Below are 57671 nucleotides of genomic sequence, written 5' to 3'. Positions count from 1 at the left end.
CTGCGGAAAATGATATCGACGATGAAGAACAAGCCCACTACGTTGATACCGTGGCTCAGCATTTGAATCACGCCGCCCTGCAGACCTTGCTCGTTCAGGGTGAAGATACCTGCCGCAATCAGGCCTACGTGCGCGATAGACGAGTAGGCAATCAGTCGCTTCATGTCGCGCTGACGGATGGCGATGATAGAGCCGTACACAATACCGATGATGGAAAGCACCAGCACGAGGTCAGCCCACTGGCTCACGCCCAACGGCACCACAGGCAGCAACCAGCGCAGCACACCGTAGATACCCATCTTCAGCATGATACCCGCCAGCAACATCGTCGCCTGCGTAGGAGACTCAGTATAGGTGTCGGGCTGCCAGGTATGGAACGGGAACACCGGCATTTTGATGGCAAAAGCAAGGAACAGGAACCAGAAAATCCAGCTCTGCGTCGCGCTGTCCAGCGTCAGTTGGTAGAAGGCGTTCACGTTAGACGAGTGCGCCGCCAGCTCTGTGCCTGCCGTCTGGAAGTACAGGTATACGAAAGCGGCCAGCATGAAAAGCGAACCGAAAATCGTGTAGATAAAGAACTTGAACGTAACCGGAATCCTGCGCGCACCGCCCCAGATGGCTGCGATGAAGTAAATCGGAATAAGGGCCACTTCCCAGAAGAAGTAGAACAGGAACGCGTCCATCGCCACGAACACCCCAATCAGACCGGTCTGCATAAACAGCACCAGCGCGTAGAACACGTGCGGGTTTTTGTAGTCGTGCTTGAAAGAAGAAAGGACGATAAGCGGCACCAGGAAGGTCGTCAGAAGCACCATCAGGAGGCTAATGCCGTCCATGCCGATGGTGAAACCGATACCTGCACGCTCCATCCACGGCATGTCGAGGGCGAACTGTGTGGTGGCGTCCGGAACAAAGTTTACGATTGCAAACAGGGCAATGGCAAACTCAACTAGCGTTGCTATAAAAGCCACTTTCTTGGCACCTTCGCCTTTAATCAGCAGCACCAGCAGTGCAGCTAGGGCAGGCCAGAAAAGTAATAGAGCTGTAATCATCTTCTTAGAACCTTAAGCGATAAAGAAGTTTAAAAATAGAATCAGAACGATGCTGGCCACCATCACGAAGATGTAGAAGCCAGTTACGCCACTCTGTGTCAGGCGCAGCACGCGGCCGCTTGCCATCACCAGTTTGCCGAAGCCGTTTACAATGCCGTCCACTACAATCACATCCACAAAGCGGTGGAAAGCCGTTGACATGGCCATTACCGGACGCACGAACACGGTGTCGTAAATCTCGTCGATGTAGTATTTGTTGTAAATCAGATTGTGGATAGGAGACAGGCGCGTTCCCTCAGGAGCTGGCACTGTTTCTTTCTTCACATACATAAAGTAGGCAATGATAATGGCGATAAGCGACACGACAACCGAAACGCCCATCAGGATGTATTCCGTGGCGTGGTCGATGTGCGGCGCCTCCAGTGCGGCACCGTTGGCCTGACGCGCAAAGTTGTAGATTGGCGACAGGAAGTTACCCAAGGTATGCGTGTCGCTGAACACGGCTGGCAGACCGATGAAACCACCTACAGTGGACAGGATAGCCAGTACAATCAGCGGGATGGTCATAGAAGATGGTGACTCGTGCAGGTGCGAACGCTGCGCCTCTGTGCCACGGAACTTACCGAAGAAGGTCAGGAACAGGAGGCGGAACATGTAGAACGAAGTCATGAACGAAGCCAGCAGGCCGAGCGCCCACATCAGCTTGTTGTGCTCAAACACATGCGCCAGCAATTCGTCCTTAGAGAAGAAACCAGCGAACGGCGGTATACCTGAAATCGCGAGTGTACCAATCAGGAAGGTAATGAACGTAATCGGCAGCCACTTGCGCAGGCCACCCATGTTGCGGATATCCTGTTCGTTACTCACCGCGTGAATCACAGAGCCAGCACCCAAGAATAGGAGGGCCTTGAAGAAAGCGTGCGTGAGTACGTGGAAGATAGAAGAAGAGAAAGCCATCACACCGAGTGCGAGGAACATAAAGCCCAACTGCGACACGGTAGAGTAAGCCAGCACTTTCTTGATGTCATTCTGCGCTAGACCAATCGTAGCGGCCAACAGGGCAGTAGCCAGACCAATGATAGCGATAAACTCCATCGTGGTCGGGGCCAGCACATACAGTACGTTCGAGCGCAGCACCATGTAGATACCCGCCGTCACCATCGTAGCGGCGTGAATTAGGGCCGACACTGGCGTTGGACCCGCCATCGCGTCAGGAAGCCATGTGAAGAGCGGAATCTGCGCACTCTTACCCATCGCACCCACAAACAGGAGCATGGTAATGGCAATCATCACACCGCTATCGGTCAGGCCCGTCATCTGCGAAGCAGACAGGAATACCTCTGGGTAGCTCACGCTGCCAAAGGTGATGAAAATAAGGAAAATGCCCAGCAGGAAGCCCAAGTCGCCGATACGGTTCATGATAAAGGCCTTCTTGGCGGCATTGTTATAGTTGGTGTTTTTGTTCCAGAAGCCGATGAGCAAGTAGGAGCAAAGACCCACACCTTCCCAGCCCACGAACATCATCACGTAGTTAGAGCCCATCACGAGCAGCAACATTGAGAACATGAACAGGTTGAGGAAAGAGAAGAACTTGCCGTAGTTTTCGTCGTGGCTCATGTAACCCGCTGAGTACACGTGAATCAGGAAACCGATACCGGTTACCATCAAGAGCATCAGCAGGGTGAGTTGGTCAATCATGAACGAGAACCCAATCTCAAGGCTGCCTACCGAGAACCAGTTGTAGAGGTCGACGATGTAAGGCCGGCTGCCGTTGGAAGTGAAGTCGATGAACAGGTATACCGATATCAGAAAAGAGGCCAGCACGGTGCCAGAGCCCAGCAGCCCCACAAGGGCCTTGGGCAATTTGCGGTTGCCAAGTCCGTTAATCAGAAAGCCGATGAACGGCAGGAGCGGAACAAGCAAACACAGCAGCGCCATTTCCTGGTTGTTGAAGGGCATTACTACTTCTTGCATTTAGCGTATGATTTAGTTAAGCTATTCAGATTATTTAGGGGTGCGGCTACCACTTGAGGTAGTTCAGCAATTGCACGTTGGTTGAGCGGATATTGCGGTAAATCATCACGATGATGGCCAGACCAACTGTTACCTCCGCTGCCGCCACTGCCATGATGAAGAACACAAAGATTTGTCCATTCGGGTCAGAGCGGTAGGCCGACAAAGCGACCATCAGCACGTTCACGGCGTTGAGCATCAGCTCCACACACATAAAAATAACAATCGCGTTTCGTCTGGTGAGAACGCCGATTACGCCAATGGCGAAAAGGGCTGTGCTAAAATAAAGGTAGAATTCAAGCGGGATGGTCCGGATAACCTCTGGCATTTGGTTCATCGTCTAGGGTGCTGAACGTATTACTGGTAAATTACAATTCTGAAATCAAGTCGCAAAGTTATCCCCATTTTTGTAAAATCCATAACATATTTCTAATCTTCTTGCCCGATCTGTAACAAGGTTTCATGTCCCTGAAGATTTATATTTTAGTTAATGCAGGCACGCCTTGTTAAGCTACAGCTTATACTTTCCTTTTCAGGCTGCGTAGGGTATAAGACTTATTTTTGATGGCAAGTCGCACTCGTGCTATACCTGCACCTGATCAGGTATAGCGAAGCTGATTTGTCCATTCAGGATGCTATAACCTGGTTGCTCTAAAATTGTATGAAGTTAGAATACTTACCTCTGCTATACCTGTTTTGCCTGGTTGCACTGTTTTCGTCTTGTCAACAGCCAACTACCGCATCATCCGCTACACCTTATCATGCCGATCTGACTATGAAAGCTACTATTGAGAAGCACCTTCACTTCGATAACCTGCCATCTGCTTCCGGGCTTGAGATGCTGGGTGACCATTATTATGTGACTGGCGACGATTCTCCATACCTATACAAGCTGGACAAAAACTACCGGTTGTTATCCCATGAAGCGATCTTTGACACAACCGGCTTCGAAAATGGGCGCATCGCCAAAGCTGATAAAGCCGACCTGGAGGGCATGACCCTTTTGCAACATCAGGGCAAGCCCTATCTTCTTATGATGGGTTCTGGCTCAGCCCCAGCCCGACGTAAGGCCTATCTTTACAACATTTGCGGTGATGATATCTGTAGAGAGGGAGCAGACACTCATGGAGCAAAGGCCATAGATCTGGATCCTCTCTACAAAGAACTCGAAGCGCAGATGAAGTTAGGAGAAAGTCTGCTCAACATAGAAGGTGTAGCTGCCGGGCATGGGCGGCTTTACCTGATGCAGCGCGCTATCGGGACCGGTCAGAACATGTTGATTTCCTATAATCTGGCCGAATTTATACCTTATCTCTTGTCAGAATCTGCAGTGCAGTTGCCAAAGCCAGAGCTTGCCTATTTCCGTTTGCCCGAGTTGGAACTCCTGCAGGCGGGCTTTTCTGGTGCTTATGTATATGATGACAAGCTTTTTTTTACAGCTTCACTGGAAGATACGAACGACGCCTACGGGGATGGGGAGGTCCTGGGTAGTTACATCGGCTATATTCCTTTCAATGCGATAGGAAAACAGGATACTCTGCAAATTCCTGCCACACCTATGCTACAAGCGGATGGAGAACTTTATACAGGCAAGGCAGAATCGTTGGTCGTTAAAAAGCGAGAAGGGAAAGGCAGGTATCGCCTGGTAGTAGTTTCAGATGATGATCTGGGTGGGTCTGAATTACTTGAAGTTATGTTGACGGTAGAGCAATAAAATTTTTCCCATACCGCAAGTTTGAGTGAAGAGGTAACTTATGGTAATTCATGACGGCCAGTTTGAAACCGGCGTATTAAAAATTTGACCATGGTACCTGCCAGTTATAAACTGGCCCCAAGAACAGTCACAAGTTGCGCTACCGCTAAATTTGCGACATCTTACTTTATATCCATTTCCACGGATCCTAAAAATCCGTGGGGTAGGGACCCTCTTTAAATCCTGTAAATCCTGATTCAGACAAAAAGAAAAGCCAGCACTTTGCAGCACTGGCTCTCTATTTTTTTGAAGGTATAACTCGATTAGAAGTTCTGCTCTCCCGCTTCTCTCTTGCCAATCATCACAGCACCTACCATAGATACGAGGAATAGTACTGCTACTAACTGGAACGGCAGCATATACTTGGTGAAAAGCACTTTGCCCAGGTTCTCTACCATACCAACCTGCGAATTGAACGTGGCTGGATCCGGGTGGCCGAGTGTTACATCTTTCAAAGCAGCTACTACTACCGTGAACAGCAAGCCACCAGCTACTGTACCGGCTATTTTGGCCAGCACATTCCTTTTCATGGTGCCTTCCACGTTCTTACCTGTGTTGATGAACATCAGTACAAATAGGAAAAGTACCATGATGGCTCCTGCATATACGATGATGTTTACCGCTGCCAAAAACTGGGCGTTCAGCAATATATAGTGTGCTGATATGGTGAAGAATGTCAGGATCAGGAAGATAACGCTGTACACAGGGTTCTTGGAAATAACAACCATCAGGGCGCAAAGCAGCGTTAGCGAAGCAAAGAAGAAAAACAGACTTTCTGTCATCGGATTATTTGGTTTCAGTGGTTTTTAACGGTTCTACCAAGCGGTCTTTGCCGTAAATGAATTCGTCGCGCTCGTAACGGGCTGGGGCAAGTTTGTCGTCCTGCAGGAAGATGGCAGCCTTAGGGCAGGCTTCTTCGCACAGACCGCAGAAAATGCAACGCAGCATGTTCACCTCGTAAGTCACGGCGTACTTCTCTTCGCGGTACAGGTGCTCTTCACCTTTCTTGCGCTCACCGGCCGTCATGGTGATGGCTTCGGCAGGGCAGGCCACCGCGCACAGACCACAGGCCGTGCAACGCTCAGCACCGTTCTCATCGCGCTTCAGCACGTGCAGACCACGCCAGATTTCGCTGCGCGAACGTGTTTCTTCCGGGTAATTGATTGTCGCTTTCTTCTTGAAGAAGTGCTTCAGTGTAATCCCCAAACCTTGAGCGATAGCAGGCAGGTACATGCGCTCCGAAAGCGTCATCTCCTTTTGTGCTACGTTCTTTTTTCTATTAGATAGTGGTTCCATTGTATCTCGATTATGATTGCTGTCTATGCTGTCTGTCTATAACAGCGCCTGGCATGGCAGCATTCAATATTTCGTTATCCTTGTGTAAAATAGTCGTAGAGTAGAATGCCACCGCCCGTAAGCAGGATATTCAGGATGGCCAGCGGAATCAGGATGTTCCAGCCCAGCTTCATCAACTGGTCGTAGCGGAAACGCGGTAGTGTCCAGCGCACCCACATGAAGAAGAAGATGAAGGCGAAAATCTTCGCGAACATCACACCCACACCCAGTATGGTCACCACGTTGTTACCCAAAACAGGGTCATCGAACGCATTGCGCAGGTTCTCCATGAACGGGAAGTTGTAGGCCCCAAAGTACAGTGTCGCCATCACAGCCGACACTACGAAGATGTTGATGTACTCGGCAAACAGGTACATACCCAGTTTCATAGAGCTATACTCGGTGTGGTAACCGCCAATCAGTTCGGCTTCAGATTCAGGTAAGTCAAATGGAGTTCTGTTTGTCTCGGCAAAGGCACAAATCAGGAAAATCAGGAAGCCCAGCGGCTGGTACCAGATGTTCCAGTTAAATCCGGCTTGTTGCTCGGCAATTACTTTCAGCGACAGCGAACCACTCAGCATCAGTACCGCAATCAGCGAAAGGCCCATGGCTAGTTCGTATGAAATGTTCTGCGAAGCGGCACGGATGGCACCTAACAGCGAGAACTTATTATTCGAAGCCCAGCCACCAATCATCAGACCGTACACACCCAGCGACACCACAGCGAAAATGTAAAGTATTCCAATGTTTACGTCAATGGCTATCAGGTCAAATGATGTTTCGCCTAAAATAAGCGTGTCGCCGAACGGAATAACCGCACTCGTCATCGCTGCTACCAGCATTGCTATACCCGGACCCAGGATAAAGAGCGTTTTGTTTGCATTAGCAGGTATAAATTCCTCTTTGAAGAACAATTTACCGGCGTCAGCCAATGGCTGCAGCAAACCCATCGGACCCGCTCTGTTCGGACCCACACGGTCCTGGATGAAAGCGGCAATCTTACGCTCAAAGTAAGTCGAGTAGGTCGCAATCAGTAATGAAATACCGAAAATGGCCAGAATGTAAATACCCTTGTATATGAGAACTACAGAATCCATGCTTTATTCCGTTGGCATTTTTTTAACAGTAGATTTAGGCAGGTTCGGTACAATCGGCACGTTCACTACAGGCAATTCATAGTGGTTGGCCGAAATAACAGAACCTCTGTCGATGTGGCGTGGTCCTTCGATGGTCCAGTCAGTCATCTCTTTCTTGTCGAAACGACAGGTATTACAAATGAACTCTTCCACCTCGGCGTACTCGTCCTTGCGGGCGGTTACGCGAAGCACCGTGTCGCCACGTCCCCACAGCGTTACCTTACCGCTGCAGGTAGGGCAGTCGCGGTGCGCGTTCAGAGGCTTCGTGAACCATACACGGTTCTTAAAGCGCCATGTCTTGTCTGTCAAAGCTCCCACCGGGCACACGTCAATCACGTTTCCGGAGAAATCGTTGTCAATCACGTTTTCGATGTAAGTGCCAATCTCAGCTGCGTCGCCACGGCCCAATACGCCATGCACACGCTTCTCTGTGATTTGGTCGGCGGTGTACACGCAACGGTAGCACAGAATGCAACGCGTCATGTGCAGCTGGATATATGGACCTAAGTCTACTCTGTCAAAAGTACGACGCGGCTCTTCGTAGCGGGTAGCGCTCACACCGTGCTCGTAGGAAAGGTTCTGCAGGTCACACTCACCAGCCTGGTCGCACACAGGGCAATCAAGTGGGTGGTTAATCAGCAACATCTCCACGATACCCTTGCGGGCGTTCAGTACTTCTTCGTTGGTTGTGTTTTCCACCACCATGCCGTCCTGTACTGGCGTAATGCACGAAGCAACCAGTTTCGGCATAGGGCGTGGGTCGCGGGCAGAACCCTGCGTTACCTTCACCAGGCACACACGGCACTTACCGCCACTGCCTTTCAGCGGGGTATAAAAGCACATGGCAGGGGGCACTACATCACCACCGATTTTACGGGCGGCCTGCAGGATGGTGGTTCCATCCTCTACCTCTACCTCGATGCCGTCAAATGTTATTTTAGCCATCTTTTATCTTATTCAAAGCTCGCCTACCAAGGTATAGCAAGCGCTTAATTAAACTTTAATTATACAGTAGCTGCCGCTAACTGTCCTCTGTACACCGCGCCCGGAGCCGTAGCTTCCTGCGGATGCTTGATGTGCCACTCGAACTCCTCGCGGAAGTGACGGATCGCGCTGGCTACCGGCCATGCTGCGGCGTCACCCAGCGGGCAAATCGTGTTACCCTCTATCTGCTTGGCTACGCTTACCAACAGGTCGATGTCCTGCTGATGGCCGTGGCCGTGCTCGATGCGGTGCAACACGCGCTCCATCCAGCCTGTACCTTCACGGCAAGGGCTGCACTGTCCGCATGACTCGTGATGATAGAAGCGGGCATAGTTCCACGTGTTACGCACGATGCACTGGTCTTCGTCGAATACGATAAAGGCACCTGAACCCAGCATAGAGCCGCTCACGAATCCACCGTCAGACAGCGATTCGTACGTCATCAGGCGTTGCTCACCGGCAGCTGTTTTCATAATCAGGTCAGCTGGCAGAATTGGAACAGAAGAACCTCCTGGCACTACGGCCTTCAGTTGCTTGCCTTTCCAGATACCACCGCAGTACTCGTCAGAGTAGATGAACTCCTCCACCGGGACACCCAGCTCGATTTCGTAAACGCCGGGACGGTTGATGTTACCGCTGGCAGAAATCAGTTTGGTGCCCGTGCTACGGCCTATACCTATCTTAGCGTACTCCGCACCTGTGTTGTTTACAATCCAAGGCACAGACGCGATGGTCTCCACGTTGTTTACCACGGTTGGCGACTGGAACAGACCTTTCACCGCCGGGAATGGCGGCTTGTTACGCGGGTTGCCACGCTTGCCTTCCAGTGATTCTAGTAGAGCTGTCTCTTCACCGCAGATATACGCACCACCACCCGGCGCTACGTGCAGGTCGAGGTCGTAACCTGAACCCAAAATGTTCTTACCGAGCAAACCGGCTGCATACGCCTCGGCGATTGCTTTTTCCAGAATGCGCAGGACGAACAACAATTCACCGCGGATGTAGATATAAGACGTGTTCGCACCCAGCGCATAGCTCGATGTAATCATACCTTCGATCAGGGCGTGCGGGTTTTTCTCCATGAACACGCGGTCCTTGAAAGTGCCCGGCTCCGATTCGTCGGCGTTGCAAACTAAGTAACGCGGAACGCCTTCCGGCTTCGCCAAAAAGCTCCACTTCATACCGGCCGGGAAGCCAGCGCCACCACGACCACGCAGGCCTGATGTCTTCACTTCTTCCACCACTTCATCCGGGGTCATCGTCTTCAGGGCCTTCTCTACCGAGCGGTAGCCGCCATGCTTGCGATACACCTCCAAGGTTTCGATACCCGGTACGTTAATATGTTCGGTTAATATCTTGATTCCCATTGTGACAGGATATATAGCTCTGCAGTTGCTATGTTAAGGCAAGCTGCCTGATTTATCAATGAATTACTTCGCCCACTCAGGCGTTTCCACCTCTTTGTTGCGCATCATCTCGATGAACTGGTCCACTGCTTCTTCGCTGTCCAAGTTCTCGTAGTAGGTTTCGCGCACCTGCAGCATCGGGCCTGTGCCACACGAAGCAAGGCATTCCACTGGCTTCAGGGTAAACATACCGTCGGCCGTTGTCTCGCCTTCTTCGATGTTGAGCTTCTGTTTGAATGTCTCAATCATCTGGTCGGCACCGCGCAGGCAGCAAGGGCCTGTGCGACATACCTCGAGCACGTGCTTGCCAACCGGCTTCAGGTTGAACATGGTATAGAAAGTAGCCACCTCGTATACCTCGATTGGCTGTATGTTCAGGATTTCGGCAATCGCGTCCATCGCTTCAGGGCTCACCCAGCCGTTGTTCTCCGCCTGCGCAACGTGCAGGGCAGGCAACAGGGCCGACTTCTGGCGTCCTTCCGGGTAATGGCTGATATAGCGCTGAATCTCAGCAAGGGCCTTATCAGAAAACTTAAATGCGTTTTGTATCATTTGTCAGTTAACAATTAACAGTTAACAGGTATTTTTCAGTTAACAATTAACAATAAACAGTAATCAATCTCCTCTTTCAGTATTCTAATAATGTTTACTGATAACTGATTACTGTTCACTGCCTTAGGCGTCTAGTTCGCCGGCAATCACGTTCAGGCTACTCAGCGTCAGGATGGCGTCGGCCAGCTGACCGCCTTTGATCATTTCCGTGTAAGCCTGATAGTAGATGAAGCAAGGTCTTCTGAAATGCAGACGGTATGGCGTTCTGCCGCCGTCGCTGATCAGGTAGAAACCAAGCTCGCCGTTGCCGCCTTCCACGCTATGGTATACCTCGCCTTTCGGAGCGTCAATCTCACCCATCACAATCTTGAAGTGATAGATAAGCGCTTCCATGCTGGTATATACCTCCTGCTTTGGTGGCAGGTAGTAGTGCGGGGCATCGGCATGGTAAGAACCTTCCGGCAGGTTTTTGTAAGCCTGCTCAATGATTTTCAAACTCTGCCATACTTCTTCGTTGCGCACTAAGAAGCGGTCGTAAGTGTCGCCTTTCTCGCCAACCGGAATTTCGAACTCGAAATCATCGTAAGAAGAGTAAGGGTTCATCACGCGCACGTCGTAGTCCACGCCGGTGGCACGCAGGTTAGGACCTGTGAAGCCGTAGTTCAAAGCACGCTCAGCCGAAATGGCACCCACACCCACCGTACGGTCGATGAAGATACGGTTGCGGGTCAGCATTTTCTCGAACTCTGCCCATACCTTCGGGAAGCGCTTCAGGAACTCACCAATCAGGTGCAAGGCTTTTGGAGAAAGGTCGCGCTCCATACCGCCGATACGACCCATGTTGGTCGTCAGACGGGCACCGCATACCTCTTCGTAAATGTCGTAAATGTGCTCGCGCTCCTGCATTACGTACAGGAAGCCGGTGAAAGCGCCGGAGTCCACACCCAGAATGGAGTTACAAATCAGGTGGTCGGAGATACGGGCCAGCTCCATCATAATCACGCGGATGTACTGCGCACGCTTCGGGATTTCTATACCCAGAAGCTTTTCCACTGTCATGTGGTACCCCATGTTGTTGATAGGGGACGAACAGTAGTTCATGCGGTCAGTGAGCGGCGTAATCTGGTAGAACGGTCTGCGCTCGGCAATCTTCTCGAAAGCACGGTGAATATACCCGATGGTCGGCACCGCGTCCATGATAACCTCCCCGTCCATCTGCAAGATGTTCTGGAAGATACCGTGGGTAGCCGGGTGCGTCGGACCCAGGTTCAGGGTCGTCAGGTTCTCGTTCTTCTTGTCCTGCAGTTTCAGGTCGCGGTTATCGCGGAATTCCTGCAACTGGTCAGTGTCAGCTGTTTTATTATCAGTAGCCATAGTGGTTTATCTGGCTTAGCGTCCGAAATACGTATCAATTTTGTCTTCCCTTGTCTGGTCTTCCAGCGGATACTGCTTGAGCATCGGGTGATACTCCATCTCTTCGATGTTGAGTATGCGAATCAGGTTCGGGTGACCGGTAAAGATGAAACCGTAAAAGTCATAGGCTTCACGCTCCATCCAGTTGGCGGTGGCGTAAATGCCGGTCAGCGTCGGTAATACCGGGTCTTCGGCAGGCACAAACACCTTAATGCGCAGACGGTAATTGTGACGCAGGCTATGCAACTGGTACATCATGCACATCTCCATACCTTTGTGGTCCGGGAAGTGGATGCCTGCCATCGTGGTCAGGAACTGCACCTGCAGGTCCTTGTCGTCATACAGGTATTGAATCAGGGCGATGATGTTCTCACGGTTTGTCGTGAAAGTCATGATACCATCCGGGTTGTAAGCATCCCTGATGTTTTCTTCTCCAAACTGCGCAATCAGTTTACCAAGTACGTTTTCGTTCGTAAGCTCCATGCTGCTTATTTAATGTTGTAAGAAGCCAAAAGTGCCTGATATTCAGGTGAGTGACGACGGCGTAGTGATTCGTTTTTGGCCAAATCCTGTACGCGCATCAAACCGTCCAGAATCTGCTCCGGTCTTGGCGGGCAGCCCGGCACGTACACGTCCACCGGTACCACACGGTCTATACCCTGCAGTACAGAGTACGAGTCGAAAATACCGCCTGACGTGGCGCAGGCACCCACGGCCACCACCCAGCGTGGCTCGGCCATCTGCTCGTATACCTGCTTCACAACAGGTCCCATTTTCTTGGCGATGGTACCCATTACCAACAGGATGTCGGCCTGACGTGGCGAGAAGCTTGGGCGCTCCGAACCGAAGCGTGAAATATCGTAGGTAGAGCCCATGGTCGCCATAAACTCGATACCGCAGCAAGAAGTGGCAAAAGGCAGTGGCCAAAGCGAGTTTGCGCGGGCCAGACCAATCACTTTTTCGAAGGAAGTGGCAAAGAAACCAGCGCCGCTATGGCCCTCTGGTGCCTCTACCATGTTTATATCTTTATTTGTATCGCTCATGTTTCTGAAATTCTGAGTTTTAATCTCTGTTTACCCCTGCAAAAACACCGTTTACCCTATAAAAGTTTACTGGTGCCGAACTACTTGAGAATGCCTTTTTTGATTTCGTAGAAGAAGCCAGCCAGGATCACACCAAGGAATAACATCATCGGCAGGAAGCCTTCCAGACCGAATTCGCGGAAGTTCACCGCCCAAGGGTACATGAAGATAATTTCAATATCGAACAGCACGAACAGGATGGCCGTGATGAAGTACTTATAGGAGATAGGGGTACGCGCATCGCCCACCGACTCCACGCCACTTTCCCAAGAGGCGCCTTTTACCTCACTTTTTCTTTTCGGGCCGAGTAAATGCGTCACCACCAGCGCGAAAATAACGAAGCCGAGCGCTGCCGCAAATTGTATCAAAATAGGGAGGTAGTCCGACGGTAGATACTGAGTACCAGTAGTTTCCATATTGCTGTAATGCTTTATTGAAATTTGGGAGCAAAATTAGGGATAAATAGCCAACAATCAAAAGACTATATCCAATGTAAATAGCGTTTAAAATTGTTCTAAAGTATTATCGGTCGGTGTGAATGCAATTCTGTGTGGTTTTGGACTGAGAGGGAGGGGGTTGGTTTAAAATCGGCTGGTTTTAGAGCAAGCTTTTCAGGTATGGCGGGGTGGGTGTTGGAACATGGATTTGGCAGGTTGATGGCGCGAGCGTCCACGCTCGTGTCTACTATGGTGGGGCCTCTGGCCCCGTTGCGGTTATACCTCCGATAGAATAACAGCACTACTCGGATTCGCGCTGCTAAAAGTATAATAAGCCGCATCAGTTACCAAGCCAGCCACAACCGGGTTCTGCTCAATGTAGTCTATCTTTTGCTGCAGCATTGGTGTGTCTGTCAAGTCAATGGGATGGTTGTGCTGCTGCCAAAACAGGAACTCCTTATTATGCGTGTTGTGCTGCTTGAAGAAGCGGAACAGGTATAGCAACCATTCTTTTCTGCTCTCTATTGGATTGTTTTCAATTTGGGCTAATACTTGTTTAGCCGTATAACTCTTGAAATCCCTGAGCACACCACTTAGATTGCCATCTTCTACCGAGCAAATCATGTGCAGGTGGCTGGGCATTAAACAATAACTGTAAACCTGCAGTCCTTTGTGTTTGCTGCAGTAGTTTAGGTTCTGCACTACTTCGTCGGCATATTCTCTTCTGGTGAATATATCGATCCAGCCAACCACTATGAGGGTGACGAAGAAAAGGCCGCCTTTGTAAATCTTGTACTTCTCGGACATAAGCATAAATTTTGAGAAACAGTACGCAATTTATACTAAAGAGGCCAGAGGCCCCACCATAGTAGACACGAGCGTGGACGCTCGCGCCATACACTAGCCCAAATAAAAAGGCACCACGCCCTTAACGAGCGTGGTGCTTCCTATTTCAGGTATAAACTATACCTTATTTATTCTCACCCAGGAACGGGTAGCGGTAGTCTGTTGGTGTTACGAAGGTCTCTTTGATAGAGCGGGCAGACACCCAGCGTAACAGGTTCAGCATAGAGCCGGCCTTGTCGTTGGTACCCGAAGCGCGGGCGCCACCGAATGGCTGTTGTCCTACCACGGCACCGGTTGGCTTGTCGTTGATGTAGAAGTTACCGGCCGCGTTTTCCAGCTTCTTCGTAGCGAACTCAGCGGCATAACGGTCGCGGCTAAAGATGGCACCTGTCAAAGCGTATGGCGACGTCGAGTTCACCAGCTCCAGCGTCTCTTCGAAGTTGTTCTCGTCGTACACGTAGATCGTGATCACCGGTCCGAAGATTTCCTCGCACATGGTCACATACTGCGGGTTGTGCGACAGCAATACAGTTGGCTCGATGAAGTAGCCTTTCGATTTGTCGTAGTTACCACCAGCAATGATTTCAACCTCGTTGCTCTCCTTGGCGTTGTCGATGTAGCGGGCAATCTTGTCGAATGACTTCTCGTCGATTACGGCGTTGATGAAGTTTGAGAAATCCTCTGGAGGCCCCATTTTGAAAGTCTTCAGATCTTCCACCACATAGTTTTTCACGTCTTCCCAAATATTGCTCGGGATGTAAGCACGCGAAGCGGCAGAGCATTTCTGGCCCTGATACTCGAAAGCACCACGCACGATACCTGTCGCTACCTGCTTGGCGTCGGCCGAGCTGTGCGCCACGATAAAGTCCTTGCCACCCGTCTCACCTACAATGCGTGGATATGACTTATACTTGTGGATGTTCGTGCCGATCGTCTTCCAAATATGCTGGAATACGCCGGTGCTGCCTGTGAAGTGGATACCCGCAAAATCAGCGTGGTTGAAGATCACATCACCAGTAGTAGGGCCGTCTACATATACCAAGTTAATAACTCCATCCGGAAGGCCAGCTTCGCGGAACAGCTCCATGATCATCTGCGCGGCATAGATCTGCGTGTGGGCAGGCTTCCAAACCACAACGTTACCCATCATGGCAACAGAGGCTGGCAGGTTACCGGCAATAGCCGTGAAGTTGAATGGTGTCAAAGCAAAAACGAAGCCCTCCAAGGGACGGTGCTCCATGCGGTTCCATACGCCCGGTGATGACTCCGGCTGCATCTGGTAGATCTCAGTAGCATACTGTGCATTGAAGCGCAGGAAGTCCACCAATTCGCAGGCAGAGTCGATCTCGGCTTGATAAGCGTTCTTCGACTGACCCAGCATCGTGGCAGCGTTCATGCGTGCTCTCCATGGACCAGCCAGCAGTTCAGCGGCTTTCAGGAAAATGCTCAAACGGTGCTCCCAGCCCATGGCAGCCCACTCTTCGCGTGCGGCAAGCGCTGCGTTAATCGCCTGTTCCACGTGTGACGCGTCGCCTTCGCTGAAGTGACCCAGGATGTGCTGGTGGTCGTGCGGCTGAAGCATCGGCTTCTTGTTGTCAGTATATACCTTGTCGCCACCGATGTACATCGGCACGTCGATCTCCTTTGACTTAAGTTCTTTATAAGTGCGCTGCAGTTCCTCACGCTCCGGAGAACCCGGCGCGTACGATTTTACAGGTTCGTTTACTGGTGTTGGTACTCTAAAAAATCCTGTTGCCATCTCTTTTTGATATTTTACAGATTCAGAATAAGACATTCGAGTAACTGCATGCGGCAGCCACCCTATACAAAGGTAAGGCGAATTATTTTATTTTCCGGCCTGTAAAGGGTATAGCTTTGCTATAACATGGCCTGTAGTTCGCTCAGGCAGTGGATGTGGTAAGTAGGTTTAGGGGAAAGCTTGCTTTTGCTCTTCTCCGGGTTGAAGAAAACCTGGTCTATACCCGCCAGGCGAGCGCCATCAATGTCGCATTCTAAGTTGTCGCCGATCATCAGGCATTCCACAGGACGTACCTTTATACGGTCGAGTGCATGCTCAAAAATACGCTTGTCCGGTTTCTTATACCCACAGCACTCGGAGGTAATGATCTCCTTGAAATAATCTGTCAGCTTGGAGCCGTTCATTTTGATGTACTGCACATCCTTGAAGCCGTTGGTGATGATGTGGAGACCGTACTTGGGCTTAAGATAGTCGAGCACCTCAAAGGTATAGGGGAATACCGCCGTTTTCTGCGGGCACAGGTCGGTATAAGCCTCGGATATACCTGTCGGTACCTGATGTGGCTCCAGGCCCAGCCCGGTCAGGGTTTTCACAAAGCGGGACTCGCGCAACTCTTTCTGATCGATCTTTCCTTTATTATAAAGATCCCACAGGAGGTAGTTCACAAATTTGTACTTCTTATAAAAGGAGTCGCAATCGAATTTGCCGAACTCAGCCAAGCCAAACTCGTGGAATAAGGTATAGAGGGTCTCCTCGGAGTTTTTCTCAAAGTCCCACAGGGTGTGGTCGAGGTCAAAGAATATGTGTTTGTATGGCTTCATAATAAGAGTCTCAGCTATAGAGAAACGACTTGGCGGGCGGTATGTTTAAAAAATATGTGCAACAATAGCAGGCTAATTATACTAAAAGTTCTATATCACTGTTTAAACCAATGAACTAAAAACTTGTCTTAATAAGTGCTAAGTGTCTGTCCAGCGGCGGGTTTGCATGCGGTTGACGGCCAGTTCTCGGTTAGAGTACAGAATGCGGTAGGTTTCCAGATCTTTTTGCAGGATGGCGTCGCGTTCGAGGTATGTGAAGATCTGTTGAACGAAATCGGAGCCTTCTTCCTTTAGGGAATAATATACCCACTGGTCGATCTTGCGGGGCACCACAAGGCCGGCATTACGCAGGTAGGCGAGGTGGCGCGAGGTCTTGGTCTGGGTGAAGTCCAACACATGCTCCAGGTCGGAAGTGCACATTTCCTTGTTGCGCAGGATCAGGTGCAGCATGCGCAGGCGTGAGTCGTCTGCCAGCGCCTTTAAAACCTGTTCTCCGAAGGAAAGACTGAAGTGTTTGAGCCTCATATTTGAAAGCGTGTCAGAACAAAATTAGCCAAAAGCTGCTATAATAAAATTATATGAAGTATTATTGTACTACATGATGCCCCAATTACAAAGACTACTACTTAGAAATAAGCGTGCCCTCGGCTTCCTGTTGCCCCTGGCCCTTTTTGCTTTCCTGATAATGGGAGCGCCCAATGAGGCGGCAGCACAGGGCCATAAGCGGGTAGTGCAGCTGACCGGTTTCGTGACCATCGGCGACAGCCTTTATGGCGTGGCCGGCGTGAACGTGTTTGTGCCCAAGACTAGCCGCGGTACACAAACCAACGCCTATGGTTTCTTCTCAGTGCCTGTGCTGACCGGTGACAGTGTCGTGTTCAGCGCTATAGGTTATAAAAAGCAATACCTGAAAATACCGAAGAACTATCAGAGTCAGAGCTACTCCATTATCATGCAGATGCAGGAAGATCCGACGCAGCTGCCTGAGGTTCAGGTGTTCCCGTGGCCTACAGAGCGCGATTTCAGGGAGGCCGTGCTGGCCGTGAAGCTACCGGATGACGGGATGGCCATTGCCATGCGGAACCTCGACCCCAAACGGCTCGAAGAGCTTTTCAGTGTAACGCCGATGGACGGAAACGCCAACTTCAGGGCCTGGAACATGCAGCAGGTGCAGCGGCAGGAGCAACGCAATATGTTCCCCACTGTCAGTCCGTTCGCAATCATCAAACTGCTGGATATGCTCCGGAACGGAGAGTTTAACAACAAGAAGTAATCACGTTGAAATTTTGAAGAGCCCGGCTCAGGTATAGCTATACCTGAGCCGGGCTCTTTTTATGGCTCAGATGAGCTGCGCAGCGCTCATAATTGCACCAAAAGTAACCAACAACATCAGGCTGCGTTAGTCCCCAATATAGAAAGAAACGTATACTAATTGGCCCTGTATAGACTTGCGCTATGTATGCTTTCAAAAGATAAAAATTCACATTATGCTGGATATAGATAAATTATCGCTCAATATACCTGATACAACCAAACCCCGTGTCGTGATCATTGGCGGTGGATTTGGGGGCATTAATGTAGCCCAAAAATTAAAGTGCAAGGATTTCCAGGTTGTGATGCTTGACCGTCAGAACTACCATGGTTTCTGGCCGCTGCTTTACCAGGTAGCCACTGCAGGTCTGGAGCCAGACTCTATTGCCGAGCCGCTCCGCAAGATGTTTGGCAGCGACGAGTTCGAAGACTTTCACTTCCGCTTGGTCAAAGTAAATGGTGTCAACCCCATTTCCAAGACCATTCATACTATAGTGGGTGATCTACCCTATGATTACCTCATCATAGCGACAGGTACCAAGACCAACTACTTCGGCAACGAAGAAGTGAAGAAAAATGCTTTTCCATTAAAGCAAATTCCGCATGCCCTGAATTTGCGCAGCCAGCTGTTTCAGTGCTTTGAGCAGGCTAGTATGACCGCTGACCCGGATCTGCAGCAAAGTCTGCTCAACTTCGTGATTGTGGGTGGTGGCCCGACTGGTGTAGAAACAGCAGGGGCCCTGGCTGAGATGCGCAAGCATATCCTTCCGACAGACTATCCCGGGGTGGACTTCAGCAGGATGAATATTTACCTTATAGAAGGTATGGACCGCGTGCTGCCACCGATGTCCCCGGAGTCGAGTGAGAAGACACTGAAATACCTGCAGGATTTGGGCATCATTGTGAAGCTGAATGCGCTGGTAGAAACTTATGACGGCTATGTGGCCACCATCAAAGGAGGAGAGCAGATTCAGACACAAACACTGGTATGGGCTGCCGGTGTACAGGGTGCCCTGATCGACGGACTACCGGCAGAGGCTGTGGAAAGAGGACGCATACTGGTGAACCGCTACAACCAGGTACTCGGCTACGATAATATTTTCGCGATCGGAGATATTGCCCTCATGAAAACCGACAAATGGCCTAAAGGGCATCCGGGGGTAGCACAACCTGCCATACAGCAAGGAAAATTACTGGCTAAGAACCTGAAACGCCTTATTAAAGGAGAGCAGTTGGAGGAATTTGAGTACTTCGATAAGGGCTCATTGGCCATCATCGGGCGAAACCGTGCCGTGGCTGACTTGCCGAAAGACATCCATTTGGGCGGTTTCTTTGCCTGGGTAACATGGCTGTTTGTGCACATTATGTATCTCATAGGCTTCCGCAACAAACTGGTGGTGCTAAGCAACTGGGTATACCGGTTCTTTACCTACGAAAACGGTACACGCCTGATTATCCGACCTTTTGTGCGGAAAGGTGACCGGGCGAAGCGTCAGTTTGTTGATAAGTATAATATGGAGTAAGTCGAATTGTTAAATTGTTGGTTCACAGTGCCGATAAACAAAAATGCCCCAGTTCTATAGAACTGGGGCATTTTTGTTAACCTCCTCGGAAGGGCAGGGGTGGGTTAAAGCAGTATAGACAAAAATCAGCGATTCGATCCGCTGTTGCCATTACCGGCACCACGACTTGATTCCTGACGCTGTTGCTGCATCGGGTTCGGCTGCTGCTGACGATTCTGCTTGAACAGGTCGAAGCGTGAAGGAGCCATGCGGCGTGGGTAGCTGTTGTTGGACAGGTCGGTGTCGGCTGTTTGCAGGAACGGATCCAGCGTGAAGCTAACCACTGGCTTTTCGGTTACAAATACCTTGGTCACTTCTTCGTTGTTATAGCGCCAGATCTCGGCAGGTATGTTCACCACTTCGTCGGTACCGTCTTCGTACTCCATGCGCACGATAAGCGGCATCACCAATCCGCCGAGGTTCCTGAAACCTACTTCATAGAAGTTCAGACCAGAGTCCAGCACTTTTTTCTCGTTATCTGACAGCGAAGCATAGAATTTCTGGTAACGCTCTTTGTCGGTGGCAGTAGTAGCCAGTGGATCGTACTTGTTGTAGAAGTCAGCCAGTTCAGGGCGCTCATCCAAACGGGTCCGCTTGATGTCCTGCAGGTTGCGCTGCTGCGAAAGCGTCTGCGGTGCCTTGTTCTGCTGCTCACGCTTCTGTGCGTTCACGAAATCGGGGTTCTGTGAGTCGATGGTAAACCATTTTACACCTTCGATGGCGATGTCTGTATGGTCGGTGGTGTAGAACCAGCCTCTCCAGAACCAATCGAGGTCCACGCCGGAGGCGTCTTCCATGGTGCGGAAAAAGTCAGCCGGCATCGGGTGCTTGAAGGCCCAGCGGTTAGCGTACTCTTTAAACGCGTGGTCAAATAGCTCGCGGCCCATTACTGTTTCGCGCAGAATGTTCAGGGCAGTAGCCGGTTTGCCATAGGCGTTGTTGCCAAACTGCAGTACCGACTCGGAGTTGGTCATGATCGGCACCTGTGTATTTTTGGCACTCTTCATATAGTCTACGATATTAGCCGGCTCACCACGGCGTGACGGATAGCCTTTCTCCCATTCCTGCTCAGCGATGTACTGCATAAAGGTATTCAGACCTTCGTCCATCCAGGTCCACTGGCGCTCGTCAGAATTGATGATCATCGGGAAGAAGTTGTGGCCCACTTCGTGGATGATCACCGTGATCAGGCCATACTTGGTGTTGGCTGAGTAAGTGCCATCTGCCTCCGGACGGTAGCCATTGAACGAAAGCATCGGGTATTCCATGCCGCCTACCGGGCCGTGCACCGAGATCGCCACCGGGTACGGGTAGTCAATCGTGTGTTTGGAGTATACCTTGAGCGTGTGTGCTACCGATTCGGTAGAGTACTGGCCCCAAAGCGGATTGGCTTCTTTCGGGTAGTAAGACATCGCCAGGATGTTCTGGTTGCCTACTTTCACGTTCATGGCATCCCAAATGAACTTACGGGAACTGGCCCATGCGAAGTCACGCACGTTTTTGGCACTGTATACCCAGGTTTTTTTGCCTTTCGCTTTGTTCTTCTCAGCCTGCGTAGCTTCTTCCTGCGTCACGATCAGGGTTGGCTTGTCGGCTTTGGCGGCATCGGCGAAGCGCTTCTGCTGCGCCGAGGTCAGCACTTGGCTGGCATTCTGTAGCTCTCCAGTAGAGGCCACAATATGGTCGGCAGGTACAGTAATGCTCACTTTATAGTCACCGAAAGGCAGCGCGAACTCACCGGCTCCCAGGAACTGCTTGTGCTGCCAGCCGTTCACGTCGTCGTACACGGCCATGCGCGGGAACCACTGTGCCATTTCGTACAGGTAGTTGCCGTCGCCCGGGAAATACTCGTAACCGCCACGGCCGCCGAGTGCCTTCTGGTCGTTAATGAAGTTAAACCAGTCGATGCTGAAGGTATAGGACTGCTTCGGCTTCAGCGGCGCCGGCAGGTCGATACGCATCATCGTGTTGTTGATAGTGTACTTCAAATCCTTGCCATTGCGGTCTTTCACGGCTCGTATCTTGTAGCCTCCATCAAAGGCTTCGCGTGTCAGGTGCTCCACGGCCGCAGTCGACATCCTGTCCTGCAGGGTGCCGGTCTGGGTCATGTTGCTCATCGACTTCGGCTCAAAGATGTTTTGATCTAGCTGCACCCACAGGTAGGTGAGCACGTCTGGTGAGTTATTGGTATAGGTGATGGTCTCGGATCCGGTTACGGACTGGTTTTCGTCATTGAGTTCCACCTTGATGGTATAGTCGGCACGCTGCTGCCAGTACTGGTGACCGGGAGCTCCGGAGGCAGTACGGTAGGTGTTAGGAGTAGGCAGCTCCTGCCCAAGTTGGCCGAATTTGGTGTCCTGTGCCATGGCAATAAAAGGCCCGGCCAGCAAACCAAAAAGTGCCAATCCTCTGATTAGGTTTTTCATGTAAGGTATAAGGTGAGTTGAGATTAGTTTGAAGGTATAGACTTGGGTTGTCCTGTATTTATGAATGTCGGACTAGAAAATATTTGTTTCGATCATCAGGATCAGTGAAATGCCGGCTGCTGCACTGGAAAGCACCAAAATCCAGTCACGTTTTTTGGCTCGGAACAGATTCATCATCAGGAAACCAATTACCAGTAGGATGCTCACAATCAGAAGCTGCCCCAACTCAATACCAATGTTGAAGGCCAGGAGCTGCTGCCAAGTATCGCCGTTGCGACCGAGCATCGACTTCAGAAAGTTCGAAAAGCCCATCCCATGAATCAGGCCGAACGTGATCGCCAGCAGGTTGTGGAAGGACCAGATCGGGTGCTGCTTCGAGGCGGCACCGTTCAGCTTAAAGAAGTTGATGAAGCAAGTGAATAGGATCGTCACCGGTATCAAAAACTCAATGAGTGCAGTATCGAACTTGATGATGTTGAAGGTTGAAAGCGCTAGTGTGATGGAATGCCCGATGGTGAAGCTGGTGACAAGCGCTACCACCTGGCGCCAGTCGCTCAAGGTATAGATGGCACAAAGGGCCAGTAAAAAGAGCATGTGGTCGTAGGCTTTAAAATCAAAGATATGATGAAAGCCCAGTTCAATGTAGGTAGAGAAAACCGATGACACGATAGAAGTATATAAGGGTAGAATAACGGCTAAGGTGCAAATTAATGTTTAGCCGGGAAGTTTGCAACAGGGCGCAGACAGGTAAAGCCAGATAAATATATTTTGGTTTAAAAGGCACTGGCATGCAGCCCCGACCATGGACAAGATAGCCTGACAGCGTATACCTGTACCCATGGCCTTCGGTGGCTCCTATACCTTGCAGACGGTGCCTTGACAGAAATCTCAGTAACCAGCGGCCAAGATAATTGCGGGGAAATTCTGTAAATTCCCCACATGTTTCGGCACATCGGGCAACGGCGCAATTTCAGACACAACATAAAGCTGGCGGCACTGCTTTGCCTCACGGCTGGCTTTGTGAACATAGCCGGACTGCTGGCTTTTTCCGTGCTCACCACCAACGTGACAGGACATGCCGCCTATTTTGCCGAGAGCCTGTCGCAGGGCGATTTCCGGCTGGCCCGCATCATCGGGCTCTGGATGTTCCTATACCTGCTGGGGTCTTTTGCGACGAGCTTCTTCATCAGCCGGGTGGGCCGGGACCAAGTCTTCGCCTATACCATACCCATTCTGGCGGAAATCATCATCTTGCTGCTGAACGCCGTGTACGGTGAAAACTACGATGGCAGCACCGTGATGAAGGAGGTCTTTGCCGGTAGTCTGCTGTTTGCGATGGGGCTTCAGAACAGCATGGTGTCTATGATTTCCGGCTCCGTTGTCAGGACCACGCACCTCACAGGCATCTTCACAGACTTGGGCATCGATATGGCGACCGCCACCCTCCCCGGAGCGGCACAGAAGTCCGGTATTGGGCAACGCATCACGCTCCGGCTAGTCATCATTTTCTTTTTCCTGGCCGGGGCTGTGGCGGGCGGCTACCTCTACCCGATGCTCCAGTACTATACCTTTCTGGTACCGGCCGCTATACTAGCCATCGCTATGTTCTATGACATCTCACGAGTGCGCATCAAGCGCGTCATACGGCAGCTGCGGTATCGATTTACTGCCTAGCCTTCTGCTACTCAGGGAGTCTTTTGCTGCTCCGTTAAGGCAGCCTTCTGAAAGAACAGCAGGTGATACTCCAACGCATTGCCCCAGTAGGCCCAGCTGTGGGCGCCGGGGCGCTCTATGTAGTCGTGCGACACCTTTTCGTATACCAGGCGGCGGTGCAGTTCGCGGTTGTCCTCTATCAGGAAATCATCCACGCCACAGTCAATGATCAGGTGCACCCCACTTTGCTTCAGCTGCGGCACCATGTGTACAATAGAGTTGGCTTTGTACACCTGCTCGTTTTCCGCTTTCGGACCTAGTACGGCCTCAATGCTGGGGAGTAAATTTTTGCGGTCTATACCTGATACATTGAGGGAGCCACTCATGCTGCCCGCTGCCAGGTATAGCTCCGGATGCCGTGCTGATAGGTATAGCGCCCCGTGTCCGCCCATGCTCAGGCCAGAGATAAAACGACCGCTGCGCTCCGATAAAGTTCTATACCTGTTCTCAATTTCCTGTCGGAGCTCCTGTGTGATAAACGTTTCATACTGGCTCGCTCTATCGACTGGGCTATCGAAATACCAACTGCCGAAGCCACCGTCAGGTGTCACGATAATCAGTTGATACTTATCGGCCATGGTCTGGAGGAGGTCCTTCTGGGGTGGCACTTTGAGCCAGTTGCTGAAGTTGCCGCTGTAGCCATGCAACAGGTATAGCACCGGGTAAGGACCGTTCTTTTTCTTCTTGTAGCTGTCAGGCGTCACCACGCCAGCCTTCAGCGTCTTCTGCATTGAAGGGCTTTGGATGACCAGGGTGTCTACTTTTGCCTGGGCTGTAAAAAGAGCGAGTGTCAGGAGAAGAGCAAGGGTATAGCGTATGAGAGTCATCTTTTTGATCAGGAAGCTTGAACCTGCAAAATAGGCATTCGGAAGCAAAATGCTCAAATGCGGCGCTGTTTTCCTGCAACTTAGTTTGTGCCGGCCATACCTGCCTGTAAAGTTTCGGAGGGATGTGCGTATGAACATGTAAAACCAAAAAGAAGAACGATGCTCGAAATACTACCTGAAACCCACGATAACATACTGGCCGTGCGCGTGCGCGACAAGCTCACCATACCTGATTTCGACCAGTACCGCAACATGGTGCGTGACCTGATGCTCAAGAACGAGGAAACGCACATCTACTATGAAATGGTGGATGTAGACTGGATAAACCCAGTGGCGACGATCGAGAATGGCCTGTTCGATGTCATCCACGGACTAGACTACGGCCGTGTAGCCATGGTGGGGGAGAAGAAGTGGCAGGAGCTGTCGGCCAAGCTGGCCAGCACCGTAAAAAAACACGGCATCCGCTACTATGACCTGGCTGATAAGGAGCAGGCGATGAAATATGTACTGGAGGGGGACAACCCTACTCCAACTCCATAATATCCTCGTTCCAGAGCTCCGGCTTCTCTTTTATAAAGTCCTCCATCATCTCAATGCATTCCGGCAGGTTCAGGTCCACCACTTCCACGCCATGCGACTCCATAAACTCACGGGCGCCGCTAAAGGTCTTGGACTCACCCACAATCACCTTGGGTATCTTGAACTGCACGATCGTGCCGGCGCACATGTAACACGGCATCAGAGTGGAGTAAATGACGGTGTTGCGGTAGGAGCCGATGCGGCCGGCGTTGTTGAGGCAGTCCATCTCGCCGTGCAGAATGGGGTTGTTCTCCTGCACCCGCTTGTTATGCCCAGTCGCGACTACTTTGCCGTCTTTCACCAGCACCGAGCCGATCGGTATACCGCCTTCGCTGCGGCCTTTCTTCGCTTCGTCTATCGCCAGTTGCATGAATTCGTCCATAGGTATGGGGCTTATTAAAATGTGGTGAATGTTCGTGCTTTGGGTACGGCTGCCCGCTACAGGTGGTTATAAAAACAAAAAGGCCTCCCCATACGGGAAAGCCTTTTGTTCAACTAAACTTTACTCTTAATACACAATCAATTCATTATTCGGTGGGCAGCTGAATGTCCACGTTATTGAAACGAATCTGACCGCCTTCTAGTACTGCTTCTACTACAGAATCTTTATTTATAGTGCCGGCCAATATCTCCTTCGACAGCTCGTTGAGCACCTGGCGCTGCAGCACACGCTTCAGCGGACGGGCACCGAACTGCGGATCGTAACCCTGCTCGCCCAGGTAATCCAGCACTTCGTCGGTTGCGATCAGTTTTATACCTGCCTCCTCCAGACGATCCTGGATGTGGCCGAACTGGATCGAAACTATCTTGCGGATATCTTCGCGGCTCAGCGGACGGAACATTACCAGTTCGTCAATACGGTTCAGGAACTCCGGTCTTACCGACTTTTTGAGCAACTCGAATACTTCGTCCTTAGTGCGCTCGATCACCTCATCGTGGTTGAACTCATCCATCTGCTCAAAGTTGCTCTGGATGATGTGCGAGCCGATGTTCGAGGTCATGATGATAATCGTGTTCTTGAAGTTCACCACACGGCCTTTGCTGTCAGTCAGACGTCCGTCGTCGAGCACCTGCAGCAGGATGTTGAACACATCCGGGTGCGCCTTTTCGATCTCGTCGAGCAACACCACGGAGTATGGCTTGCGGCGCACGGCCTCAGTCAGCTGACCTCCTTCGTCGTAACCTACGTATCCCGGAGGCGCACCAATCATACGGCTCACGGCATGGCGCTCCTGGTATTCACTCATGTCGATACGCACCATGGCGTTCTCGTCGTTGAACAGATAATCGGCAAGCGCCTTGGCCAGCTCGGTCTTACCCACACCGGTCGTGCCCAGGAAGATGAACGAACCGATCGGACGTTTCGGATCCTGCATACCGGCACGGCTTCGGCGCACGGCATCAGAAATGGCTTCGATGGCTTCTTCCTGACCTGCCACTCTTCGGCCCAGTTCGCGCTCCAGGTTAAGTAGTTTCTCACGATCGCTCTGCAGCATCTTGCTCACAGGTATACCGGTCCATTTGGCAACCACCTCAGCAATGTCTTCAGAGGTAACCTCCTCCTGAAGCATCGGGTTTTCACCCTGCATCTGGCGCACCTGCTCCTGCAGTTCCTTCAGTTTCGCTTCTGCTTCCTGAATCTTGCCATAACGAAGCTCTGCTACACGGCCGTAATCGCCGCTGCGTTCAGCCTGTTCAGCCTCCAGCTTATAGTTCTCGATGTTCTCCTTCTCCTTCTGAATGCCCTCGATGATTTGCTTTTCGTTCTGCCACTTGGCTTTCAGGTCATCTCGCTTGCCACTCAGGTCAGCGATCTCTTTGGAAAGCACCGCCTCTTTGTCCTTGTCGTTCTCACGGCGGATCGCCTCACGCTCGATCTCCAGCTGCATGATGCGGCGCTGAATCTCGTCCAGCTCCACTGGCAGTGAGTCGATCTCGATGCGCAGTTTTGCAGCCGCCTCATCCATCAGGTCAATGGCCTTGTCGGGCAGGAAGCGGTCGGAGATGTAGCGGCTCGATAGCTCCACAGCAGAGATGATTGCATCGTCTTTGATGCGCACCCCGTGGTGTACTTCATATTTGTCTTTGATGCCGCGCAGGATCGAGATGGCGTCCTGTACGCTTGGCTCATCCACCATCACCGCCTGGAAACGACGCTCCAAGGCCTTGTCTTTCTCGATGTACTTCTGGTACTCTTTGAGTGTCGTCGCACCGATGGCATGCAGCTCGCCACGCGCCAAAGCTGGCTTGAGCAGGTTGGCCGCGTCCATGGCGCTCTCGCCGCCTGCACCGGCACCGATCAGGGTATGGATCTCGTCGATGAAGAGCACGATGTCTCCTTCGGCATCCACCACTTCTTTGATCACTGCCTTTAGACGTTCTTCAAACTCGCCCTTATACTTGGCTCCTGCCACCAGCAGACCCATGTCGAGGCTCATGAGCGTCTTGTTTTTCAGGTTTTCGGGTACGTCGCCGGCTACAATTCTTTGTGCCAGGCCCTCTACAATAGCGGTTTTACCCACACCAGGCTCACCCAGCAAAACCGGATTGTTCTTGGTGCGGCGGCTCAGGATCTGCAGCACGCGGCGGATCTCTTCGTCGCGGCCAATCACCGGGTCGATCTTACCATTGCGGGCCATCTCGTTCAGGTCGCGGGCGTAGCGCTTGAGCGAGTTATACTTCGCCTCTGCATTCTGGTCGGTTACTTTGGCACCGCCACGCAGTTCCTTAATGGCTTTTTTGAGGTCTTTTTCATTGAAGCCCACATCCTTCATGATGCCGGACACCTTGTCGCGGCCTGCCAGCAGACCCAGCAACATATGTTCGATGGCCACATACTCGTCGCCAAACTCTTTCAGGTATGATGTGGCCTTTTGCAAGGCAGCTGCTGCATCGTTCGCCAGGTATGGACTGCCGCCGCTCACTTTCGGGTAAGCAGCAACCGTCTCATCCAGCTTGGTGTGCAGGATGTTGCCGTTAATGTTCAGTTTTTTAAGCAGAAAGCTGGTAACGTTCTCGTCCGTCTCCAGAATCGCTTTTAAAATATGCCCGGTCTCGATAGCCTGCTGCTGAAATCCGCCTGCTATCTCAGTGGCCTTTTGAATGGCCTCCTGGGCTTTGATGGTATAGTTATTAAAGTTCATATCCCTACTTGTTTCCCCTTAGTTTTAGTTCTACGAGCATCACAGCAAAGGATACACCAATGGGATTTAAAGATGATTTTACTGAAATAATGGCAGGTTTTGGGTTGGGATCTATACAAGAAACCGCCAAATTGTCTGAATCAGGATTTTCAGAATTAGAAAGGATGGACAGAATTGATAATGTCTGTTTGTATTGTCTTGCTCGCCAAATGAATTAATGACCTTAGTTATGGAAGTATAGGCAAATTGGGTAGGTAAATATAGGAGTAATAAGTATGTATCTGATTAGAATTTCATTTAATAGGTCTGTTGTTGAAAACCTTTTTGTATTGAAGGCTAAGTGCTCCGAAGTTTATCAGCAGGCCGATAGGATAGTTATAGGCCACGGTATAGTTCTTTGCCTGAGCTAGGTGGATGTCCTCAAGATTAACGATGGTTTTTAGCTCTACAACTACGGTGTCCTCTACAATAAAATCAGCTCTTCTGCTACCAACCTCTGCTCCATCATAATAAATTGTGTGTTCCTTCTCTCTTTCAAAGCCGAGTCCTGCTTTTTCAAATTCTATAGCAAGGCAGCGTTGATAAATCACTTCCTGAAATCCACTCCCAATAGTATTATGAACCTTCATTGCGCATCCTATATTTTGAACGTGATATCATCAGTCTGCTGCATAGTTTGTGGTGTCATTGTTTAAATGTCTACATATATATAGACATTATCAATCCTATTCATCCTTTCTAATCCTGAAAATCCTGATTTAGACAAGCTTTTTGAACACCGCCGCGTAGTGGTCTGCCAACCTCGTTGGTTCTGGCAATTTATACTTCGTTGCACAAGCCAGCGCAATCTCGGTAGCAGATGGCAGGTCCATCAGGTGGCCCGGCGAGATAAACACAGGCTTCACATTATCCTTGGTGCGCAGCACGTTTCCGACCAGTTCGCCTTTGTGCTCCAGCGGCGAAACAGAGCCTTTTAACGTATCGGGCTCCTTATACTTGCCAACCAGCACTTTTTTGGCTACACCCATCGTTGGCTTATTAAGTTGCAGTCCTAAGTGCGTGGCTATACCTAAGCGGCGGGGGTGGGAGATGCCGTGTCCGTCTACCATGATCAGGTCGGGCTTCTGTTGCAGTTTCTCATAGGCCTTGAGTAGATTAGGCGCTTCCCGGAAAGACAGAAAGCCGGGAACGTAGGGCAGCTCCACCTCACCATAGTGCCATACCTTCTCGAGCACTTCCAGCTCCGGGTACGATAGCAGCACAAAAACCGAAAGTATATGATCCTCCCCCACAAAAGAAGAGTCACAACCGGCGATCAGCTTCAGGTCAAAATCGGGCTTCTGGATGATGATTTGCTTCTGCATTTCCCGTTGCTGCTCGGTTAGGCGGGCAAGCAGGGCAGGGTCGGGAGCAGGTTGGTCGAAGCGACGGTAGTAGGGCATGGGGGATTTAGTGAATGAGTGAATGAGTGAATGAGTGAATATTTTTTGATTGAGATTACGTTTGGGTGTTTTAGCAGTTCAATTTTTTGTGTTTCTCTTATTGCTTCTCCCTTGGGATAAGTTTGAGTGAAGATTGGTTTAGGCTCTTCTCATTCAATCGTTCAACTACTAAATTAGAACTCACTCAATCACTCCCTCACCAACTCACTCAATAAATCACGCACTGCAGGGGTGGATCAGTTTGGCGAAAAGCAAGCGCCATTGTCCGTGTACAGGGCCAAAGTGAAACTCAAAGGAAGTGGCCGTGTGCAACACTGATCTTTGCACAAGAGGCAGGGTGGCCTTGATCTGCCTGATTTCGGTATCTGAGAGGCTGGCGTAGTCCCAGTAACCGCTTTGCTGAAATTTAGAGGGTCCTGAAACGAAACAGCCCTCTTTGCTGTACCCCGATTGGCCTTGGTCGTAGTCCATGTCGGCACAGTCAAACGAGGGCCATGCCTCTTCCTGCAGATCACAGGTTTTTACCTCATCGCCAACAGTAAAAAAAGACCTGTTCTGAAACTCCCGCTTGAAATCATTGATGTCCGTAACGTGCGTCATTTTAGGCATGGCTCCAGGCTGCTCGATGACCCAAAGCCCATGATCTGGGTGGATGAACTGATTGAGGATGTTGGCGTCAGATGCCTGCAAGGATGTCAGGAAGACGGAAAAGGCCTGCGCAAAAGCCATGGTATCCTGATTTGGTACGATTCCTCTACGGAGATGCTCTTCCTGAACCTCTTCCAGCCGCTGATGCTCATTTGCCCGCTGCTCTGCCATATTCTGCTCTGAGTCGCCGGACCCACAGGATGTTGTACCTGGTACCAGTAGCAGGCAAGCCATAAAAGTAAAGATAGTACTACGCATAGGTCTCGATTCTAGGTATAGCGTACTATACGCTGTTTTGAGCCGTACGGCTTATACCTGAGGGCTTTGGCAAACACCGTATTTTAACTATTGCTATTTCAAGACGTAAATCATACTGAAGCTTTACAAACGAAAACAAACTAAATGGCAAATTTCATATTCAACGATAGTGTACAGATTGAGGCTGGGAATGTGCGGCTCATCGGCGACCTGGCTGTGCCGGAAAATGCAAAGGGACTGGTGATTTTCTCGCATGGTAGCGGCAGTAGCCGACTCAGTTCACGCAACCGCTTTGTGGCAGACCATCTGCAGCGCTCCCGATTTGCAACGCTGCTGTTCGATCTGCTCACCGAAGAGGAGGACCAGCGGCAGGAGAACCGATTCGACATTCAACTGCTCACGACGCGCCTGATCGACGCAGTGAATTGGGTGCAACATCAGGAGCATGTCCAAAACCTGCGCATCGGACTATTTGGAGCCAGCACCGGAGCAGCCTCTGCCATAAGCGCTGCTGCTGCTTTGGGAGCAGACATAATTGGCGCTGTTGTAAGTCGCGGTGGACGCCCCGACTTGGCTAATGAAGTGCTGGCCGATGTGCAAACCCCGACGCTGCTGATCGTGGGAGGACTGGATGAAGAGGTATTAGAGCTAAACAAGCGGGCGCAGGACCAGATGCTTTGCCTCAAAGACCTGGAGATAGTGCCCGACGCCACCCACTTGTTCGAAGAGCCGGGAGCACTGGAAATGGCAGCCCAACTGGCAACTGACTGGTTCCGGAAATATCTGGAGCCCGGCAAACAGCACCCGTTGAGAGAGAGATAGTTGGTGAATGAGTGATTGTTTTTAAATAATGGATTGATGATTCGGTTGTTAGAAAGTAATACCCAGTTCAACATGATTCACCAATCAGAATCCCCTGCTGGAAACTCATTAAACCACTCATACACTCAATCACTCAATAAAATAAGAAACCATGGAAACGATACCCAACAGGCAGGTAGCTGCGGAGATGCTGGCCGATCGGCTGGAGCATTATAAGGGGCAGAAAGGAGTGGTGTTGGCTATACCTAGGGGAGGAGTGCCTGTGGCAGCACCTATCGCCAAGCGACTGGATATGCCACTGGATGTGATCGTGTCCAAGAAGATAGGCCACCCGGCTAATCCGGAGTTTGCGATAGGAGCGGTGAGTCTGGTGGATGTGGAGGTGGATAACAGGTCTGATGTGCCAGAGGAATACATACAGGCTGAGGTTGAGCGTATAAAAACAAGCCTGCGTCAAAAGTATAAGTTATTTATGGGCGATCGGCAGCCCGTTGACCTTCGCGACCGCATCGTAATCATTGTGGATGATGGTATTGCAACCGGCAAAACGCTGTTGTCTACCGTGAATATGGCCCGGCATAAGCAGCCCCGCAAGATTATTGTAGCTGTGCCCGTAGCTCCACAAGCTGCAATTGCACAGTTCGAGGCTATTGTGGACGAGGTGGTATGTCTGCTGGTACCCCCTTTCTTTCAGGCGGTGGGGCAGTTTTATGAAGAGTTCGGGCAGGTAAGCGACGAAGAGGTGATACGCCTGCTCAGGCAACAAGGTAATAGTCAGTAGGTATAGGCTGAGTTTAACGATCGACGAGCAGGTGGCGAATAAAGGCCCTGCCCGGTAGTGTAGCCCGAACCATATACATCACACCGTCACTCAGTTCTGCGGTGTTGAGCAGTTGTATGAAATTCCCCCGATTGTCAGCTTCTGCTTCAAACTCCTTTACAAGTTTTCCTTCCAGGGTATAGATCGAAATACTGAACTTCTCCATAGGCTGCAATGCCAGCATTTGGACCGTGACCGGGCTATCGCTTTTGGTGCGGGTTGGGTATACGCGCATCTCTTCCGTAGTGGCCTGCATCAGGCTCACAGCCAGCACCGGCGAGAAATTATCTGTGCCATCAAAATCTACCTGGCGGAGGCGGTAGTAGTTTACACCATTGCCAGCTTCTGTGTCCTGGAAGGTATAGCTCTGAGGTAAGGAGGTAGTGCCTGAACCTTCTACACGACCAATGACAGCAAACTCTGTAGCAGTTTGGCTGCGCTGTACTTCGAAATAAGCGTTGTCCTGCTCCGAAGCAGTTTCCCAATCCAGCTGTAAGCCGCTTTGGGTCGGCTTGCCTTTGAAACTGTGCAGCTCGACCGGAAGCGGAATGATAATCTCGTTCATAATGGCCTCAAACCAAACCTGGGCCATTTTTTCCATGCCACTATCGTTCGGATGAATACCGTCATAGGTGTCTTTCCCTTCTCTTGCATCAAAATCGGTGTTTTGATCTACTAATATAATGGGAGGACCATCAGAGGATTGCCCATTTGCTATTGCTTCGATTTGCTGATTTAATAGCTGGATGTTTTGAGCTTTAGTCGGTCCAACTACCTGGCCGTCTGCTGGAATTAATTTAGCTAGGAAGACAGTAACTCTTGGAGATTTCTCATGAATTGCATTGATTACGGCTTCTATTTCTTCTACAGTACCATCTATATCCTGATCAGAGAACATGTCGTTTGTGCCGAGGTGCATCAAAACAATGTCCGGTTTGTAGGTGTCTGCCCACTGTGCTATGTTGATCAGGATCTGGTCGGTGGTCCAGCCCCAATGTCCTTCATGTCTGTTACTAAATGATTGTCCCTCGTAATCTTCAAAATCAGGGGTACCACCATAATTCTCTGTTTGAGAACCCACAAACTCAAAGTTTACGCCTGAGTCAATCAGCTTTTTCCACAGTGGGTACCTATAGCTAACAAAATCCATGTCCCCCTGCGTAATCGAATTGCCCAAAGGCATGATTTTGACTGGCTGGGCTTGAGGATAGGCATCTAAACCAATGAGCAGGAGCAGGAGAAGGGTATAAGCGTGTTTTCGGTAGTGGTTGAGAAAGGGGAGCATAGAGCTGTAAGCTAAGTGATTGGTACTAAGTAGCTCATAAAACGTGCGCAACCCTATTGAGTTGCGCCTATGAGTGGACTTCAGGTGCTACTCTCCTGACTCTCTGCGATGGCGTTGTGCTGCTAAACTGTACAATGTCTCTTCATTCGCTTTGATGGCATCATACCAACGCTTAGCGATAAATTTCTCGCCGGCAGTGTTAGGGTGCAGCGAATCATAGGTATAGGTGTCAGGATTGTAACCGGTATTGATGTCCACGACTATAATTGGAGATTTCTGAGTTGAAAGCCGTGAAGCCAGTTCAGGTATAAGGGATACAAAATGCTGTGTAGAATCAACATTGGCGTAAGTGGAAGGTATAGGTGTGATCTTGGCCAGCATGATAGCGACGTTTTCGTTATCTGCACGCAACAAACCGATGATCTGTTCTATCCGCTCCAGAGTGCCCTTTGTCGTCTTGCTATGAATCATGTCATTTGTACCCAGGTGCATGAGTACCACATCAGGCGTGTAGCCTTTAAGCCAATCACTTAACTTTCCTTTGTCACGCTTGTACTGGGTGGGTTTTTCGTAACCATTCAGCATGTCACTGGTCGTCCAGCCCCAATGACCTTCATGCTTGTTAGAAAATTTAGCACCTTTATATTCCTGCCCGATTACAGGCGAGGCTGCATCGGCACTCCGTTCCGGGTTGGTTGCATCAAAGTGCCAGTTCGTATCCATAGAGCCTACAAACTCAAAGTCCAGTCCGGCATCCACCAGCATTTTCCAGAGTTCGTACCGGTAACTGGGATGCGTTTCACCTCCCTGCGTAATGGAATTGCCCAAAGGCAGGATTCGAAGCGGGGACTCTTCCAGTTGGGGTTCTATTTCTTCTTCTGTCTGATTATCTGTGCAGGCGGTAGAAAATAGGATAAATGAAAGAAATAATAAATAGCTATAGTTAATCTTAAATTTCGAAAACATATCTAAGGGTACAAATTTCTGATAAGGTAAGCACATTGGCTAAAAACGAGAAGTATAAAATTCGGTTGCATTTGAGTGAGGGGTGGGACCTTATAATTGTCCAATTTTGCAAAAAAGAAGAGCTTGGAGAATGATGCAAATGAAACACCGGGCGAAGGTTTAGCCTTATCGAAAAAGACTCTTATATTTGCTTCTTAAACTAGCGCAGGGGAATTGTTGGCTCGCCAGCCAGGAAATGGCGGCAGGCTATGAGCTCCGAAATTAACTAATTAAACACTGACCTAAATGACGACAAAAACATCCAGAATCATCTATACTATCACAGATGAAGCGCCTGCCCTGGCTACGCGCTCTTTCCTGCCGATTGTGCAGGCTTTCACCAAAGCCGCCGACATCGAAGTAGAAACAAGAGATATTTCCCTGGCGGGCCGTATCATCGCTACTTTCCCGGAAAACCTTTCTGAAGAGCAGAAGCAGTCGGACGACCTGGCCTACCTTGGCGAACTGGCTAAAACTCCTGAAGCCAATATTATTAAACTTCCAAACATCAGCGCCTCTATTCCGCAGCTGACAGCGGCTATCAAAGAATTGCAGTCTCAAGGCTATAACATACCTGACTATCCGGCTGATCCGAAAAACGACACCGAGAAAGACGTGAAAGCACGCTACGCGAAGATCCTCGGTAGCGCCGTGAACCCGGTTTTGCGCGAAGGTAACTCTGATCGCCGCGTGGCCGATGCTGTGAAGCAATACGCCAAGAAGCACCCGCACTCGATGGGCAAGTGGTCATCTGACTCTAAAACGCACGTAGCCCACATGACAGGAGGCGACTTCTATGGCAGCGAGCATTCAGTAGTAGTTGATAAGGCTACCGATGTACGCATCGAGTTTGTTGGGGCCAACGGCGAAACCAAAGTGCTGAAAGACAAAGTAGCCCTGAAAGCAGGCGAAGTGATGGACTCTTCTGTGATGAGCCGCAACGCCCTGCGTTCTTTCCTGGAAAAGGAAATTGCTGAGGCCAAGGAGCAAGGCATTCTGTTGTCACTGCACCTGAAGGCAACCATGATGAAGGTGTCTGACCCGATTATGTTCGGTCATGCGGTAACCGTTTTCTTCAAAGAGACTTTCGAAAAGCACGGCACTACGTTTAAAGAAATCGGCGTGGATGCCAACAATGGTCTGGGCGATGTGTATGCGAAGATTCAGAACCTTTCTGAAGACAAGCGAGCCGAAATCGAAGCCGACTTGAAAGCGGAGATGGCGAAGCGCCCTGAACTGGCGATGGTGAACTCGGACAAAGGCATTACCAACCTGCACGTACCAAGCGACGTGATTATCGATGCCTCTATGCCAGCGGCTATCCGTTCGTCTGGACAGATGTGGGGACCTGATGGCAAACTGCACGACACCAAAGCGATCATTCCAGACCGCTCTTATGCGCAGATCTACCAGGAAGTGATCCAATTCAACAAAGAGAACGGTGCTTTCGATCCGACTACTATGGGCACGGTGCCAAACATCGGCCTGATGGCGCAGAAAGCCGAAGAGTACGGCTCGCACGACAAAACCTTTGAAATGACTGCCGCTGGTACTGTTCGCATGGTGGATGCCGATGGCAACACTTTAATGGAGCAGAAGGTAGAGGAGGGCGATATCTTCAGAGCCTGCCAGACGAAAGACCTTCCTATTCAGGACTGGGTGAAGCTGGCGGTAACAAGAGCGCGCATTACAAATACACCAGCTATCTTCTGGCTGGACCCACAGCGCGCCCACGATGCCAACCTAATTAAGAAAGTAGAGAAATACCTGCAGGACCACGATACCAACGGTCTTGAGATCAAGATCATGTCGCCGGTAGAGGCCATGCGCTATACCTGCGAGCGTGCCAAAGCGGGCAAAGACACGATCTCAGTTACGGGCAACGTACTGCGTGACTATCTGACCGACCTGTTCCCGATTCTTGAATTAGGCACAAGCGCCAAAATGCTTTCTATCGTTCCGTTGCTCGATGGCGGTGGATTGTTCGAAACTGGTGCCGGTGGTTCTGCACCGAAGCACGTGGAGCAGTTCGTAGAGGAGAACTACCTGCGTTGGGATTCGCTGGGTGAGTTCCTGGCCTTGGCAGTATCGCTGGAAGACCTGGCTTACAAGACTAAGAACGAGAAGGCGGAAGTACTGGCAGAAGCTCTAAATCAGGCGAACGCCAAATTCCTGGAGAACGACAAGTCGCCATCACGCAAAGTAGGCGGTATCGACAACCGTGGTAGCCACTTCTACCTGGCCATGTACTGGGCGCAGGCATTGGCTGAGCAGACCAAAAACCAGGAGCTGAAAGACCGCTTCACGAAACTGGCGCAGGAACTGACCGATAACGAGCAGAAGATTGTAGATGAGCAGATCGCTGCCCAAGGCAAGCCGGTTGACATCGGCGGGTACTACCACCCGAACGAAGAGAAAACCAGCAAAGCCATGCGTCCGAGTGAGACCTTGAATAAGGCTTTAGGTAACTTCTAGTCTAAGGTTTAAAGTTTAAAAGAAAGGCTGCCTGAGCGATCGGGCAGCCTTTTCTTGTTTTAAACTATTAACTTTGAAGCTAGACGCTAGCCATAGTTTGGAGCACAACGGCGACCTGAGAAGCAACAATGGAAGAGCAATACCCACCGTTCGAACCTTTCGATAGCACAGACGACCCGGAGTCGCTGTTTGCTGCATACCTTGCTTCCCAGCCACAGATAACCGGAGCTTCTTCTGATTCCAGAACGATCATTGTAATAGGCAGGCACCGCTATTATAACCTGTTCAGTGCCCAGCTTGTCTCTTGCAGCCTTAGCAGCACTGGTGAACTCAAAGCCCCTTTTACGGTCCTTAATCCGTTGGAACAGGTATGGCGAACTGATAAGCCAGACGAGTTGAAGTTCTATAGCGCCATTGCCCGCTTTCAGAGTTTTTACGAAAAGTCAGCTACAGATACAGCCAGTCTGAAGGCGCTGGTGCGTAACCCGCTCCGCTATGCCTTTTACCTGCATGATAGCAATGTCTCCGAGAAAATAACGCCTCGCTCTATTGCGCCTGTTCAGGTCACGCAGCCACAGATGGATTTCAAAGTGCGCATTGGGCTGAACAGCGACGTGTTCAGCGTCACCAGCGATTTGTTCATCAACGGTACGTATTATCCTCTCAGTCGCATCAGCGTCCACTACGATCATTTCCTGGTAGCCGATAATGCCTGGTATCTGTGCACCAACCCACACTTGCCAGCTGTGATTGCCTATTTCAAAAAGCACGATGGCGAGCTTCAACTGCCACACGATGCTTTTTTGAAGTTCCAGCAGCAGGTTCTGGCCAAAATGGAGTCACATGTGCCCGTGGAGCATACCTATCTGAAGCCTGCCACTAAAGTCCAGCTACGCAGCAAAGGTTTTAACCAGCCGCTGGAAAAGCTGCTATACCTGATCGAGTCGGAGAACTATGTGTTGCTGCAGCCTTTCATGCGTTACGGCGAAATCGAGATCCCGCTGCTGTCGAATAAGCTGATCTATGATCAGGATAATATGGGCAGGCCTTTTTTTGTAGCGCGTAACACCGAGATGGAAGCGGCCTTCACCAAATTGCTGATTCAACAGCACCCGCACTTCTGGGAGCAGCTGGATAATATGCTCGATTACTTTTACCTGCACAAAGACAGGTTCCTGGACGAGGCGTGGTTTCTCGATGCCTTCGACAACCTGGCGGCGCATGGGGTTACCATCCTTGGCTTTAATGACCTGCAGGGGAATAAACTCAACCAGCACAAAGCCGCTGTTTCCATCAACGTGGACAGTGGTCTAAACTGGTTCAATGTAACGGTTCAGGTAAAATTCGGTCGCAAAAAAGCATCCCTCAAGCAGCTGAAGAAGTCCGTCGTGAACAAAAGCAGGTATGTGCTGCTCGACGACGGCACGATGGGCATTATACCTGAAGAATGGCTCCAGCGACTGCAGCTCTATTTCGAAACGGGCGCGGTGGTAAGTGAGGAGGAACTGCAGATCCCTAAAACGAACTTTGCGGCGCTCACGGAGTTGTTCGAGGACTACATGCTGGACGAGCAGGTGCACAAAGAGCTGTGGTGGTACCAGGATCAGCTGAACAACGTGGAGAAGCTGGCCCCGGCTCCTATACCTGCAGGATTGCAAACCACTTTGAGACCATACCAGTGGCAAGGGCTCAGCTGGCTCAACTTTTTAGATGACCTGCAGTTTGGCGGCTGCCTCGCCGACGATATGGGCCTGGGTAAAACAGTCCAGATTATCGCCTTTATACTGTTATTGCGCGAAAAAAGGGAGCGACAAACACACCTGCTGGTCGTACCGACATCGCTTATATCAAACTGGCAGGCAGAGCTGCAGCGGTTTGGCCCATCTCTACAAGTGCACGTACATCATGGCCCGAACAGAGCAAAAGATACGGCTGCTTTTCAGGAGTATGATGTTGTCATCACGACCTATAACACCCTGCTCTCTGATATTGTCTTTCTAAAGAAGTATCTGTTTGGCTATACCTTCCTGGATGAGTCGCAGAACATTAAAAACCCGAACTCGCAGCGCTACAAAGCGGCCTGCCTGCTGCAGTCCTATAACAGAGTAGTGCTCACAGGTACGCCTTTCGAGAACAACACCTTTGATATTTACGCACAACTTTCCTTTGTCAATCTGGGTTTGCTAGGCACCAGAACCTACTTCAGGAATACCTATTCCATGCCCATCGATAAGTTTAAGGATAGGCGAAGTGCGCAAGCCTTACAGGAAAAGATTGGCCCCTTTGTGCTGAGAAGAACAAAGGCCGAGGTAGCCAGAGAGCTCCCCGACAAAACAGAGATGATTCTGTATTGCGAAATGGGAGAGGAGCAGCGCAAGGTATACGACACTGCCGAGCAGGAATTCAGAGACTACATCAACGCCAGTGGAGAAGAGGAGCTGGCAAAGCACCCAATGCATGTGTTGCGTGGCATCACCAAACTGCGCCAGATCTGCAACTCGCCTTTATTAATTGGCGATGCGAAGCTTTTCTCGGATACGTCTGCTAAAATTCAGGTGCTCATGCAGCAGATTCAGAATGTAGCGCGGCACCACAAGGTGCTGGTATTCTCTCAGTTTGTAGGGATGCTGGATTTGATCAAGGAGGAGTTAATAAAGGAAAATATCAAGTACTCTTACCTCACCGGCAGCACCCGCAATAGGGGCGAGGTCGTAGATCAGTTCCAGGCAGACGAGGAGATTCGTGTGTTCCTGGTGAGTCTGAAAGCTGGCGGAACGGGACTGAATTTAACAGCAGCCGATTACGTGTTTCTGGTAGACCCATGGTGGAACCCAGCCGTAGAGAATCAGGCCATCGACCGCAGCTACAGAATCGGGCAGGCGAAGAAGGTGATCGCCGTGCGCCTTATTTGTCCCAACACCGTGGAGGAGAAGATCCAGATCCTGCAACAGAACAAATCGAAGCTCGCCACTGATCTGGTAACGGCTGACAATAGCTTCTTCAGGTCGCTTACCAAAGATGATTGGCTGAACTTAAGTAGTAATAGCAGTAGCAAATAAGAAATGAGTCTTTAACCAATGTCCTTTCTTCAGGGAATGCCCATGGTTTGAGAGAGGCAGCCACCAAGGCTACTGGAGAAGAGTTCAGTTTGCTACGAGTTGGCGGAGTGGGTTTGCTGAGTGCTATCATAAAAGTTACCAAAGCGCTTACTCCTGCTAATAATGAGGTCTTTCCGGCCTGGGAGGGCATGCAGTATATGCGTGACATGTTCACAGGGCTTCCTAAACTCGAGCCGCTCGATAACGACCGCTACCCTGAGATTAAATGGACCAGTGTAGCAGAAGTGCTGGCTACAAGGAAATAAGCTTAACTGCATGCGGATTAAATTAAACAAAAGCGGCAGCCCAACCAGGCTGCCGCTTTTGTTTACAAGGTATAGCACGAAGGCTTAGTACCCAAATACTTCCTCTAGTGATAGTTGCTTCACTTTGCCGTATTTCTCCAGCTCTTTGAAGTTCAATCTATCTTTTGAGCCGATTACCAGAATTGCCTGTGGCTGGCCGCTCACAAATTTCTTCTGGAATGCCTGCAGTTGGTCGAAGGTCAGGCTGTTGGCACTTTCATATACGTCTTTGCGGATGTCATAATCCAGGCCGAGGCGCTTGGCTCGCTCATAGTCAAATAGGATGGACGACTTAGTGATGCGCTCTGAAGAGATACTATTACGCAACGAAGCTTTCGCCAGGTTGAAATTCTCCTCGGCTAGCGGCATGTTGGTCAGGAGTTCCTGCATACCTGCCATCGCCTCCGGCAGCTTGTCTGACTGTGTGCCGATGTAGGACATGATGTAGTTCGAACGGTCTTTCTTGGCGGCTGTACTGTAGCTGGAATAAGCAGAGTAGGCGAGCGCCTTTGACTCGCGCAGCTCCTGGAATACGATCGAGCTCATACCTGCTCCGAAGTACTGGTTGTACAGACGGATCGTTGGTACCATGGCTTTGTTAAAGGCATCTGCTTTTGTCAGGAACATCAGTTCGGCCTGCACCATGTTATAATCTACCCAGTATACCATCGGCTGCTTGATGTCCAGTTCGGCGTATACCTTCTCGGCAGGAACCGGCTTGAGTTTGGCTGGCACGATGTGGCCGGCATTAAGTGTTGCTACCAGTTTATCTGTTTCACGTGGGCCATAGTACAGCACGCGGTGCTCATAGGTCGGGATGCTCTTGATAAGATTCACCAGCTCCTGTGGCTTCACAGCCTTCAGCTCCTTCTCCGACAGCACCGATGTGAACGGATTCTTAGGTCCGTACTTCGCATAGTTCACTAACGCCTGGTTCAGGATCACGCCTTTGTTCAGCTTCGCATCGTTGCGGGCCTTCAGCATTCCCTGTACCATGTCATCCAGTGCTTTCTGGTCAGCTTTCGGGTTTTGCAGCACACTCTCAAACAAAGCCAGCGCCGGCTCAAAGTTCTCGTCAAGGCCAGACAGTGAAACGTATACCTGGTCGCCTGAAGCAGACACGTTGAAAGATGTGCCCAGCTTGTAGAACTCCTTCTTCAGCTCTTCAGCGGTATACTTGTCGTTGCCCAGGAACTTGAGGTAATTCACAGCCATACCCAACTTCGGGTCGTTGTCGCTGCCCATGTCCAGGATGTAGTACATCTGGAACAGGCCGTTTTCGTTGTTCTTCGTGTACAGTAACGGAATATCGTTTTTCAGTTTCGCCTCTTTGATGTCAGTCTTATAGTCTACAAACACAGGCGAAAGTTCAGAAGGGCCTTTGGCCATGAAATCGCTGTAGTAAGCTGACTGCGCCTCACGGTTTACAGGTACCGGTGTGATGCTTGGTTTTTCTACTTTTAGGCTAGCTGCGTTTTTGTCGGTGCGCTTGTATACCTGCACATAGTTGTTGTTGAGGTATTTGTTGGCAACGGCCATCACATCCTGCTTCGTGATCTTGGCAAACTCCTCCGGACGGTTCACATAGTCTGCCCACGGAATGTCATAGATAAATGCCGTTACAAAGGCATCGGCACGCTCTGAGTTGCGCTCGTAGGCACGCATCAGGCTGATCTTGTTGTCGTTGATGATGGCTGGGATCAGGTCATCGTCAAACTTGCCCTGCTTCACCAATTCTACCTGCGCCAGCAGCATGTCTTTTACTTCATCCAGACTCTGGCCCTGGCGTGGCGAACCACCCAAACGGAACACAGAGTAATCTTTCATCTGATTGTCATAGCCATAGGCCTGCAACACTTTCTGCTGCTGGTTCAGGTTCAGGTCGATCAGACCAGCCTGCCCGTTGTAGAGAATGGCACTGATCATGCTCAGCACCTGCGCGTCGCGTGAGCTCATGCCCGGGAAGCGGTAGGCAATTGAGATGTTCTCAGCGCTTGGGCCTGTCACTTCTTTCACGATCGGCTTTGCGATTGGCTGCTCCTGTGATACGTTAAAAGTAGGGGCGGTGCCAGGCTTCAGTTTGCCGAAGTGCTCGTCGATCATGCGGATCGTTTGGTCAAAATCGATGTCACCGCTCAGTGCGATGGCCATGTTGTTCGGTACATAGTAAGCATCAAAATACTTCTTGATCTCTGTGATCGACGGGTTTTTCAAATGCTCGATGGTACCGATAGTGGTTTGCGTGCCGTACTGGTGCGTCGGGAACATGGCCGCGTTCAGCGTCTCCATTACTTTCCAGCCGTCGTTGTCGAGGGTACGGTTTTTCTCTTCGTACACTGCCTCCAATTCTGTGTGGAACAGGCGGGGCACGAGTTCACCGAAACGGTGTGCTTCGAGGGCTACCCAGCGCTCTAGTTGGTTTCTCGGAACGTCATTGGTATACACCGTCTGTTCCACAGAGGTATAGGCATTCGTTCCTTTGGCGCCGATCGCCCCCAGAATCTTGTCGTACTCGTTTGCCACGGCATAAGTAGCTGCCACGCCAGAGATGGAGTCGATCTGGTGGTAGATTTTCTTGCGCTGTGCCGGATCGGTGGTGTTGCGATGCTGCTCATACAGTGCTTCGATCTTGTCGAGTTCTGCTTTTTCCTTTTCCCAGTCCTGTGTACCAAGCTGGCTGGTGCCCTTGAACACCATGTGCTCCAGGTAGTGGGCCAAACCTGTGGCATCAGCAGGGTCGTTTTTAGAGCCTGCACGCACCGCTATGAAAGTCTGCACACGCGGCGCATCTTCATAATCTGTCAGGTATACCTTCAGGCCATTGTCCAGGGTATAGACGCGGGCGTTTAGCGGGTCATTTGGGACGGTCTCGTATTTATACTCCTTCTGCGCAGAGGAGGCTACCGCACTGTCAGTGGCTGACGATGTTTGGTACGTTTCGTTCTTGCATTGCGTGAGCGTGAGCGCCGACGCAACCAGAAACAACGATAATCCTTTTTTCATGGGTTTTTAGTTAGGATACAGTATAGGGTACAGCAAAACAAACAGGTTGAGTCACGAAGCTTCCTTGAAGAAAACCTCATGACTCACCTTGTGTTTTAATTAGAACTTTACAAATATAAAATTTTTCCTGAATTAGAAGTCAGTGTCCAGGCCGAAGCGTTGCTTCAAATCGACGAGCACCGGATATTTCTCGGCTAGGTAGTTGAATTTGTCCTGTGAAGTGTAAAGTTTGTTTCCTTCCTGTATCTCCATTACTTCAGCTCTCAGCTTGATACTTCGGTTGCCGGTCTGTGCTTTCAGCTCACGGAGTATCTCCGGGCGCAGACTCGTGAACTGGTCCATCATCACATGGTTCTCCAGGTGCAGGATAATCTCGTTGTCCTCGCCGATGTGGTACTGTCGGTTCAGGAGGGTATACTCCATCATGTTCTCTGCCTTCTTGCGGCGCAGAATGGCATGCCACACTGTCTTAAGACGGTCTGCATCTACCGGCATGACAGCACCGTAGCTGGTTTCATCTTCTTCCTCCGCTACAGCCACCTCGGCTACTGCTGCAGGTGGGTTCTGCAGATCTTTCAGACTTGGCAGTTTGCCCAGCTTCTTCTGTGGTGGCACTGGTATAGATGGACGCTTTACGACTGGTTCGGGAGCTGCCTGTGCCTGAGGCGGTGTGAGGTGCGCATCTGGCGTGACCTGCTGCGGCTTAGGAGGCTGCTGCAAATCTTGCGACGGCACATGGCCCTGCTGGTGCGGCTGCTGCAAGCCAACGGAAGGCACGCCACCGCCTTGCATGGCAGCCGATGGCACTGTGCCGGCAGTTGACTGCTGCATCGTTGCAGAAGGTATAGCCGGGGCACCTGCTGGTTTGGTAGCGGCTGGTGCCGGGGCTGCTACCTTAGCTTTTTTTAATTCGGCTCCTTCCTGCGCGAAACTAAAGGCCGCGTTCAGGTGCGCCATCTTCATCAGGCACAGCTCCACATGTAGGCGCTGGTTTTTACTGCTCTTGTAATTGGTATCGCAGGTGCTCACCAGGTTCAGTCCCGAAAGCAAAAACGAAACCGATGACTTCTGCGACTGCTCCGCATACTTGGCTTTGATGTTATCAGACACCTCCAGTAGCTGCACTGTCTGTGGGTCTTTGCACACGAGCAGGCTGCGGAAGTGTTCGCCTATACCGATCAGGAAATTGTGCGAGTCGAAACCGTTCTTCAGAATCTCGTCAAACAATAGCAGTGACCCTGACAGGTTTTGCTCCAGAAGGTGGTCGGTGAGCCGGAAGTAGTAGTCGTAGTCCAGGATGTGCAGGTTCTCGACCGTAGCCTTGTAGGTCACGTTGCTGCCCGAGAAGGTCACCATCTGGTCGAAGATTGACAAAGCATCGCGTAGTGCTCCGTCTGCTTTCTGCGAGATAAGGTGCAGGGCATCGGGTTCTGCCTGTATACTTTCCTTTTGGGCGATATTACCCAGGTGGCGCACCATGTCCTCGATCCGGATTCTGTTGAAGTCGAAGATCTGGCAGCGCGACAGAATAGTTGGTATAATCTTGTGGCGCTCGGTGGTCGCCAGAATGAAAATGGCATAGGCAGGCGGCTCCTCCAGCGTCTTCAGAAAGGCGTTGAAGGCTTGGTTCGAGAGCATGTGCACCTCATCTATGATGTAGATCTTGTATTTGCCGGTCTGCGGAGCGTAGCGCACCTGCTCCACCAGGTTCCGGATGTCCTCTACGGAGTTGTTGGAGGCGGCATCAAGCTCATGTATGTTGAAAGAGCTGTTGCTGTTGAAGCTGCGGCACGATTCACACTCGTTGCAGGCCTCTACCTCCGGGGTGATGTTCTGGCAGTTAATGGTCTTTGCCAGGATACGGGCACAGGTTGTCTTGCCCACACCACGCGGTCCACAGAACAAAAAAGCCTGCGCCAGATGATGGCTGCTGATAGCGTTTTTGAGGGTGTTGGTGATATGGTGCTGTCCCACCACGCTGTCGAACGTGGACGGACGGTATTTACGCGCTGATACTACAAAATTTTCCATTACTACAAAGATAATCAATCTGAAGCTCAGATGGGAGAGCTTTTTATCCAGTAGTTTTCCAAGGGTTTATCCACAAAGTTGATTCTATAACACAGGGTGTTTAAAAGGGAGGTGTGTTTTGTATTATATGTTAATTCTAATCCAATTCATATATAGAAATATAGTATTGCTTATGCAATAGTTAGTTGGAGCTCAATAAGTTAGTATGTAAAATTATTTTATAAAATAAAGTATTATAATATAACTATAGTAATTAAATGGCGTAGTAAAATTCTATCCATTATTCTTTTATTCCTAACTTAAATTATTAACTATGACCAGAGCATTACGCATGTATTTGCAGCTAGTCCTCATTGTGGCTATGCTGTTCGGATCCACCGTCTCTTTTGCGCAAGGGAAAAGGCCTGCCGGTAAAAAGCAAGTACCCCAGGTAGCACTTGATCACATCAACAAAAACAAAGCGAAGCTAAAAGTAAAAGACAAGGATGTAGCTGATCTGGAGTTGAGCAGTGAGTCTGAAAGTAAAAAAAGTGGTCTAAAACACTACTACATCAAACAGCAAGTGGATGGTATTGAGATTCATGGAGCTATTACAAACATCAGTGTGAACAGCCGTGGTGAGGTGGTAACAGTTGGTAATCGCTTCCAGGAGGACATTAACCAGAAAATCAATGGAAAGCAGCCTGCTCTTGATGCAAACGGCGCCGTGGCAGCGGCGGCCCGTCATCTGGGTACTACTGTTAGTGAATCTCTGACGGTGCTCGAAAGTGCCAACGCTAAAAACAGAGAGGTACTGCTCTCTACTGGTGGTATCTCACTGGAGCCTATACCTGCCAAACTGGTATATCAACCCATGCTGGATGGGACGCTGCGTCTGGCCTGGGAGGTTTCCATTTATGAACTGGATGCTCAGAACTGGTGGAACATCAGAGTGGATGCCAGCACGGGAGAACTGCTGGACAAGGATAACATGGTCGTGCACTGCCAGTTTGAGAATGATGGAGCGGGTGGTGACTTTCTGCATGCCAACCATAGTCACACAACAGCTGCACCAGCAGTGCAGGAACTGGATATGACGCCTTACGCTCAGGCAGCAGGACCTGTCAACAACGGGAAAACACCTGGCTTGTACGAGGTATACCCTATGCCGATTGAGAGTCCAAGCCATGGCGGCAGAAAGCCGATGAACGCCGCAGCCGTAGCAGACAGGGTCGCGTCGCCTTCCGGCTGGCATACTACCGATAAAATGAGCTATACCATTACCCGTGGCAACAACGTGTATGCCTATGAAGACCCTAACAATACTGGTCATATCGCCAGTAACACCGACGATGGGGCAGACGTGGTACACGGGCATAGTCCTGATGGAGGTACCCAGCGTGTTTTCAAATTCCCGGTTGACTTCTCACAGGAGCCGGAAGCTTACCGGGATGCGGCTATCACCAATCTTTTCTATTGGAACAACCTGGTGCATGATGTATGGTACAAATATGGTTTCGATGAGGAAAGCGGCAACTTCCAATCTTTCAACTTTGGGAAAGGTGGTCTTGGTGGTGACCATGTAATGGCAGAGGCTCAGGATAACAGGAACGGTGTTTCGCGAAACAACGCCAACTTTGCAACACCTATCGATGGCAGACGTCCAAGAATGCAGATGTACCTATGGAGTGGCAAGCCCGATGCTGACATGTTCAGAGTTACTTCACCTTCTTCTATTGCTGGCAGCTACCTGGCAGTGCAGTCATCATTCGGGACGCCACTTAGTTCAACGCCGATCACAGGTAAACTTGTATTGGCGGCGGCCTCTAGCGGTAACCCGGTTGAAGGTTGCGATGCACTGACAAATGCAGGTGCAATGGCAGGGAACATAGCAGTGGTATACAGAGGAAGCTGTGAGTTTGGTGTGAAAGTACTGAATGCTCAGAACGCCGGTGCCATAGCTGTCATCGTGATCAACAACGCTCCTGGCACGCCTACGGTGATGGGGGTTGGTGCTACTAATCCAGCGCTTATTACCATCCCTTCTGTCATGATAACAGATGTAACAGGCGCAAGTATCAGAGCCTTGCTTGATGCAAACCAAGAGGTTATCGTGGCATTAAAAGACGACGGATCAGGCCCTGAGATCGACGGTGACTTCGATAACGGCATTATTGTGCATGAGTACGGTCATGGTATCTCCAACCGCCTGACGGGCGGTCCGAACACCACCTCCTGTTTGCCAACACAGGTACTGGCTGGCGGCATGGTGCTGACAACTGAGCAGATGGGTGAAGGCTGGAGTGACTGGTTCGGCCTGATGATGACCATGAAAAAAGGCGATACCCGCGAGAAGATCAGAGGTATAGGTACTTATGCGGTAGGTGAACCAACCACCGGCCGCGGCATCAGACCGGCTCCGTACACCACAGACTTCAGCGTAAACAACTATACCTATGGTGCGACTAATAATTCTGCTTTGTCAGCTCCGCACGGCATCGGCTTTGTGTTTGCCACTATCCTTTGGGAGATGACCTGGGACCTGATCGATCAGTACGGCTTTGATGAGGACCTCTACAATGGCAACGGCGGTAACAATATGGCGATGCAACTGGTGATCGACGGTCTGAAACTACAGCCTTGTTACCCAGGCTTCGTAGACGGCCGCGATGCGATCCTGCTGGCTGATCAGTTGAACTACGGAGGTGCTAACCAGGAACTGATCTGGAAAGCCTTTGCCAGAAGAGGTGTAGGCTACAGCGCCAGCCAGGGATTGAGCTACTATCGCTTTGACCAGGTGGAGGCCTTTGATCTGCCTGAGAACTTTAATCTTACTGCGACAGGAAATCAGTCCTTGCGGTCTTCTGAGCTGAACAACGGAGAGATTCTGTTGAACTACCCTAACCCATTCTCAGAAAGCACCACCATCAGCTTTAAGGCAAAAGAGACGGGTTATACCATTCTCAAGGTATATGACATCACAGGCCGTGAGGTGGAGACAGTGTTCGAAGGAAATGTAAAACAAGGTGAAACTTATAAGAATACCTTCAATGCGAAAGGCCGTGAGAATGGCATGTACATCTACAGAATTGTGAATGGCGGCAGTACCCGATCGGGAACCATGCTATTGCTGAGGTAACAATAACACTAAGTAAGAAGCAGGGCCGGTGAAGCAATTCACCGGCCCTGCTTGCTTTATGCTATACCTGTTCTTGCAGCTTCATTACCAGGAAAATAGCCATTTAAATTAATCTGTGTGTCGTTTTTAATGGGTGCTGGTCAAGACAGTTAAAAGTAAATAGTAGAAAATCTTAGTTAAGATATAAATATAAGAATAAAACTATGTGTGCTAAATGGTACTTCTTTACAATGATCACCGCAGTTGTTGTGGCTTTTTGTATCGTATTAGTTAAATTTTATCGTGCTAATTTTATAGTTACTTCTGCTCTGAATTATTCCTGTTTTTCATGCTCTAAGCTATTTACTTTTAGGGAGTTATTTATTCCGCTCCAACAGTCTGAGTCTTCCAACCTCGATTGTCTAACCCTTAAAAATTAGCGCATGAAAACACGTTTACAATTGCACTGGCAGCTGTTGCTGCTGGTCCTGTTCTTATCCGGCACTTTTACCGCCTTCGGGCAGGGGAGGTCTGACCAAAGACCAGTCCCGCAAGCCGCTCTGAATCACATTCAGAAAAACAAAAAGCAACTCGAACTGGAAGATGAAGATGTAGCTGAGCTTGAACTGGCCAGTGAGACTGAAAGTCCAAAGAGTGGCATGAAGCACCTGTACATCAAGCAGCTCTACAGAGGCATTGAAGTGCATGGTGCGGTGACAAACATCAGCATGAGTAAAGAGGGTCGTGTGCTCACCATGGGCAACCGATTGCAGAAGCAGGTAGGCAAGCGAGCGAAGTCAAACCAGCCTGGTTTGGATGCAGCAGGAGCCGTGGCCGCTGCAGCACAGCACCTGGGTATAGCCATGAAGGAGCCGCTCACGGTGCAGGAGCGAGGCAATGGCCGAAACAGAGCGGTTACCTTTTCCAAAGCAGGTATCTCTCTGGAGCCTATACCTGCCAAACTGGTATACCAACCTATGGAAGACGGCAGCCTGCGCCTGGCCTGGGAAGTTTCGATCTATGAACTGGATGGCCAGAACTGGTGGAATCTCCGGCTTGATGCCACAACGGGCGCTGTGTTGGACAAAGACAACATGGTGGTGCACTGCCAGTTTGAGAATGATGGTCCGGGAGGCAAGTTTCTGCACGACGATCATAGCCACACCACCGCATCACCCTATGTAGCGGCACCGCAGGCAAGTATTGTGCGGGTTTCCAATGCCTACAACGTATTCGCGATGCCGGTGGAGAGCCCTAGCCACGGACCACGTTCCATGGTGAGCACTTCTGCCGCGAATCAACTGGCGTCACCTCAAGGCTGGCACACCGAAACGAGAACCCGCGGCAACAACGTGTATGCCTACGAAGACCCGAATAACAATAACAGCTGGAGTACGAATTATAGCCCGGATGGTGGCTCTGAGCTGAGCTTTGACTTCCCGATCGATTTCAACAAGCAGCCGGTTGCCAACCGCGATGCCGCTATCACAAACCTGTTCTATTGGAACAACGTGGTACACGACGTATGGTATCAGTATGGCTTCGACGAGGCCAGCGGTAACTTCCAGCTCAATAACTATGGCAGAGGTGGTTCACAAGGTGATCCGGTGCTAGCCGAAGCGCAGGATAACCGAAACGGTACCTCCCGCAACAATGCAAACTTTGCCACTAACGTCGATGGCATCGCTCCCCGTATGCAGATGTACCTGTGGAGCAGCCCCCCTGATGCCGACATGGTTTCCGTAACCTCTCCGTCGTCAGTGGCTGGTAGCTACCCGGCAACAGAAGCAGCATGGGCACGAAAACTCAACTCAGACCCTGTAGTAGGTAAACTCGTGGTAGGACAAGGCACAGTAGGACTACCGCAGGAAGGCTGTGGCGCACTGACAAATACTACAGCCGTAGCGGGTAACATCGCCGTGGCGTATAGAGGAAACTGTCCATTCACGGAGAAAGTGGAAGCCGCTCAGCTGGCAGGCGCCATTGCTGTGATTGTGATCAACAATGCTCCCGGAGACCCAATCGCGATGGGTGGAACGCCAACAATGCCAATCACTATACCTGCTGTCATGATCAGCCAGGAGGCAGGCGCCCTGCTCAGAGCCCGTATGGATGCTGGTGAAGAAGTGATCGTTCGTTTGAAAGATGATGGCAGACCTGAACTGGATGGTGACTTCGACAACGGTATTATCGTGCACGAGTATGGCCATGGTATCTCAAACCGTCTGACTGGTGGGCGCACGGTTGCAAACTGCCTCAACAACGCCGAGCAGATGGGCGAAGGCTGGAGCGACTGGTTTGGCCTGATGATGACCATGAAGCCAGGTGACACAGGTGCCAAAGTAAGAGGCATCGGAACTTATGCCAAAGGCCAGCCTACAGACGGCCCCGGCATCCGGCCTGCCCCTTATTCTACTGACTTCGGTGTGAACCCGCATACCTATGCTTCTACTAACAATGCAGCGATCAGCCAACCGCACGGCGTTGGTTTTGTATGGTCTACCATGCTGTGGGATATGACATGGGCCTTGATCGACAAGTACGGCTTTGATGCTGATCTTTACAATGGCAAAGGTGGCAACAACATGGCCATGCAACTGGTGATCGACGGACTGAAACTGCAGGCTTGTCGTCCTGGCTTTGTAGATGGTCGTGATGCGATCCTGCTGGCTGACCGTCAGAACTACGAGGGAGCTAACCAGGAACTGATCTGGAAAGTATTTGCCAGGAGAGGTTTGGGCTTTAGTGCCGACCAGGGTTCTAACCTCAATCGCTTTGACCAGGTAGAGGCATTTGATCTGCCGGAAACTTACGCCTGTACAACTCCTCTAACACTTGATGCAGTAGCTACTTCTGATGTATACACAGGCGGTGTCGCATCAAACCTATACCTGGGTTACGGTCCGCAGAACGTGCGTCTGCAGGCTGGCGGCGATGCTGACAACGAGTATACCTGGAGCGGTGCAGAAGGCCTGAGCGCAACGACAGGTGCCAGTGTCATCTTCACTCCGAAAGCAGCGGGTACTTATACCTTCACTGTGCGTGCCGTGAACGGCGATGGCTGCATCAAGCATCAGTCGATCACAATCACGGTGGTAGATGTGCGCTGCGGCGATGGCAAGAAGAAAGACAAAGTGCTGGTATGTGTAGATGGTGTAGCTGAGTGCGTGGCTCCGAATGCAGTGCCATACCTGCTGACAGCTGCTAAAGGAAGCTTGGGTGACTGCGGACTGGCTGCGACGGCAACCGCTACTGCCAAAGCAGAGATCAGCGCTGAGAAAATGTCCCTGCGTGCTGTGCCTAACCCGTTCGGTGCTAAGACTGACATCGGCTTCACGCTGACGCAGGACGGCAGCTACAAGCTGGAAGTACTGGATATGCGAGGTTCTGTGGTTACCGTGCTGGCGCAAGGCAATGGCAGAGCGGGTGAGCATAAAACTTACCAGTTCGAGAAAGGCAAGCTGGCTGGTGGTATGTACATCGCCAGACTGGTGACAGATGAAGGCGTGTCCTTTATCCGAATTGTGATGCAAAAATAATGCGTGTTTAACTATCCTAACGAGGCGGGGCCGGTGATTCATTTCGCCGGCCTTTGCTTTTTAAGTAAAGCTTGTAAGCGGCACTGCAGTTGCCCCCCTCAGCTGTTCAAACTGCCCTTTTTTTTGTAGGGATTTAACAGATCAGATTCTGACTTGCTATACCTGATCCATATACCTAACGCACTGCTTCGTAACCGCCAGGTATACCTTTCTTGGAGAGCACAAACTGCCACAGCTGGTTGTTGCGGGCACGAAAAGAACCAGCGCTGGAGAGCAGGTAGTAGTTCCACATCCGGTAGAAGCGCTCCCCATATTCTCCCTGTAACGCTGGCCAATGCTGGATGAAGTTATGATGCCAGGCCATCAGGGTGCGGTCGTAGTCAGGGCCGAAGTTGTGCAGGTCCTCCACCACAAAGATGTGCTCCATGGCACCCGTGAGTTGCCGCAGCGAAGGGATCAGGCAGTTCGGGAAGATATACCGGTCAATGAAAAGATCGGGTGCTGTTTTAGAGAAGTTGACGCCGATTGTGTGCAGCAGGAAAAGTCCATCGTCTTTGAGGCAGCGGGCAGCTGTTTGCATATAAGTGCGGTGGTTGCGGAGGCCTACATGCTCGGCCATACCGATCGAGACCACGTGGTCGAACTGCTCTCGCACGTCGCGGTAGTCCTGCAGCCGGATCTCGATGGGTAGTCCTTTGCAAAGTTCCCGAGCCAGCGCCGCCTGCTCCCGCGATACCGTTACGCCCACCACTTCCACGCCATACCTTTCGGCCGCATACCTGGCAAAGCTTCCCCAACCACAGCCAATGTCAAGCACCCGCTGTCCGGGCTGCAGCCGTAGTTTGCGGCAGACGAGGTCGAGCTTGTGCTCCTGGGCCTGGTCCAGATTGTCAGCCTCTTTCCAGTAGGCGCAGCTGTATACCAGGCGTTTGTCGAGCATGCGCTGGTAGAGGCCGTTGCCAATGTCGTAGTGGCGTTGGGCATTGCGTGCCGCTCTTCCTCTGGCCTGCAGGTTCAGCGCCTTAGCCAGTAGCACTTCCAGCACCGTCCGCCAGCCAAACCTAGTCCTTCTGTACAGATCTGCCCGCATGACTTTGTTTACAAACTCGTCTATCCGCGTACAGTCCCACCAACCGTCCATGTAGGCCTCACCCAGACCCAGGGAGCCCTGGCTAAGCACCCGTTTGTAGAAGCGATCATCATGCACCTGCAGGTCCCAGGGATCAGGACCATTGACCTTGATATTGGCTGTAGCCAGCATGGCAGTCACCTGCTGCTGTAAGGAAGCGCTTTTCATAAGACAAGAGTATTTGGTAGGCGGTATATACTCGTTTGCCTATGAACGGAAGAGAAAGTAAATGGTTAGTAATGAGTGTGCTGTGCTAGAAAGTAAGGGTAAAGACAGAGCCCACGCCCTCCTGCGACTCGACCTGAATGGAGCCTTTGTGCAGCAGCATGATGTGCTTGGCCAGGCTGAGGCCTATACCTGAGCCGTCTTTGTGAGAGGTGAAGAACGGGATGAAAATACTTTCCATCAGTTCTTCGGGTATACCTGTTCCATTGTCCCGTACCTGGATGTATACCTTGCCGTTTTCCAACTCACCGGCAGTTAGCCATACCTGTGGTTCCGCCACCTCTTTTACAGCACGTGCCGCATTCAGGATGAGGTTGATCAGCACTTGCTCCAGTAGATTCACATCGCCGTTCAGGGTCAGGTCCGGCGACGACACCTGGCAGCTGAGGGCTATACCTTGTTCCTCCAGTCGGGGACGCATAAGGGCATTGATGCTGTTGAACAGCTCCTTCACATAAACAGTGGTCAGCAGGATTTGCTGCGACTTGTTGAGGTTGCGGTAGAAGTGGGCAAAGCGCAGCAAGCCTTCGCTTCGCTTCCTGATGATAGCGATTCCCTCCTCCGTGTCCTGCAGCAGCTCGTGGTTCGGCAGTAGCTGCCCCTGTGCTTCCTGCTCTTCGCGCTCCGCCTGCAGGTGCTTGCCCAGCGAGTCGGCCAGCGATGCAATGGGTGCCACCGAGTTCATGATCTCGTGGGTCATTACACGCAGCAGTTTTTGCCAGGCTTCCGTTTCAGTTTCATCCACGGCAGAACTCACGTTCTTGATGGCAACCAACGTGAGGTGATGGTTTTGCATGCTGAAAGCGGTAGCGGAGAGGAGCAGCTGGGTGGTGCCTTGGGGTAGCTTTTGCTTCAGCAGTTTGTTCTCTCCGGGCTGCAGCTCCAGGATCGCCTCCAGCAGCTGTGGGTAGCGACGCTCCAGGTTGTCGAGACTTTTGAGATGCGGTATACCTAGTATCTTCTTAAAAGCATCGTTCACCCATTCTACCTGCCCCTCCTCGTCATAGGCCATGATGCCGGTGTCAATCAGCTGCAGGATGGTCTGCATGTAGTGAAACTGCGCCTCTTTCTCGATCTGCAGCTGCTTAAAGGTATGGCTGATCTGGTTGAAAGCCTGGTGGAGGGGCCGTAGTGAGTGATTGGATGGGTTTTCGTTGAACTGCTGCGTAAAGTCCCGCTGCCTGACTGCCTGCAGGAACTTAGCCATCTCGTAATTGCTTCGGGTGACGTAGTTGGCCAACTCCCATACCTGCGCCAGCATGACCAGGATGCCAGACCCAACCTGCAGCCAGGTGAACTTCACCAGGTATAGCGAAGTCAGCAGCATCATGCCCAGCAGCAGGATGAACCGGATCAGCAGGCCAAACTCGAGGCGCTTAAATTTCATGCTTGTTCAGGCGGCGGTACAGGGCGGTACGGGTAAGCCCCAGTTCTTTGGCTGATTTGGAAATGTTGCCTTTGTTCTTCTCAATCACACGGCGGATCGTCTCCCGTTCAATCTCGCTGAGCGGCATCTGCTGGTCAAACACCAGTGCACCGGCAGGTGTAGTCTGAGGTGCATCAAACTCCATGGCCGAGAAGCTGAAGTCCTGTGGCTGTAGCACATTGCCTTCAGCCATGATGATGGCCCGCTCCACAGCATGCTGTAGCTCACGGATGTTACCCGGCCAGGCGTGCTGTCGCAGCTTCTTGAGCGTAGCAGGGTCGAACGCAGGTATAGCCTTATGATTTTTAGGGGCGTAGTAAGCGGCAAAGTGCTGTGCCAGTAACTCCACGTCGGCACCGCGTTCGCGCAAAGGAGGCAGCAAAATCTCCACCGTGTTGATACGGTAGATCAAATCTTTGCGGAACTGGTTCTGGGCTGCCAACTGGTAGATGGGCGCATTGGTCGCCGTGATCAGTCGGATATCAACAGGTATAGGCTGATTAGAACCCAGCGGTGTTACCTGTCGGTTTTGCAGCACGGTGAGCAGCTTAGCCTGCATGGGCAGTGAAATGTTACCGATCTCATCCAGAAACAGCGTGCCACCATTGGCAGCCTCAAAGCGACCGATGCGGTCTTCCTTGGCATCCGTAAAAGCCCCTTTTTTATAGCCGAACAACTCACTCTCGAACAGTGAATCGGTTAGAGCACCGACATCTACACTTACAAATGGCTTGTCGGCCCGGAAAGACTTCTGGTGCAATGCCCGAGCCACCAGCTCTTTGCCAGTGCCGTTTTCACCCAGTATCAATACATTGGCTTCTGTAGGCGCTATCTTGTCGATCTTATACAGCACCTCCCGTATGGCGTCAGACTCACCAAGTATAGGTATAGCATTGTCAGTTTTGAGCTTCGCAGCCTGGCCTTTCTGTTTCAGCTGCTTGGACTCCAGGGCATGGTGCAGGGTCTCGAGCAGCTTGTCGTTGTGCCAGGGCTTCACTATAAAATCGTAAGCGCCTTCTTTGAGTGAGCGCACGGCCAGTTCTACATCACCATAAGCTGTGATCAGGATCACGGTGGCGTTAGGGTCTTTCTCACGTATTCGGCTGAGCCAGTAGATGCCTTCGTTGCCGGTGTGCAGCGCGCTCTTGAAGTTCATATCCAGGAAGATGACATCGAAACGCTCCTTATCCAGCAGCCTCATCAGGTTCTCCGGGTTTTTCTCCGTTACGACCTCCTTTACCTCCGCCTTCAGCAACATTTTCATGGCGAAGAGCACATCTGTCTCATCGTCGACTACCAATACCCGTCCGTTTTTAACTGCAGCCATATGCAAAAGTTAAATTTCAATTCGAAGATAATTAGTATTTCGCAATTTTACCTTAGGTAAAGCCAGTTTTTTGCGCCCTGCACCATATGTTGCGAAAGCGCACAGGTGTATCGTCAGTATGTGTATCGGAAGCGGACACATTGATAGGATGGTGTTTTGGTAAGTGCCTTTAAATCAGCGGTTTTTGATTGTGGCATTTTTATTTCTTGCCCTTTTGCATACTAACTGCTCACTCCTATGCTGATTGGTATCCTGAGAAAAGAGTTTGATGATTTGATGACGAATAGTATGCTGACGAACTACCTCAAAATGGCTTACCGCAACCTGCTGCGGCACAAAGGTTTCTCCCTGATCAACGTCTCTGGACTTGCCCTGGGTATGACCTGTAGCATCCTGATCCTGCTGTGGGTGAAGGATGAGTTAAGTTTTGACCGTTTTCATGCCAATGTGGATCAGTTATACCGGGTGATGGGAAGGCAGCATTACCCTGGCTCCGATGACCTGACGACTGAGTCCGGACCGGGCAGGTTGGGGCCGGCCATGCAGCAGGGACTGCCGGAGGTGCAGCATGCCATTCGCGTGACCTGGGATCAGGAAAACCTGTTCAGCTATGAAGAGAAGGCAATAAAGGGAAAAGGCTACTATGCAGACTCCACCTTCTTTCAGGTATTCTCTTTCCCGCTGCTGCACGGTGACGCAGCACAAGTACTCATGCAACCTAAGTCAGTAGTCATCAGCGATAGCCTGGCCCGAAAATTATTCGGAACTACCGAGGTGGTAGGCAACATGATGAAGCTGAATGATATCGAAAGCTATACCGTATCGGGCGTGATGCACACAGTGCCGAAAAACTCTTCCCTTCAGTTTGACTATATCATGCCTTTTGTGGATTACGAAGCGCAACATAGTTGGATCAATGAATGGGGCAACTACTCCATACGGACCTATGTGCAGCTACAGCCGGGGGTAGATGTCGAAGCTTTCAACGACAAGATCAAGCTCTTCCTGAAACAGGGCGATAAAGGCACCCGTGATACAGACTTGTTTGTGCAGCCTTTAAAAGATATTCGTCTGTACTCCGACTTCCGGAAAGGGAAAACAGAGAGCGGGGTGATCATGTATGTCAGGCTCTTCTCGGTAGTGGCTGTTTTCCTGCTGTTGATTGCCTGCATCAATTTTATGAACCTGGCAACAGCACGATCCGCCAAGCGGGCTAAAGAGGTAGGCGTTCGTAAAGCCATCGGCGCCAGCAAAGGCTCACTGGTGCGGCAGTTTATGATAGAATCTGTGCTGATCGCATTTCTGGCGCTATTTATTGCCGCCAACCTGACAGGCATGCTGGTTCCGGCTTTTAATGAGCTCACAGGAAAGGCTGTAGTTTTTGATCTGACCGACCCAGAACTTATCCTGCTGCTCGTAGGAGTTGCTTTGTTCACCGGCATTGTGTCGGGCAGCTATCCGGCCTTCTTCCTGTCCTCCTTCGATCCGGTGGTGGTGCTCAAAGGCACGGTGAAGCTCAACGATCGTGTTACCCTCTTCCGCAAAGGACTGGTGGTGTTCCAGTTCATGCTGTCGGCATTGCTGAT

Annotated in this window: 46 protein-coding genes (2 of these 46 cut by a window edge); 14 read left to right on the top strand and 32 right to left on the bottom strand. The window is 50.8% G+C overall.

Going from position 1 to position 57671, the window contains the following annotated elements; all coding sequences use genetic code 11:
• The 3 genes in view from BW972_RS16420 to nuoK are tightly spaced (at most 46 nt apart) and all read right to left on the bottom strand, a layout consistent with a single transcriptional unit that may run on beyond the window.
• Positions 1–1052, bottom strand: the 5' portion of a protein-coding gene (locus BW972_RS16420; protein WP_076422902.1) for a complex I subunit 4 family protein. Its footprint begins 409 nt before the window's first position; 1052 of the gene's 1461 nt are visible here — the first part of the coding sequence; the start codon lies at positions 1050–1052; its stop codon lies off the left edge, out of view.
• A gap of 12 nt (positions 1053–1064) precedes the next feature.
• On the bottom strand, positions 1065–3026 hold the full coding sequence (gene nuoL / locus BW972_RS16415) for an NADH-quinone oxidoreductase subunit L (protein ID WP_234986418.1): 1962 nt from the start codon (positions 3024–3026) through the stop codon (positions 1065–1067).
• Positions 3027–3072: 46 nt separating this feature from the next.
• Complete coding sequence (gene nuoK / locus BW972_RS16410) at positions 3073–3402, bottom strand: NADH-quinone oxidoreductase subunit NuoK (RefSeq protein WP_076422901.1); 330 nt, start codon at positions 3400–3402, stop codon at positions 3073–3075.
• A 324-nt stretch (positions 3403–3726) separates the two neighbouring features.
• On the opposite strand from nuoK, the gene BW972_RS16405 reads away from it, so the two are divergent.
• Positions 3727–4779: a DUF6929 family protein gene (locus BW972_RS16405; RefSeq protein WP_234986417.1), complete on the top strand. Its 1053-nt coding sequence runs from the start codon at positions 3727–3729 to the stop codon at positions 4777–4779.
• A 302-nt stretch (positions 4780–5081) separates the two neighbouring features.
• On the opposite strand, the gene BW972_RS16400 is transcribed toward BW972_RS16405, so the two are convergent.
• The 14 genes from BW972_RS16400 to BW972_RS16335 form a co-directional block, all read right to left on the bottom strand.
• Complete coding sequence (locus BW972_RS16400) at positions 5082–5600, bottom strand: NADH-quinone oxidoreductase subunit J family protein (RefSeq protein ID WP_007655244.1); 519 nt, start codon at positions 5598–5600, stop codon at positions 5082–5084.
• A gap of 4 nt (positions 5601–5604) precedes the next feature.
• Positions 5605–6114, bottom strand: a complete 510-nt coding sequence (locus BW972_RS16395; protein WP_076422899.1) for a NuoI/complex I 23 kDa subunit family protein — start codon at positions 6112–6114, stop codon at positions 5605–5607.
• 74 nt (positions 6115–6188) lie between these two features.
• On the bottom strand, positions 6189–7250 hold the full coding sequence (gene nuoH, locus BW972_RS16390) for an NADH-quinone oxidoreductase subunit NuoH (protein ID WP_007655234.1): 1062 nt from the start codon (positions 7248–7250) through the stop codon (positions 6189–6191).
• Between the two features lie 3 nt (positions 7251–7253).
• Positions 7254–8234, bottom strand: coding sequence for an NADH-quinone oxidoreductase subunit G (locus BW972_RS16385; protein ID WP_076422898.1), 981 nt, complete (start codon positions 8232–8234; stop codon positions 7254–7256).
• Between the two features lie 59 nt (positions 8235–8293).
• Positions 8294–9640: an NADH-quinone oxidoreductase subunit NuoF gene (nuoF, locus tag BW972_RS16380; protein WP_076422896.1), complete on the bottom strand. Its 1347-nt coding sequence runs from the start codon at positions 9638–9640 to the stop codon at positions 8294–8296.
• A 63-nt stretch (positions 9641–9703) separates the two neighbouring features.
• Positions 9704–10231 carry an NADH-quinone oxidoreductase subunit NuoE gene (nuoE, locus tag BW972_RS16375; protein WP_007655231.1) on the bottom strand — a complete coding sequence of 176 codons (528 nt, stop codon included), beginning with the start codon at positions 10229–10231 and terminating at the stop codon, positions 9704–9706.
• A 123-nt stretch (positions 10232–10354) separates the two neighbouring features.
• Positions 10355–11605: an NADH dehydrogenase (quinone) subunit D gene (nuoD, locus tag BW972_RS16370; protein WP_007655230.1), complete on the bottom strand. Its 1251-nt coding sequence runs from the start codon at positions 11603–11605 to the stop codon at positions 10355–10357.
• Positions 11606–11620: 15 nt separating this feature from the next.
• On the bottom strand, positions 11621–12127 hold the full coding sequence (locus tag BW972_RS16365; protein WP_007655228.1) for an NADH-quinone oxidoreductase subunit C: 507 nt from the start codon (positions 12125–12127) through the stop codon (positions 11621–11623).
• 5 nt (positions 12128–12132) lie between these two features.
• Positions 12133–12687 (bottom strand): NADH-quinone oxidoreductase subunit B, encoded by a 555-nt coding sequence (locus tag BW972_RS16360; RefSeq protein ID WP_007655226.1) that lies wholly within the window; start codon positions 12685–12687, stop codon positions 12133–12135.
• 80 nt (positions 12688–12767) lie between these two features.
• Positions 12768–13142 (bottom strand): NADH-quinone oxidoreductase subunit A, encoded by a 375-nt coding sequence (locus BW972_RS16355; RefSeq protein WP_007655223.1) that lies wholly within the window; start codon positions 13140–13142, stop codon positions 12768–12770.
• Between the two features lie 297 nt (positions 13143–13439).
• Positions 13440–13970, bottom strand: coding sequence for an REP-associated tyrosine transposase (locus tag BW972_RS16350; RefSeq protein ID WP_076422895.1), 531 nt, complete (start codon positions 13968–13970; stop codon positions 13440–13442).
• Positions 13971–14133: 163 nt separating this feature from the next.
• A complete protein-coding gene (gene pruA / locus BW972_RS16345; protein ID WP_076422894.1) occupies positions 14134–15768 on the bottom strand; it encodes an L-glutamate gamma-semialdehyde dehydrogenase in 1635 nt (544 codons plus the stop codon).
• 119 nt (positions 15769–15887) lie between these two features.
• Positions 15888–16589 carry a YjjG family noncanonical pyrimidine nucleotidase gene (locus BW972_RS16340; protein WP_007655217.1) on the bottom strand — a complete coding sequence of 234 codons (702 nt, stop codon included), beginning with the start codon at positions 16587–16589 and terminating at the stop codon, positions 15888–15890.
• A 138-nt stretch (positions 16590–16727) separates the two neighbouring features.
• The gene (locus BW972_RS16335) at positions 16728–17114 is read right to left on the bottom strand and encodes an ArsR/SmtB family transcription factor (RefSeq protein ID WP_007655215.1); all 387 of its coding nucleotides are present in this window, start codon (positions 17112–17114) and stop codon (positions 16728–16730) included.
• 73 nt (positions 17115–17187) lie between these two features.
• Here BW972_RS16335 and BW972_RS16330 point away from each other — a divergent pair, with 73 nt between their 5' ends.
• The gene (locus tag BW972_RS16330) at positions 17188–17862 is read left to right on the top strand and encodes a carboxypeptidase-like regulatory domain-containing protein (RefSeq protein ID WP_234986416.1); all 675 of its coding nucleotides are present in this window, start codon (positions 17188–17190) and stop codon (positions 17860–17862) included.
• 214 nt (positions 17863–18076) lie between these two features.
• Positions 18077–19423: an NAD(P)/FAD-dependent oxidoreductase gene (locus BW972_RS16325; protein ID WP_076422892.1), complete on the top strand. Its 1347-nt coding sequence runs from the start codon at positions 18077–18079 to the stop codon at positions 19421–19423.
• A 125-nt stretch (positions 19424–19548) separates the two neighbouring features.
• On the opposite strand, the gene BW972_RS16320 is transcribed toward BW972_RS16325, so the two are convergent.
• Positions 19549–21888, bottom strand: a complete 2340-nt coding sequence (locus tag BW972_RS16320; protein ID WP_076422890.1) for a M1 family metallopeptidase — start codon at positions 21886–21888, stop codon at positions 19549–19551.
• Between the two features lie 72 nt (positions 21889–21960).
• Positions 21961–22554, bottom strand: coding sequence for a HupE/UreJ family protein (locus tag BW972_RS16315; RefSeq protein WP_007653545.1), 594 nt, complete (start codon positions 22552–22554; stop codon positions 21961–21963).
• A 273-nt stretch (positions 22555–22827) separates the two neighbouring features.
• On the opposite strand from BW972_RS16315, the gene BW972_RS16310 reads away from it, so the two are divergent.
• Positions 22828–23562, top strand: coding sequence for a YoaK family protein (locus BW972_RS16310; RefSeq protein WP_076422889.1), 735 nt, complete (start codon positions 22828–22830; stop codon positions 23560–23562).
• Between the two features lie 11 nt (positions 23563–23573).
• Here BW972_RS16310 and BW972_RS16305 read toward each other — a convergent pair whose 3' ends face one another.
• Positions 23574–24485: an alpha/beta hydrolase gene (locus BW972_RS16305; RefSeq protein ID WP_007653549.1), complete on the bottom strand. Its 912-nt coding sequence runs from the start codon at positions 24483–24485 to the stop codon at positions 23574–23576.
• 102 nt (positions 24486–24587) lie between these two features.
• Here BW972_RS16305 and BW972_RS16300 point away from each other — a divergent pair, with 102 nt between their 5' ends.
• On the top strand, positions 24588–24968 hold the full coding sequence (locus tag BW972_RS16300) for a SpoIIAA family protein (protein ID WP_007653550.1): 381 nt from the start codon (positions 24588–24590) through the stop codon (positions 24966–24968).
• Here the strand turns inward: BW972_RS16300 and BW972_RS16295 are convergent.
• Positions 24952–25389, bottom strand: a complete 438-nt coding sequence (locus tag BW972_RS16295; RefSeq protein WP_076422887.1) for a nucleoside deaminase — start codon at positions 25387–25389, stop codon at positions 24952–24954. The two genes, BW972_RS16300 and BW972_RS16295, sit on opposite strands and share 17 nt — an antisense overlap.
• A gap of 145 nt (positions 25390–25534) precedes the next feature.
• Positions 25535–28150 (bottom strand): ATP-dependent chaperone ClpB, encoded by a 2616-nt coding sequence (gene clpB, locus BW972_RS16290; protein ID WP_007653553.1) that lies wholly within the window; start codon positions 28148–28150, stop codon positions 25535–25537.
• A 59-nt stretch (positions 28151–28209) separates the two neighbouring features.
• On the opposite strand from clpB, the gene BW972_RS19920 reads away from it, so the two are divergent.
• Positions 28210–28368 (top strand): hypothetical protein, encoded by a 159-nt coding sequence (locus BW972_RS19920; RefSeq protein WP_155800502.1) that lies wholly within the window; start codon positions 28210–28212, stop codon positions 28366–28368.
• A gap of 75 nt (positions 28369–28443) precedes the next feature.
• Here BW972_RS19920 and BW972_RS16285 read toward each other — a convergent pair whose 3' ends face one another.
• The 3 genes from BW972_RS16285 to BW972_RS16275 all read right to left on the bottom strand — a co-directional run bounded on the left by BW972_RS16285 (position 28444) and on the right by BW972_RS16275 (position 30498).
• Positions 28444–28779, bottom strand: a complete 336-nt coding sequence (locus tag BW972_RS16285) for a GxxExxY protein (RefSeq protein WP_076422886.1) — start codon at positions 28777–28779, stop codon at positions 28444–28446.
• Between the two features lie 129 nt (positions 28780–28908).
• Positions 28909–29592 carry a deoxyribonuclease V gene (nfi, locus tag BW972_RS16280; RefSeq protein WP_083674227.1) on the bottom strand — a complete coding sequence of 228 codons (684 nt, stop codon included), beginning with the start codon at positions 29590–29592 and terminating at the stop codon, positions 28909–28911.
• 216 nt (positions 29593–29808) lie between these two features.
• Positions 29809–30498, bottom strand: a complete 690-nt coding sequence (locus BW972_RS16275) for a hypothetical protein (RefSeq protein ID WP_076422885.1) — start codon at positions 30496–30498, stop codon at positions 29809–29811.
• Between the two features lie 144 nt (positions 30499–30642).
• On the opposite strand from BW972_RS16275, the gene BW972_RS16270 reads away from it, so the two are divergent.
• A complete protein-coding gene (locus BW972_RS16270; protein WP_007653561.1) occupies positions 30643–31320 on the top strand; it encodes a dienelactone hydrolase family protein in 678 nt (225 codons plus the stop codon).
• Between the two features lie 151 nt (positions 31321–31471).
• Positions 31472–32101, top strand: a complete 630-nt coding sequence (locus BW972_RS16265) for a phosphoribosyltransferase (protein ID WP_076422884.1) — start codon at positions 31472–31474, stop codon at positions 32099–32101.
• Between the two features lie 13 nt (positions 32102–32114).
• On the opposite strand, the gene BW972_RS16260 is transcribed toward BW972_RS16265, so the two are convergent.
• Positions 32115–33425 (bottom strand): SGNH/GDSL hydrolase family protein, encoded by a 1311-nt coding sequence (locus BW972_RS16260; RefSeq protein WP_076422882.1) that lies wholly within the window; start codon positions 33423–33425, stop codon positions 32115–32117.
• Between the two features lie 87 nt (positions 33426–33512).
• On the bottom strand, positions 33513–34391 hold the full coding sequence (locus BW972_RS16255; RefSeq protein ID WP_007653567.1) for an SGNH/GDSL hydrolase family protein: 879 nt from the start codon (positions 34389–34391) through the stop codon (positions 33513–33515).
• Between the two features lie 285 nt (positions 34392–34676).
• Between BW972_RS16255 and BW972_RS16250 the strand changes: the two genes are divergently transcribed.
• From BW972_RS16250 to BW972_RS16240, 3 genes are all read left to right on the top strand, one after another.
• Positions 34677–36905 (top strand): NADP-dependent isocitrate dehydrogenase, encoded by a 2229-nt coding sequence (locus BW972_RS16250; protein ID WP_076422880.1) that lies wholly within the window; start codon positions 34677–34679, stop codon positions 36903–36905.
• Between the two features lie 128 nt (positions 36906–37033).
• Positions 37034–39964: a DEAD/DEAH box helicase gene (locus tag BW972_RS16245; RefSeq protein WP_076422879.1), complete on the top strand. Its 2931-nt coding sequence runs from the start codon at positions 37034–37036 to the stop codon at positions 39962–39964.
• 47 nt (positions 39965–40011) lie between these two features.
• Positions 40012–40269 carry a hypothetical protein gene (locus BW972_RS16240; RefSeq protein ID WP_234986415.1) on the top strand — a complete coding sequence of 86 codons (258 nt, stop codon included), beginning with the start codon at positions 40012–40014 and terminating at the stop codon, positions 40267–40269.
• Between the two features lie 84 nt (positions 40270–40353).
• Here the strand turns inward: BW972_RS16240 and BW972_RS16235 are convergent, their stop codons facing one another.
• Both BW972_RS16235 and BW972_RS16230 read right to left on the bottom strand, forming a co-directional pair.
• Positions 40354–43311: a M16 family metallopeptidase gene (locus BW972_RS16235; RefSeq protein WP_076422878.1), complete on the bottom strand. Its 2958-nt coding sequence runs from the start codon at positions 43309–43311 to the stop codon at positions 40354–40356.
• Positions 43312–43443: 132 nt separating this feature from the next.
• The gene (locus BW972_RS16230) at positions 43444–45342 is read right to left on the bottom strand and encodes a DNA polymerase III subunit gamma/tau (RefSeq protein WP_076422973.1); all 1899 of its coding nucleotides are present in this window, start codon (positions 45340–45342) and stop codon (positions 43444–43446) included.
• Between the two features lie 313 nt (positions 45343–45655).
• Here BW972_RS16230 and BW972_RS16225 point away from each other — a divergent pair, with 313 nt between their 5' ends.
• Positions 45656–48460, top strand: a complete 2805-nt coding sequence (locus BW972_RS16225; protein ID WP_143732116.1) for a T9SS-dependent M36 family metallopeptidase — start codon at positions 45656–45658, stop codon at positions 48458–48460.
• 422 nt (positions 48461–48882) lie between these two features.
• Entirely contained in the window at positions 48883–51978 is a 3096-nt protein-coding gene (locus tag BW972_RS16220) for a T9SS-dependent M36 family metallopeptidase (protein WP_234986414.1), read from the top strand.
• Between the two features lie 175 nt (positions 51979–52153).
• Here BW972_RS16220 and cfa read toward each other — a convergent pair whose 3' ends face one another.
• The 3 genes from cfa to BW972_RS16205 all read right to left on the bottom strand — a co-directional run bounded on the left by cfa (position 52154) and on the right by BW972_RS16205 (position 56085).
• On the bottom strand, positions 52154–53275 hold the full coding sequence (cfa, locus tag BW972_RS16215; protein WP_076422877.1) for a cyclopropane fatty acyl phospholipid synthase: 1122 nt from the start codon (positions 53273–53275) through the stop codon (positions 52154–52156).
• An 85-nt stretch (positions 53276–53360) separates the two neighbouring features.
• Entirely contained in the window at positions 53361–54719 is a 1359-nt protein-coding gene (locus BW972_RS16210) for a sensor histidine kinase (protein WP_076422876.1), read from the bottom strand.
• Positions 54709–56085 (bottom strand): sigma-54-dependent transcriptional regulator, encoded by a 1377-nt coding sequence (locus tag BW972_RS16205; protein ID WP_076422875.1) that lies wholly within the window; start codon positions 56083–56085, stop codon positions 54709–54711. The genes BW972_RS16210 and BW972_RS16205 overlap by 11 nt, the downstream gene beginning before the upstream one ends.
• 237 nt (positions 56086–56322) lie before the next feature.
• Between BW972_RS16205 and BW972_RS16200 the strand changes: the two genes are divergently transcribed.
• On the top strand, positions 56323–57671 hold the 5' portion of the coding sequence (locus tag BW972_RS16200; RefSeq protein ID WP_083674226.1) for an ABC transporter permease. 1060 nt of this gene lie beyond the right edge of the window; 1349 of the gene's 2409 nt are visible here — the first part of the coding sequence; it begins with the start codon at positions 56323–56325; the stop codon falls past the right edge of the window.

It is taken from the genome of Pontibacter lucknowensis, assembly GCF_900156415.1.
GTDB lineage: Bacteria > Bacteroidota > Bacteroidia > Cytophagales > Hymenobacteraceae > Pontibacter > Pontibacter lucknowensis.
Note: the sequence above shows the minus strand (reverse complement) of the source record. Positions and strands in the feature narration are given on the sequence as shown.

Excerpts from the sequence above, each read along its gene's own strand:
- cfa (WP_076422877.1), bottom strand. The coding sequence starts at position 53,275 with ATGAAAAGCGCTTCCTTACAGCAGCAGGTGACTGCCATGCTGGCTACA.
- BW972_RS16270 (WP_007653561.1), top strand. The coding sequence starts at position 30,643 with ATGGCAAATTTCATATTCAACGATAGTGTACAGATTGAGGCTGGGAAT.
- BW972_RS16250 (WP_076422880.1), top strand. The coding sequence starts at position 34,677 with ATGACGACAAAAACATCCAGAATCATCTATACTATCACAGATGAAGCG.
- BW972_RS16210 (WP_076422876.1), bottom strand. The coding sequence starts at position 54,719 with ATGAAATTTAAGCGCCTCGAGTTTGGCCTGCTGATCCGGTTCATCCTG.
- BW972_RS19920 (WP_155800502.1), top strand. The coding sequence starts at position 28,210 with ATGGGATTTAAAGATGATTTTACTGAAATAATGGCAGGTTTTGGGTTG.
- BW972_RS16310 (WP_076422889.1), top strand. The coding sequence starts at position 22,828 with ATGTTTCGGCACATCGGGCAACGGCGCAATTTCAGACACAACATAAAG.
- BW972_RS16285 (WP_076422886.1), bottom strand. The coding sequence starts at position 28,779 with ATGAAGGTTCATAATACTATTGGGAGTGGATTTCAGGAAGTGATTTAT.
- BW972_RS16330 (WP_234986416.1), top strand. The coding sequence starts at position 17,188 with ATGATGCCCCAATTACAAAGACTACTACTTAGAAATAAGCGTGCCCTC.
- nuoH (WP_007655234.1), bottom strand. The coding sequence starts at position 7,250 with ATGGATTCTGTAGTTCTCATATACAAGGGTATTTACATTCTGGCCATT.
- BW972_RS16235 (WP_076422878.1), bottom strand. The coding sequence starts at position 43,311 with ATGAAAAAAGGATTATCGTTGTTTCTGGTTGCGTCGGCGCTCACGCTC.
- BW972_RS16335 (WP_007655215.1), bottom strand. The coding sequence starts at position 17,114 with ATGAGGCTCAAACACTTCAGTCTTTCCTTCGGAGAACAGGTTTTAAAG.
- BW972_RS16295 (WP_076422887.1), bottom strand. The coding sequence starts at position 25,389 with ATGGACGAATTCATGCAACTGGCGATAGACGAAGCGAAGAAAGGCCGC.
- BW972_RS16360 (WP_007655226.1), bottom strand. The coding sequence starts at position 12,687 with ATGAGCGATACAAATAAAGATATAAACATGGTAGAGGCACCAGAGGGC.
- BW972_RS16405 (WP_234986417.1), top strand. The coding sequence starts at position 3,727 with ATGAAGTTAGAATACTTACCTCTGCTATACCTGTTTTGCCTGGTTGCA.
- BW972_RS16275 (WP_076422885.1), bottom strand. The coding sequence starts at position 30,498 with ATGCGTAGTACTATCTTTACTTTTATGGCTTGCCTGCTACTGGTACCA.
- BW972_RS16220 (WP_234986414.1), top strand. The coding sequence starts at position 48,883 with ATGAAAACACGTTTACAATTGCACTGGCAGCTGTTGCTGCTGGTCCTG.
- BW972_RS16325 (WP_076422892.1), top strand. The coding sequence starts at position 18,077 with ATGCTGGATATAGATAAATTATCGCTCAATATACCTGATACAACCAAA.
- nuoK (WP_076422901.1), bottom strand. The coding sequence starts at position 3,402 with ATGAACCAAATGCCAGAGGTTATCCGGACCATCCCGCTTGAATTCTAC.
- clpB (WP_007653553.1), bottom strand. The coding sequence starts at position 28,150 with ATGAACTTTAATAACTATACCATCAAAGCCCAGGAGGCCATTCAAAAG.
- BW972_RS16350 (WP_076422895.1), bottom strand. The coding sequence starts at position 13,970 with ATGTCCGAGAAGTACAAGATTTACAAAGGCGGCCTTTTCTTCGTCACC.
- BW972_RS16225 (WP_143732116.1), top strand. The coding sequence starts at position 45,656 with ATGACCAGAGCATTACGCATGTATTTGCAGCTAGTCCTCATTGTGGCT.
- BW972_RS16245 (WP_076422879.1), top strand. The coding sequence starts at position 37,034 with ATGGAAGAGCAATACCCACCGTTCGAACCTTTCGATAGCACAGACGAC.
- BW972_RS16205 (WP_076422875.1), bottom strand. The coding sequence starts at position 56,085 with ATGGCTGCAGTTAAAAACGGACGGGTATTGGTAGTCGACGATGAGACA.
- BW972_RS16300 (WP_007653550.1), top strand. The coding sequence starts at position 24,588 with ATGCTCGAAATACTACCTGAAACCCACGATAACATACTGGCCGTGCGC.
- BW972_RS16400 (WP_007655244.1), bottom strand. The coding sequence starts at position 5,600 with ATGACAGAAAGTCTGTTTTTCTTCTTTGCTTCGCTAACGCTGCTTTGC.
- BW972_RS16230 (WP_076422973.1), bottom strand. The coding sequence starts at position 45,342 with ATGGAAAATTTTGTAGTATCAGCGCGTAAATACCGTCCGTCCACGTTC.
- BW972_RS16340 (WP_007655217.1), bottom strand. The coding sequence starts at position 16,589 with ATGAAGCCATACAAACACATATTCTTTGACCTCGACCACACCCTGTGG.
- BW972_RS16320 (WP_076422890.1), bottom strand. The coding sequence starts at position 21,888 with ATGAAAAACCTAATCAGAGGATTGGCACTTTTTGGTTTGCTGGCCGGG.
- BW972_RS16355 (WP_007655223.1), bottom strand. The coding sequence starts at position 13,142 with ATGGAAACTACTGGTACTCAGTATCTACCGTCGGACTACCTCCCTATT.
- pruA (WP_076422894.1), bottom strand. The coding sequence starts at position 15,768 with ATGGCAACAGGATTTTTTAGAGTACCAACACCAGTAAACGAACCTGTA.
- BW972_RS16260 (WP_076422882.1), bottom strand. The coding sequence starts at position 33,425 with ATGCTCCCCTTTCTCAACCACTACCGAAAACACGCTTATACCCTTCTC.
- nuoD (WP_007655230.1), bottom strand. The coding sequence starts at position 11,605 with ATGGCTACTGATAATAAAACAGCTGACACTGACCAGTTGCAGGAATTC.
- BW972_RS16365 (WP_007655228.1), bottom strand. The coding sequence starts at position 12,127 with ATGGAGCTTACGAACGAAAACGTACTTGGTAAACTGATTGCGCAGTTT.
- nuoE (WP_007655231.1), bottom strand. The coding sequence starts at position 10,231 with ATGATACAAAACGCATTTAAGTTTTCTGATAAGGCCCTTGCTGAGATT.
- nuoL (WP_234986418.1), bottom strand. The coding sequence starts at position 3,026 with ATGCAAGAAGTAGTAATGCCCTTCAACAACCAGGAAATGGCGCTGCTG.
- nfi (WP_083674227.1), bottom strand. The coding sequence starts at position 29,592 with ATGCCCTACTACCGTCGCTTCGACCAACCTGCTCCCGACCCTGCCCTG.
- BW972_RS16385 (WP_076422898.1), bottom strand. The coding sequence starts at position 8,234 with ATGGCTAAAATAACATTTGACGGCATCGAGGTAGAGGTAGAGGATGGA.
- BW972_RS16265 (WP_076422884.1), top strand. The coding sequence starts at position 31,472 with ATGGAAACGATACCCAACAGGCAGGTAGCTGCGGAGATGCTGGCCGAT.
- BW972_RS16395 (WP_076422899.1), bottom strand. The coding sequence starts at position 6,114 with ATGGAACCACTATCTAATAGAAAAAAGAACGTAGCACAAAAGGAGATG.
- BW972_RS16255 (WP_007653567.1), bottom strand. The coding sequence starts at position 34,391 with ATGTTTTCGAAATTTAAGATTAACTATAGCTATTTATTATTTCTTTCA.
- nuoF (WP_076422896.1), bottom strand. The coding sequence starts at position 9,640 with ATGGGAATCAAGATATTAACCGAACATATTAACGTACCGGGTATCGAA.